Below are 55,901 nucleotides of genomic sequence, written 5' to 3'. Positions count from 1 at the left end.
GCGGCTTCGTGACGGCGTACGACCACACGGCGGACGAGGTACGGACGTATCCGCTGCACCGGATCACGGGGGTGGCGGAGCTGGCGGACGACTAGCACCAGGCCATGGAAGGCGGCGCAGTCGCCCTTCCAGGGGCGCGGGGCCGTATCGCGATATGCGGCTCCGCCGCGTGGGCGCGACCAGCCACGACGGCGCCGCAGACACAGCCGGCCTCAGCAGTCGCCGACCGGGGCGTCCTCCGGCAGGCCGAAGTACACGCGGGCCTCCGCCTCCAGTTCCGCCGACGACATGGCGTCCTCGGTCGCGTGCTCGGCGAAGAAACCGAAGTGGGCCTCCGTCCACTCCGCGTTCCCGGCGCCGTCCGGCGGCTCCTCCCGGGAGACGACCCGGTAGCCGTCGTCCGGGCCCCGCTCCAGCCGCACCACCTGCGGGTACCGCCCGCCACCGCACTCCAGCAGCACCTGGTCGCGCGCCCCGTACTCCATGCACAGCGTGTTGACGCCGGCCCGCACCCGCCCGCCGTGCTCGGCCAGCTCGAGCGCTTCCGCCCGGCAGAACCACCGCGCCCTGATCCCGGGCACCGTCTCCCCGTACCCGCTCCCCCGCGAGTCCGCCGCGAGCCGCGCCTCGATCACCGGCCGCACCTCGCCCCACAGCCGCCCGTCCACCCCGGGCGGCCACATCACCCAGGTGCCCGTGCCCACCAGCACCAGCAGGGCCCCCACCCCGGTCGCCCAGCCGCGCACCGACAACCCCGTCATGCCCCCACCCTCCGCACATCGCGCCCGGTGCGCTGCTCGCCCGGTCAGACGGCCGACGGTGGCGCAGGGTTGCCCAGGACGGGCCCGCCGCATCGGCGCGCGGTACGGCACACTGGAGGTTTGGCCGTGCCGAAGGGAAGTGCGTAGGTGAACGGACCGCTGATCGTCCAGTCCGACAAGACTCTGCTCCTGGAGGTCGACCACGAGCAGGCCGACGAGTGCCGTCGGGCCATCGCGCCGTTCGCGGAGCTGGAGCGGGCGCCGGAGCACATCCACACCTACCGGGTGACGCCGCTGGGGCTGTGGAACGCCCGGGCCGCCGGGCATGACGCCGAGCAGGTCGTCGACGCTCTGGTCCAGTACAGCCGGTATCCGGTGCCGCACGCGCTGCTCGTCGACGTCGCCGAGACCATGGACCGGTACGGGCGGCTGACGCTCAGCAAGCACCCCGCGCACGGGCTGGTGCTCACGACCACCGACCGGCCGGTGCTGGAGGAGATCCTGCGCTCGAAGCGGATCGCTCCGCTCGTCGGTGCCCGGCTCGACCCCGACACCGTCGCCGTGCACCCCTCCGAGCGCGGGCAGATCAAGCAGACCCTGCTGAAGCTGGGCTGGCCGGCCGAGGACCTCGCGGGGTATGTCGACGGCGAGGCGCACCCGATCGAGCTGGCCGAGGACGGATGGGCGCTGCGGCCCTATCAGAAGCAGGCCGTGGAGAACTTCTGGCACGGCGGCAGCGGGGTCGTCGTCCTGCCCTGTGGCGCGGGCAAGACCCTCGTCGGTGCCGGGGCCATGGCGCAGGCGAAGTCCACCACCCTCATCCTCGTCACCAACACCGTCTCGGCCCGGCAGTGGAAGCACGAGCTGGTGAAGCGGACCTCGCTGACCGAGGAGGAGATCGGCGAGTACAGCGGGACGCGCAAGGAGATCCGGCCCGTCACCATCGCCACGTACCAGGTGCTCACCACCAGGCGGAAGGGTGTCTATCCGCACCTGGAGCTCTTCGACTCCCGGGACTGGGGACTGATCCTCTACGACGAGGTGCATCTGCTGCCGGCTCCCGTCTTCAAGTTCACGGCGGATCTCCAGGCGCGGCGGCGGCTCGGGCTGACCGCGACGCTGGTGCGGGAGGACGGGCGGGAGTCGGATGTCTTCTCGCTCATCGGGCCCAAGCGCTTCGACGCGCCCTGGAAGGAGATCGAGGCGCAGGGGTACATCGCGCCCGCCGACTGTGTCGAGGTCCGGGTCAATCTCACCGACTCCGAGCGGCTCGCGTACGCCACCGCCGAGCAGGAGGAGAAGTACCGCTTCTGTGCGACGACCGCGACGAAGCGGAAGGTCACGGAGGCGCTGGTCAAGCGCTTCGCCGGGCAGCAGACCCTGGTGATCGGCCAGTACATCGACCAGCTCGACGAGCTCGGCGAGCATCTGAACGCGCCCGTCATCAAGGGCGAGACCTCCAACGCCCAGCGCGAGAAGCTCTTCGACTCCTTCCGGCAGGGCGAGATCAGCGTGCTGGTGGTGTCGAAGGTCGCGAACTTCTCGATCGACCTGCCGGAGGCGACGGTCGCCATCCAGGTGTCGGGCACCTTCGGGTCCCGGCAGGAGGAGGCGCAGCGTCTGGGCCGGGTGCTGCGGCCGAAGGCGGACGGGCACCAGGCGCACTTCTACTCCGTCGTCGCCCGGGACACGATCGACCAGGACTTCGCGGCGCACCGGCAGCGGTTCCTGGCGGAGCAGGGGTACGCCTACCGGATCGTGGACGCGGACGAGCTGCTGGCGGGGGACAAGGGCACCGAGGGCTGACGGCCGCCGGGCGTCCTACCTGCGGCGGACGCCCGCCTCCTCGGCGTACTCGCCGCGTATGACCACGTCGAAGGCGGCGCCCGCGAAGACGCGGATCGCGCGCAGGGCGTTGCCGAGGCGGTGGCCGGCGTGGCCGTCGGAAAGGGAGGTCGCTCCGGAAGGGCGACCGGGGGCTGGGGTGAAGGTCGCTGCACTCATGGCTCCATGGTGGCTCCCGAGGCATAAGGAGGGCATCGGCCTCAAGGCCCCACTTCCTGTGCTACCTGGGTACACCCTGGGGGTGGAGTCTCCCCCGGCGGACCGAGGGGCGATCCCCTAGGGGGCGCGGAAAACGGTTGGCCCTCGCACCCGCCGTCCCTCTAGAATCCCCGCTCTTGCCCGCCTCCCACCCGGAGTGCCGCCGACCGGACGGAAACCGGTCGGCATGCCGCAGCACCGCAGCCCGCAGCACCTTCGGAGGCACCCCCTTGTCCACGCCCGTCGACGACCCCCTCGGCCGCGAACGCTCCCACCTCGCCGAGTCCCGGGCCGCCCTGCGCGCCATGCGTGAGGACGCCGAGTCCCTCGACATCAGCGACGTGACCGCGAACTGGGTCAACGCCCAGATCCTGGAACGCCAGATCGGGGAGCGCATCAAGGCGCTGGCCGACCTCAGCGACACCCCCCTGTTCTTCGGCCGCCTCGACTATCTGCACGCGCCCGGTGTCGATCTGGCCGAGGGCGCGGAGGGTGAGCGCTTCTACATCGGGCGCCGCCATGTGCACGACCAGGGCGGCGACCCCATGGTGATCGACTGGCGTGCGCCGGTCTCGCAGCCGTTCTACCGGGCGTCCAAGAAGGACCCGATGGACATCGCGCTGCGCCGCCGCTTCGGGTACACCCGCGGCGACATCACCGCGTACGAGGACGAGCACCTCTCCGACCCCGCCGAGGCGGCCACCACCAGCAAGCTCCTCCAGCAGGAGATCGAGCGGCCCCGCGTCGGCCCGATGCGTGACATCGTCGCCACGATCCAGCCCGAGCAGGACGAGATCGTGCGGTCCGGGCTCGGTGGGACCGTGTGCGTGCAGGGGGGTCCGGGGACCGGGAAGACCGCCGTCGGACTGCACCGGGTCGCCTATCTCCTCTACGCCCACCGCGAGCGGCTGGCCCGTACCGGCACCCTCGTCATCGGGCCGAACCGGTCCTTCCTGCACTACATCGAGCAGGTCCTGCCGGCGCTCGGGGAGCTGGCGGTCAAGCAGGCCACCGTCGACGACCTGGTCGCCGGGAAGGTCGAGGTGCGGGGCACCGACGAGGCGGCCGCGGCGGTCATCAAGGGCGACGCCCGGATGGCCCAGGTGCTCCGGCGCGCCGTGTACGCGCACGTCACCCGGCCCACGGAGCCGGTCGTCGTCGTGCGCGGGTCGCGGCGGTGGCGGGTCCCGGCCTACGAACTCGAGGACATCGTCGGTGAGTTGCTGGACCGTGACATCCGCTACGGCGCCGCCCGCGACGCCCTCCCGCAGCGCATCGCGCACGCCGTGCTGGTGCAGATGGAGCGTTCCGGGGAGGCCCCGGACGACCGGGTGCAGGACGCGGTGGCCCGCAACAGCGCGGTGAAGGCGGCCGTGAAGGAGATCTGGCCGCCCGTCGACCCGGCCAGGCTGGTGCTGCGGCTGCTGACGGACGCGGACTTCCTCGCCGCACACGCGGACGGGGTCCTCGACGAGGACGAGCAGAAGACGATCCTCGCGGCGAAGCCCGCCCGGTCCGTGAAGTCGGCCAAGTGGTCGGCCGCGGACGCGGTGTTGATCGACGAGGCGACGGACGTCGTCGAGCGCACGCACTCGCTCGGCCATGTGGTGCTGGACGAGGCGCAGGACCTCTCCCCCATGCAGTACCGGGCGGTCGGCCGCCGCTGCACCACCGGCTCCGCGACCGTCCTCGGCGACCTCGCACAGGGCACCACGCCCTGGGCGACCCGGAGTTGGGACGAGGCGCTCGCGCATCTGGGGAAGCCGGACGGGGTGATCGAGGAGCTGACGGCCGGTTTCCGGGTGCCGACGGATGTCATCACGTACGCCTCCCGGCTGCTCCCGCACATCGCGCCGGGCCTGACCCCGGTGGCGTCGGTGCGGGAGAACCCGGGGTTCTTCGAGGTGCGTGAGATCGGCGGCACGGCGGAAGTCGTCGCCGCCTGCGAGGAGTTGCTGGCCAACGAGGGCTCGACCGGTCTGATCGCGGCGGATGCCCGGATCCCGGTGCTGGCGGAGACGCTGGCGGCGGCGGGCATCGGGTATCTCGCGCCGGGCGAGGAGACGACCGAGGAGACCCGCCTGACGTTGGTCCCCGCGTCCCTCGCCAAGGGTCTGGAGTACGACTACGTGGTCCTGGACGAGCCGCAGGCGGTGGTGGACGGCGAGCCCGACGAGCGCACGGGTCTGCGACGCCTGTACGTCGGGCTCACGCGAGCGGTGTCGGGGCTGATCGTGACCCACGCGGGGCCGCTGCCGCGGGAACTCGCGGGGTGATCACGGGATACCGGGTGCCGCTCGGGGTACGTCGCCGGGTGCCGGCGGGTGGGGGCTTGTCGCGCAGTTCCCCGCGCCCCTAGGTGGGTGCCGGCAGCGCCTGTTCAACAGTGCGCGGCGCCTCTGGGCCGAGCAGTCAGCGTGCGTCGCCGGGTGCGGGGGCGTGGGGGCTTTTCGCGCAGTTCCCCGCGCCCCTGGGTGGGTGTCCGCAGCGCCTGTTCAGCGGTTCGCGGCGCCTCTGGGCCGAGCAGTCAGCGTGCGTCGTGGGGGCTTGTCGCGCAGTTCCCCGCGCCCCTGGGTGGGTGCCGGCGGCGCCTGTTCAGAGGCGGCCCTGGCCGACCTCGCCGTCCAGCGCCCTGCGCCACTCCGCCACCGCCTCCGTCGAGACCGGGTGCTGCCAGCCTTCCGGTCTTGCCGCTCCGCCGATGTGGAAGGCGTCGATGCCGGCGGTGAGGAGGGTGGGTACGTGGTGGAGGGTCAGGCCGCCGCCGACCAGGAGTCGCTGTTCGTATCCGGGCTCCCCGCGCCGCGCCGCCTCGGCGAGCAGCGTGGGGAGTCCGTCGTCCACGCCGGACGCGGATCCGGCCGTGAGGTAGGTGTCCAGGCCGGGCAGATCCGCCAGCTGTTTGCGCAGGGCGTCCCGGTCGGTGGCGTGGTCGATGGCGCGGTGGAAGGTCCAGCGGCACCCGTCCAGCTCGGCGACCACGCGCTCCACGGCCCCCAGGTCCACACCGCCGTCGGCGTCGAGGAAGCCGAGGACGAACTCGCGCGCCCCGGCCTCCCGCAGCTCGCGCGCGGCCCGGACCACCCGGGAGACGTCCCCCGCGTCGAAGCCGTCCGCGAGCCGCAGCATGACCCGCAGCGCGATGTCGACGGCCCCGCGGATCCCGGCGAACGTCCGGGCCGTCGGGGTCAGCCCGTCGGCCGCCATGTCGGTGACCAGCTCAAGGCGGTCCGCGCCTCCGGCCTGGGCGGCCACCGCGTCCTCGACGTCGAGGGCGATCACCTCCAGGACTGCACGCTTGCTCATGGGACCCCATTCGTCGGCGGTGGAAGGGCAGGAAAAACGGCGGCTACAGGTCTAGTCCAATCTCCAGACTACGCCCGCGGCCGCCGCGCCCGCGACAAGATCGGCCCCGCCCGGGGGAGATCTCAGCCGAAGATGTTCAGCTCCGCCGCCTCCGCCCCGGCCAGCTCGAACGTCCTCCCCGCCACCGGCCGCCCCGCGTACAGCCGTACGAGCGTGGCGGCGTCCCCGATGAACCGCGCCGGGGTCCGCTCTCCCGACACCGCTCCCAGCGTGAGCGGCTCGTCGACGTCGTCGAGGTCGGCGTGCAGCGGCAGCCGCCCCTGCTCCCGGGTGATCCGGGCGAGCAGCGCGAGGGCGTGCGGCAGACCGGGCCCGGCGTACGCGCCCGGCTCCCCGAGGACGTCCCGTACGTCCCCGCCGTGCACCCACTCCCCCACCGCGACCAGGTCCAGCACCCCGCCCGCCTTCGCGATCACCGGGCCCGCCTCGGTCATGCCGCGCTCCAGCTCGTCGACGACCCGCGCGTTGCTCCAGTCGGCGCGCTCGGCGATGTCCCGGTCGTTGCACTCGGGCGAGAACACGCCCTTCTCGAAGCGGCTCTCCACCACCCGCGTCAGCGCGGACGAACAGTGCGCGAGCGTGTCCCGTACGGTCCAGCCCGGACACCCGGCGGTCGGCAGGGCGAAGTCCGCGTCGGGCCGGGACCGCAGCAGCGGGATCAGCGCGTCGCGCTCGGTGGTCAGGAGGAGTCCGGGCAGCTCGGGGTCGCGTACGTCAGCAGAAGTCATGACGCCACACGCTAGAGGCCGACGCCCCGGCCGCGCAGGGGGCGGGCGGGGGAGAATGGACCCATGGCCGATCTCGACGCCCTGCGCACCCGTTTCGTCCACGCCCTGGAAGCAGCCAGGGGCGCCGGATCCACCGGACCCGACCCCGCCCCGTACGCCGACGACCTCCTCGCCCGCTGGCAGGAGCCGCAGCGGCGGTACCACACGCTCGCGCACCTCACCGCGGTCCTCGACCACGTCGACGTACTGGAGAAGTACGCCGACGACCCGGACGTGGTCCGCCTCGCGGCCTGGTTCCACGACGCGGTGTATCTGCCCGAGCGCTCCGAGAACGAGGAGCGGTCGGCGCGGATCGCCGAACGCGCCCTGTCCGAGGCCGGGTTGCCGCAGGCACGGACCGGCGAGGTCGCCCGGCTCGTCCGTCTCACCGTCACCCACGACCCGGCCGACGGCGACCGCGACGGCCAGGTGCTGTGCGACGCGGACCTGGCGATCCTGGCGGCTCCGCCGAAGGCGTACGCCGCCTACACGGCCGCCGTACGCGAGGAGTACGGCTTCGTGCCGAGCGACGCCTTCCGCGAGGGCCGGGCCGCGGTGCTGCGCCAGCTCCTGGAGCTTCCGCGGCTGTTCAGGACGCCGTACGGGCAGGCGGAGTGGGAGGCCACGGCCCGCTACAACCTCGCCGCCGAGCTGGAAATGCTGTCGCCCTGACGGGTCAGGGCCGCTTAGCCTGCCCGCATGACCGACATGGGTGGGGAACGCGTGACCGAGGCCGTCGAGAGCGCCGTGGCGCTGCTGCGGACGGCGGTGGACCGGGACTGGGAGGGGGTGCCGGCCGGCCGGGTGGAGTGGAGCTGCCGGACGACGGCGACACACATCGCGGAGGATCTCATCGCGTACGCGGGGCAGTTGGCGGGCCGGGCGAAGGACGCCTACGTGCCCTTCGAGATCGTCCTCGAAGAGGGCACCGACAACGCCGGCGTCATCCAGGTCATCGAGACGACCGGCGCGCTCTTCGCGACCACCCTGCGCACCACCCCGCGCGAGGTCCGCGCCTTCCACCCCTACCCCTTCCGCAGCGCGGGGCGCGAGGGCTTCGCCGCGATGGGCGTCGCCGAGGTGCTGCTGCACGCGCACGACATCGCGGAGGGGCTGGGACTGGCGTACGAGCCGCCCGCGCATCTCCCCGAGTACGTCCTGACGCGGATCTTCCCGCACGTCCAGCCCGGCCCCGACCTCTGGCGCACCCTGCTGTGGGCCACCGGTCGCGGGGACCTGCCCGGGCGCGCCCCGGTCACCGGGTGGCGCTGGAACAACAACCTCGTCCTCGGCACGGACCGGCTCACCCTGGAGGGCGTCTCGCCGGCCGCCGCCGCCAACCTGGCCGCGGGCGGCTCCGGCGGGTTCGACTGGGTCGTGGGCGGGCCGTTCCAGGGGACGCGGGAGGCGTCCGGGATGGTGCTGAAGGCGTATGAAGCGGGCGTGCACCGGCCGGAGTTCGGCCTGTTCGTCCTCGTCCGCCGGGAGGACGACCTCGCGATCGGCGGCATGGGCTTCCATGGCGCGCCCGACGAGGAGGGCCGGGTGGAGATCGGCTACGACCTCGTGGAGGGGGCCCGCGGCAGGGGCTACGCGACGGAGGCGCTGCGCGAGCTGGCGCGGTGGTCGCTGGCACGGGACGACGTGAACACCCTTTTCGCGACGGTCGAGCGGGCCAACATCCCCTCCCAAGGGGTGGTCTCCCGCGCGGGGTTCGCCAAGGCGAGCGAGGACGCTGAGCTCCTCGCCTACGAACTGGGCCGCTGAGTCCCGGTCACGAACCGGACTGCGGTTCCCGCCCCTTGGGCCTGCGCAGACCCGACGCCGTCAGCAGCCGTACCACCTCACGGCTGCTGACCTCCACGGCCCCGGCGGCCACGACGTCCGCGTACCGGTGCGAGGGGATGTCGTAGTGGTCCCGCTCGAAGGCCCGCCGGGGCACGCCCAGCCCGTCGGCGAAAGCCCGCAGTTCGTCGTAGGACACGTCGCTCACGAGGTGCGACCACATGCGGCCGTGCCCGGGCCAGTCGGGCGGGTCGATGTAGACGGTCACGAGGACGCCGCCCCGCCCGTCGCGGGACCCAGCGACCCCACCGCGGCGACCTTCACCCCCGCCTTGTGGCACACCCAGTACGGATCGGGCCCCAGCTCCGGCTCGACGTCGAGGGCATGCGGATCGTCCGCCTCGCACACCGGGCACAGCGGCCACCGTCCGTACCGCTCCAGCAGCGCGTCCTGGACGTCCTGCGCGACCAGCCCGGCCACGAACTCCACCCCGTCCGGCCACTGCTCCACCCACCAGCGCCGCTGTACGACGGAGTCCTCGACCAGCGACACGACGTCCGCCTCGGCGACCTCGTTCGCGACCAGGTCGGCGAGCACGAGGGCGCGTGCCGCGTGCAACGCCTGCTCCAGGGGGCTGATGGGGTGGCCGGAGGGATCCATGCACCCATTGTGCGCACTCTTGACCCCGACACCGAGCCGAAAATATCTTTCATGAGTGACCCAGGAAGTGAAGGAAATTTTCGGCGGCGGCTCCGGAAGCGCGCCGCCGGCCCCCGCCGCGCTCGCCGCCAAGGTGCGCACCCTCGCCCCTTCCATGACCCGCTCCATGCAGCGCGTCGCCGAGGCCGTCGCCGGCGACCCCGCGGGCTGCGCGGCCCTCACGGTCACCGGCCTCGCCGAACTCACCGGCACCAGCGAGGCGACGGTCGTGCGCACCGCCCGCATCCTCGGCTACCCCGGCTACCGCGACCTCCGCCTCGCCCTCGCCGGCCTCGCCGCCCAGCAGCAGTCGGGCCGCGCGCCCGCGATCACGACGGACATCGCGGTGGACGATCCCCTCGCGGACGTCGTCGCCAAACTCGCCTACGACGAGCAGCAGACCCTCGCGGACACCGCGGCCGGCCTCGACACGGTCCAGCTGGCCGCGGCGGTGACGGCGGCCGCGACCGCCCGCCGTATCGACGTGTACGGCGTCGGGGCCTCCGGTCTCGTCGCCCAGGACCTCACCCAGAAACTGCTGCGCATAGGCCTCATAGCCCACGCCCACCACGACCCCCACCTCGCCGTGACCAACGCGGTGCAGTTGCGGGCGGGCGACGTGGCGTTCGCGATCACGCACTCGGGCGCCACGGGCGATGTCATCGAGCCGCTGCGGGCCGCCTTCGAGCACGGGGCGACGACGGTGGCGATCACGGGCCGGCCGGACAGCCCGGTCACGCAGTACGCCGACCACGTACTGACGACGTCGACGGCGCGCGAGAGTGAACTGCGGCCCGCGGCCATGTCGTCACGGACCAGTCAGCTGCTGGTGGTGGACTGTCTGTTCGTGGGGGTGGCGCAGAGGACCTACGAGACCGCGGCTCCCGCGCTCGCCGCGTCGTACGAGGCATTGGCACATCGACACCGCGGTAAGCCATAAGCCGTAGGCACGCCATCGGATCGCCACCTGAAAGAGCCGCCCCCCATGACTTCCACCTCCCACCCCCGGGCTGTCCGCGCCGAGTTGGAGACCCTGACCACCGAGGCCTTCCGCCCCGAGCTGGCCGAGATCGACCGGCTCCCCACCCTCGACATCGCGCGGCTCATGAACGCGGAGGACGCCACCGTCGCCGCCGCCGTCGCCGCGGGACTGCCCGCCATCGCCGCCGCCATCGAGGACATCGCCGCCCGGATGAGCCGCGGCGGCCGTCTCGTCTACGCCGGTGCCGGCACCGCGGGGCGCCTCGGCGTGCTGGACGCCTCCGAGTGCCCGCCCACCTTCAACACCGACCCCGCGCAGGTCGTCGGCCTGATCGCGGGCGGCCCCGAGGCCATGGTCACCTCGGTCGAGGGCGCCGAGGACTCCAGGGAACTGGCGCGGGCGGATCTCGACGCACTGGAGCTGCGGGCGTCCGACACGGTGGTCGGCGTCTCGGCCTCCGGCCGCACCCCGTACGCGATCGGCGCCGTCGAACACGCCCGCGCCCGGGGCGCGTTGACGGTCGGCCTGTCCTGCAACGCGCACAGCGCGCTGGCGGCCGCCGCCGACCACGGCATCGAGATCGTCGTGGGACCGGAGCTGCTCACCGGCTCCACCCGGCTCAAGGCCGGCACCGCCCAGAAGCTGGTCCTCAACATGCTCTCGACGATCACGATGATCCGCCTGGGCAAGACGTACGGGAACCTCATGGTCGACGTACGCGCCTCCAACGAGAAGCTGCGTGCCCGCTCCCACCGGATCGTCGCCCTGGCCACGGGCGCGGCGGACGAGGAGATCGAGCGGGCCCTGGCGGCCACCGACGGCGAGGTGAAGAACGCCGTCCTGACGCTCCTCACCGGCGTGGACGGCCCCACGGCCGGCCGCCTTCTGGAGGAGTCCGGCGGCCATCTGCGTGCCGCGCTGGCGGCGGCGGGCGGCTGACAGCACGCTCGGTGCGTGAACACCTCGTACGACACCGCCGCGGCGATCCTCCCCCTCGTGGGCGGCCCCGCGAACATCACCTCCGTCGCCCACTGCATGACCCGCCTGCGCCTGGGCCTGGTGGACCGTTCGGCGGTGGACGGGGAGGCGCTGCGGGCGCTGCCGGGGGTGCTGGGCGTGGTCGAGGACGACACGTACCAGATCGTGCTGGGGCCGGGCGCGGTGGCGCGGGTGACGGCCGACTTCGAGGCGCTGCTGCGGAAGGAGACGCAGAAGGCCCGCAACGCGACCCCGGTGAAGCTGGCGCTGCGGCGGGTGGCGAACGTCTTCGTGCCGCTGATCCCCGCGCTCATCGGCTGCGGGGTGCTGGCGGGCCTGAACGGCCTGCTGCTGAACCTGGGCTGGCTCCCGTCGCTCACCCCCGCCCTGGCCGCGATCGCCACCGCCTTCATGGCCCTGATCGCGGTCTTCGTCGGCCACAACACCGCGAAGGAGTTCGGCGGCACACCGGTGCTGGGCGGGGCGGTCGCGGCGGTCGTGGTGTACCCGGGGGTGGCGAAGGTGACGGCGTTCGGGGTGACGCTGGCGCCGGGACAGGGCGGCGTCCTGGGCGCGCTGGCGGCGGCGCTGCTGGGGACGTACGTCGAGAAGTGGTGCCGTAGAAGGATCCCCGGCGCGCTGGACGTCCTCCTCACCCCGACCCTGACGGTCCTCGTCTCCGGCCTGGCGACGCTCTACGTCCTCATGTACGCGGCCGGCGCGGTCTCCTCGGCGATCGGCACGGCGGCGAACTGGCTGCTGACGACGACGGGCGCGTTCGCGGGCGCGGTCCTCGGCGGCCTCTTCCTCCCCCTGGTGATGCTGGGCCTCCACCAGGCCCTGATCCCCATCCACACCACCCTGATCGAACAGCAGGGCCACACGGTCCTCCTGCCCCTCCTCGCCATGGCGGGCGCGGGACAGGTGGGGGCGTGTCTGGCGGTCTACGTCCGGCTGCGCCACGACGAGGCCTTGCGTACGACGATCAGGTCGGCGCTTCCGGCGGGCCTGCTGGGGGTGGGCGAGCCGCTGATCTACGGGGTGTCGCTGCCGCTCGGCCGTCCGTTCCTGACCGCGTGTGCGGGCGGTGCGGCGGGCGGGGCGTTCGTCGGCCTGTTCGCGATGCTCGGCGACCCGGTGGGGTCGACGGCGATCGGACCGTCGGGGTGGGCGCTGTTCCCCCTGCTGGCGGGGCGCGGGGGTCTGGGGACGGCGGTGGCCGTCTACGCGGGCGGGCTGGTCACCGGGTACGCGGTGGGGTTCGTGACGACGTACTTCTTCGGCCTGCGACGACCGCCGGCGACGGCACCGGAGCCCTCGCCCTGACCGCGGGGGCTCCGGCGTAGGGGGATCAGATCACCTGCCGAGCCGGCCGCGGTGACCCTGGTGACCCGACACGGCGGCGATCCACCGGATGAAGTCGGCGGGATCCTGGTCGGCGCCGTGGCCCGCGTCCCAGTAGTACGAGGTGTCGACGTCGTCGCCGAGGCCGGTCAGCCGGGCGGAGAGGTTGCCGGCGACCGTGTGCGAGGTGTCGGTGTCCTTCGTGCCGAGGCGGATCCACCAGTGCCTGGAGCGGCTGCCGTTGGCCTTGCCGACGAGGTGGTGCATCGGGTTCATCAGGTGCAGCTTGGCGGGGACGTCCTCGTCGAGACGGGCGCTGTCGCCGCTCTCGTGGCGGAGGCTGTAGCGGGTGAAGTGGCGGGCCCTGGTGGTGCCCGTGCCGTAGAGGTTGTTCTCCGGGGTGGACAGGTCGAAGGCGTCGAAGGAGGGGGCGTTCTTCTTCCGCGCGCCGACGTGGGTGAGGAAGTCGGCCCACGTGAAGGTGGCCCTGCCGTTCTCCCAGGTGATGAAGGGATGGGCGGCGAGGTAGGTCTCGCGGGCCGGATCCGGCAGCGCGGCGAGGTACTTGGTGGCCGAGGGCCGCATGAACGTCTTCAGGAGATAGTCGTCCAGGTTGCGGGCCGAGAGCCGCCCGAAGCCCGGCGCCGACAGCTTGAGGGAGGCGACGTAGTCGCCGTACGCGGTGGCCAGTTCCCCGGAGACGGTCCGGTCGACGAGCGCACCGCCGGCGAGCGGGTTGCTTCCCCAGCACCACTCGTACGCCATGTCGGCGTGCTCGAGGTCGGTGATGGGGCACCAGGCGCCCGTGGCGAAGATGGCGTCGGAGGCGTCCGCGGCGCCGATCGCCGTCAGATACGGCTCGTAGAGCGGGCTGTCGCCGGACGCGCCGAGCAGGCAGGAGAGGGCGCCTCCCGCGCTGACCCCGGAGGAGACGATCCGGTTCACGTTGCCGGGTATGCGGCCCTTGTTGAACCTCAGGTAGCGGACGGCGGCCTTGAGGTCGACGATCGCGGCGGGCGCGGTGCCGTAGTAGGTACCGGCCTGGTCGACGAGGGTACGGCCGCGGGCGCCCGGCTCGACGACGACGTACCCGGCGGCGAGCGCGAGCCCCTGTCGGCTGGTGCCGCCGCCCATGCCGGTGGCGGTGATGCCGGTCTTGTTCGCCACGGAGGACGGCATGTAACCGCCGACGGAGTTGGCGAGGAGGATGGGGGCGTTCCGGGCGTCGACGGCGGTTCCGTCGATGGTGACCGGAACGCTGACGTTGAGGGACTGGTAGAGGACGTCGACGGGCTTCGCCACGTACGAGGCGACCTTGTGGAAGCGGTAGACGACCTCGTGGGCGGTGCCCTCGGTGTCGGTGACGGCGACGGTCAGTTCGGTGAAGGCGTCGGGATCGAAGACGAGGGTGCCGTCCTCGGCGGTTCGGCCCGCCGCCCGGGCACTGCCGGCCGCCACCCCGACCGCCGGTGCGGCGGCTATGGCACCGAGTCCCTTGACCACTGTTCTTCTCTGCACGTCCGTCTCCTGACTTCGCGGCTCGTTGTAAGGCGGCTCGACAACCCCATCAATCGCCCACATTATTGTCAACAACTTTGGCGGAAATGTGCGGGCGGGTGACGGGAACGATGGGCGGATCCGTCCCGCGCTCGGACGGAAAGGCGCAGGTCGAGTGGTGTACGGCGGGGGACGGATCCGTCGATCCCCGGGCCCCGGAGGGGCGTTGTCAGTGGGGGGTGCCATCGTGGAGGTCCGGCGATGCGGAGGGGGCTCCATGAGTGAGCGCGGTGACGGGTGGGGCGGGATGGACTACCGGGGGTGGCTGGACCTCGGTGATGTGCGGCGGCGGCTCGACGAGGGTGCGGATCCCGAGGCGTGGGGGGTCGGGGGGTCACGGCCGCTGCATCGGGCGGCGGTGTTCGGGGCGCCCGAGGTCGTCGCGGAGCTGGCCCGGCGAGTGGCGGACGTGGATGCGCTGGAGGGCGGGACCACTGCGTTGTGGGATGCCGTCATGGCCGGGCGGGCGGAGAACGCGCGGGCGTTGGCCGAGGCCGGGGCCGATCCCTGGCGGGCGGGGTTCGGCGGCTGGTCGCCGGGGCGGCTGAGCCTGGCCGGGCCCACGCCGGATCTTTTCCCGCTGCCCGAGGGTGTGCGGGGGCTGAGCGAGGCGGAGCGGGAGCTGGCTCGGGAGGGTCGCCGGCTGATCGACGCGCTGGGCGAGTTGTCCTACGACGGCACGGGGCTGGCCTGTGTGGCAGGCATCGACGCCGCCGAGGCGGTACGGCGGCTGGGGGCGACGGCCCCGGACCCCGAGCTGATGGAAGCGGTCCTGGACGACCCGTACGACTTCGACATGGACGAGACCCTGCGCCTGGTCGGCGTCACCACCGTGCCGGGCGGCTGCATAGTCACCCAGCCGTGGGGCTACGCGCCGCAGCAGCCGCTCGTCCAGCAGCTCCTGTCCGCCGGCACGGTCTGCTACGGGCTGTACGCCAACCCCAAGAGCGGCAACCAGGGCAGCGTCTTCCGCGACGGCGTCGGCGAGGGCTGGGATCTGCACCCCGGCGGCGGACCCGGCGAGCGGGACAGCCCGGCGGAGGTGCTCACCAACTACGTCTACTGCCACCACGCGGTCGCCTACTCGATCGCCTACGCCGGTCTGCGCCCGACCGACGCCCGGGCCGTCACCGGTCCGCCCGACGCCTGGGTGGTGCTGCCGGAGCGCGACTACTGGGAGCGGTGACGGGCGGGGCGCTGTCAGCGCGGGTGGGTACGGTTTCCTCATGAACCACGCCCAGCTCACCGCCCTGGGCCGAGCCCTGCGCCTTCTCGGCGAGCATGGCGAGGCCCTGACCGGCGACACCCCGGACACCAAGCTGTACGAGGTCAAGGCCGACATCAAGCGGGCCCTCGACCTGCTGGACGACAGCGTCAACGCCGCCGCGCCCAACACCCGCTGCGCCGAACATCCCAACGGACCGGTCGACGAGAACGCGCCTGACCTGTGCCTGCTGTGCGAGACCCGCCGCCGTACCGCCCGGCGCTCCCAGATCAACGGCCCCTCCGCACCGGCGCAGACCGCCTCCGCCCCCTCCCGCTACGGCGTGCGCGACGACCGGCCGCAGCCGCAGCAGCGCTGGCTGCCCGAGATGTGGAACGGGCAGGAGTGGCAGCTGTGCGGCACCCCGAGGCGGGACCGCAGGGAGGCCGAGCTGTATCTCGCCGCCCAGCGGCGCGGCCCCCGGGCCGCCATGGCGTACCGGCTCGTCCACGAGTTCACCGACTACGAGGTGCTGCGGGTGTGGGGCACCCCCGTCAAGGTCGACATCGAGCCCCTCGGCAACCTGTAGACGGCGAAGGGCCCGCCACGACCACCGTGACGGGCCCGACCGGCTCATTGGGTCTACGACTTGGCCGCGACCTCGGCTGCTTCGGAAGCGTCCTCGGGCACCGTCGCCGTCTCCCCTGCCGGCTTCTGCCGCGGGATGAACGAGGCCACCACGAACGCCAGCAGGGCCGCCCCGGCGCCCACCGCCAGGACCACCTTGAAGCCGCTCTCGGAGGGCAGCGCGTAGCCGCCGAAGTCGGTCGTCATCTGGGCCAGGATCACCCCCGCGATGGCGCTCGCCGACGAGGTTCCGATGGACCGCATCAGGGTGTTGAGGCTGTTCGCCGCGGCTGTCTCCGAGGCGGGGACGGCGCCCATGATCAGGGCGGGCATCGAGCCGTAGGTGAAGCCGATGCCGGCGCCGATGACGCAGGCGGCGAGCACGAAGTGCCAGACCTCGGTCATGAGGACGATGTTGACGCCGTAGCCCGCGGCCACGATCAGGGCACCGATCATCAGCGTCGTCTTCGGACCACGGGCCTTCGACACGGCCGCCGAGATCGGCGCCGTCACCATCATCACCAGCCCCGACGGGGCCATGACCAGGCCCGCGACGAGCATCGACCTGCCGAGGCCGTAGCCGGTCTGCGAGGGGAGCTGGAGCAGCTGCGGCAGGACCAGGGACATCGCGAACATCGCGAAGCCGACGGCGATCGAGGCGAGGTTGGTGACCAGGACCTGGCGGCGGGCGGTCGTACGGAGGTCGACCAGAGGCTGGTCCGTACGCAGCTCGAACCAACCCCACGCCAGGAGGACGACGAGCGCCGCCACGAAGAGGCCGATCGTCGTGCCGCTCGTCCAGCCCCAGTCCGCGCCCTTGGAGATGCCGAGCAGGAGGCAGACCAGGCCCGTCGCCATGCCGATGCCGCCGACCAGGTCGAAGCGGCCGCCGGTACGGACCCGGGACTCCGGTACGAAGAGCGAGACCAGCGCGAGAGCCACGACGCCCAGCGCCGCCGACGTCCAGAACAGGACGTGCCAGCTGAAGTTGTCGGCGATGAGGGCGGCGGCCGGCAGACCCAGCGCGCCGCCGATGCCGAGGGAGGCGCTCATCAGGGCCGTGGAACCGGCGAGGCGCTCCGCGGGCAGTTCGTCGCGCATGATGCTGATGCCGAGCGGGATCACACCGGAGGCCAGGCCCTGGAGCACCCGGCCGATGATCATCGGGATCAGGGAGTCGGAGAGCGCGCAGACCACCGAGCCGGCGATCAGCATGACGACGCTGATCAGCAGCATCCGGCGCTTGCCGAACATGTCGCCGAGACGGCCCACGACCGGGGTGGCGACGGCGGCGGCGAGCAGCGTCGCGGTGACCGCCCACGCGGTGTCCGAGGCCGGGGCGTCCAGGAGCCTCGGCAGCTCCGGAACGATCGGGATCACCAGGGTCTGCATCAGCGAGACCACGATTCCGGCGAAGGCCAGCACCGCGACCACGGCGTTCGACCGTGGTGGTGCGGCGGCAGGGGCGTCGGACATGGCGGGGCCTCCGTAGCGATGCGCTGCTGATTGACCTAGGCAACTTTCGGTCGATACATTAAGTCAGTTGCTTGACTTAACCAAGAGCAGCAGGTCAGCCGTACCGCTCCACGAAGGACCGGACCGTGTCCGCGTCCAGCTCGTAGACCGTCTCGTGGGCCCGGGGGTCGCGTGCGTGGAAGGTGTGGAAGAGCGGTCCGGCGGCTCCCCCGAGGACGATCAGGGAGGCGGAGGCGCCGCGCACCGCGCGCTCGGTCCCCGGCGCCGTCGTCAGGTCGATGCGGTTGACCACGCCCGGCGTGACCCACACCGGAACGGACTCCAGGAAACCGCAGAGCTGGAGGTGGAAGTGGCCGGTGAGGATCACCTTGACGTCGGTGCCTCGGACCGCCGCCGCCAGGTCGGCGGGGTTGCGCAGACCGAAGAGCTGCTGAAGGGGGTTGTCCAGCGCGAAGGGCGGGTGGTGGAAGGCGAGGACCGTGCCGTTCGGGGACGGGGTCGCCAACACATCCCGCAGCCAGTCGAGTTGGGCGGCGCCGAGCTGCCCGTGCACCTTCCCCGGCACCAGCGAGTCCAGCGTCACGAACCGCCACCCCGCCACCATGCTCACCGCGGCCCGCTCCCCCTCGGCGGACTCCAGCACCCGGCCGGGCTCCGGATGCCCGCTGCCCAGCACCTCGGCGAAGGCCTCGCGCTCGTCGTGATTGCCGGTCGTGCAGAAGACAGGCGCCCCGCCGAGCCGTTGCGCGAACTCCCCGAACATCTCCCTGACGGCCGTATACGCCTCCACCGTCCCGTCGTCGGCGAGGTCACCGGTGACGACGATCGCGTCGACGCCCTGTACGTGCCGGAGTTCGGCGAGCATCAGGCGCAGGGAGTCGTGGGCGTTGACGCCGTGCTTGTTGGGGGCGTCGGTGCGTTCGAGATGGGTGTCGGACAGATGAAGGATCCTCATCTCTCGCAAGCTAGCGCGAGGTGAGGGAGCATTTCAGCCCGTCCGGAGTTTGAGGACGAGGCCCTTCGGGCCGATGGGGGTCCGGGGGCGCAGCCCCCAGGGACGTGCACCCCCACCGGCCCGCAGCAGACTCAGCTCAGCGAGCGCAGCGCCACCGCGTCGTAGGCCTTCAGCTCGTCCGTGCGGCCCGCCAGCACCTTCGCCGCCCACTCCGGGTCCTGGAGCAGCGCGCGGCCGACGGCGACGAGGTCGTACTCCTCGCGCTCGAGGCGGTCGAGGAGGTCGTCGATGCCGCGGAGCGGGGAGCCCTCGCCCATGAAGCCCTTGATGAAGTCGCCGTCGAGACCGACCGAGCCGACCGTGATGACCTGCTTGCCGGTGAGCTTCTTGGTCCAGCCGGCGAGGTTGAGGTCGGAGTCCTCGAACTCGGGGAGCCAGTAGCGGCGGGTGGAGGCGTGGAAGGCGTCGACACCGGCGGCGGCGAGCGGGCTCAGGATGGCCTCCAGCTCCTCCGGGGTCTCGGCGAGACGGGCGTCGTAGGCCTCCTGCTTCCACTGCGAGTAGCGGAAGATGATCGGGAACTCCGCGGAGACCGTCTCCCGTACGGCCGCCACGATCTCGGCCGCGAACTTCGTACGGGCGACGAGGTCACCGCCGTAGGCGTCGCTGCGGCGGTTGGTCCCCGACCACAGGAACTGGTCGACGAGGTAGCCGTGGGCGCCGTGGATCTCCACACCGTCGAAGCCGATGCGCTCGGCGGCGGCGGCGGCCTCGGCGAAGGCGCCGATGACATCGTCCAGGTCGCGCTGGGTCATCGTCACGCCGGTGGGCTCGTCGGCGCCGGGGCGCAGACCGGAGGGGCCGACGACGGGGGCGTCCGGGACGGGCCCCTTGCCCGGCGTACGGGTCATGCCGATGTGCCAGAGCTGCGGGACGATGGTGCCGCCCGCCGCGTGCACGTCCTCGGCGACCTTCGCCCAGCCGGCGAGCTGCTCCTCGCCGTGGAAGCGCGGGACGCGGTTGCTCTCCCCCGCCGAGTCGTGGCCGACGTAGGTGCCCTCGGTGACGATCAGACCGACGCCCGCGGCCGCGCGGCGCGCGTAGTACGACGCCACGTCCGCGCCCGGGATGCCGCCCGGGGAGAAGTTGCGGGTCATCGGCGCCATGACGATGCGGTTCGGGACGGTCAGGCCGTTGATCGTGGTCGGCCGCGAGAGGATCTCGGCGGCGCGGGAGGCGGGGGCAGTCACGTGGGGGCACTCCTCGGGGACGGTCCGTCCGGCACCGGTACCGGTCGGTATGTGCATGCGCATGGACATACGCATGTAGGAGTCAACCACCTCGTCCGCCACGGACATTCCGCCGGCCCTGTGATCCCGGACACGCGCCCGGCCCCCGAGAATGGCCACATGGCCAAGCCCCCGCTGCTCTCCGCGCCCGAACTGGAGGCGTCCTCCGTGGTCGCCAACAACACCATGAACCGCGAGCGCGGCCTCTCCGGGGTCAACAGCTACGCCCGCGAGCTGGGCCTGGACCCCGTGGCCCACCTCTCGGGCCGCCCCGATCCCTCCTGGCTGGACCTGTGCAGCGGCGAGGGCCGCGCCCTGCGGGAGGCGGCCGCGCGTCTGCCCGCCGACGCCGTGCTCACGGCCGTCGATCTGGTGGGGCCTCTCATACCCGTACCGGCCCCGCCCGCGCTGGAGGAGATCGTCGCCTCCGTCACGTCATGGGCACCGAGCCGGTCCTACGACCTCATCACCTGTGTCCACGGTCTGCACTACGTCGGCGACCAGCTCGGCCTCCTCACCCGCGCCGCGTCCTGGCTGACCCCCGAGGGCCTGCTGCTGGCGCACTTCGACCCCGACTCCATCCGCCGGCCGGACGGATCGGCGGCCGGACGGGCGGCCGTGTCGGCCCTGCGCGCGGCCGGGTTCCGCTACGACACCCGGCACCACCGGCTCGGCCTGCGCGGCCCACGGTCCTTCACCCTTCCGTTCCGGTACGTCGGTGCGGACCCGGCCGCCGGGCCCAACTACACCGGCCAGCCCGCCGTCGGCTCCCACTACGACCTCGACCGGCATACGGAAACGCCCGAGGGCGGCACTCCCTGCATGTGCAGGGAGTGCCGCCCTCGGTAAGGACGTTGATCAACCGTCAGGTCGATCAGAAGTCCATGTCACCGCCCGGCATGCCGCCACCGGCAGGCGCGGCGGCCTTCTCCGGCTTGTCGGCGATGACGGCCTCGGTGGTGAGGAAGAGCGCGGCGATGGACGCGGCGTTCTGCAGGGCAGAGCGCGTGACCTTCGCCGGGTCGATGATGCCTTCGGCGATCATGTCGACGTACTCACCGGTGGCCGCGTTGAGACCCCAGCCCACGGTCAGGTTGCGGACCTTCTCGACCACGACGCCGCCCTCGAGACCACCGTTGACGGCGATCTGCTTGAGCGGGGCCTCCAGGGCGAGCTTCACGGCGTTGGCGCCGGTCGCCTCGTCACCCGTCAGCTCGAGCTTCTCGAACACCGCGGAGGCCTGGAGCAGGGCCACGCCACCACCGGCGACGATGCCCTCCTCGACGGCCGCCTTGGCGTTGCGCACGGCGTCCTCGATGCGGTGCTTGCGCTCCTTGAGCTCGACCTCGGTCGCGGCACCGGCCTTGATGACGGCGACGCCACCGGCGAGCTTGGCCAGGCGCTCCTGGAGCTTCTCGCGGTCGTAGTCCGAGTCGCTGTTCTCGATCTCGGCGCGGATCTGGTTGACGCGACCGGCAACCTGGTCCGCCGAGCCCGAGCCGTCGACGATCGTCGTCTCGTCCTTGGTGATGACGACCTTGCGGGCGCGGCCCAGGAGGTCCAGGGTCGCGTTCTCCAGCTTGAGGCCGACCTCCTCGGAGATGACCTCGCCGCCCGTGAGGATGGCGATGTCGCCGAGCATGGCCTTGCGACGGTCACCGAAGCCCGGAGCCTTGACGGCGACGGACTTGAAGGTGCCGCGGATCTTGTTGACGACCAGGGTCGACAGGGCCTCGCCCTCGACGTCCTCGGCGATGATCAGCAGCGGCTTGCCCGACTGCATGACCTTCTCCAGGAGCGGGAGCAGGTCCTTGACGGAGCCGATCTTGGAGTTGGCGATGAGGATGTACGGGTCGTCGAGCGACGCCTCCATCCGCTCCATGTCGGTGGCGAAGTACGCCGAGATGTAGCCCTTGTCGAAGCGCATACCCTCGGTGAGCTCGAGCTCCAGACCGAAGGTCTGGGACTCCTCGACGGTGATGACGCCTTCCTTGCCGACCTTGTCCATCGCCTCGGCGATGAGCTCGCCGATCTGGGTGTCGGCGGCGGAGATGGAGGCCGTCGAAGCGATCTGCTCCTTGGTCTCGACATCCTTCGCCTGCTCGAGCAGGGCACCGGAGACGGCCTCGACGGCCTTCTCGATACCGCGCTTGAGAGCCATCGGGTTGGCACCGGCGGCCACGTTGCGCAGACCCTCGCGCACCAGGGCCTGGGCCAGGACGGTCGCGGTCGTCGTGCCGTCGCCGGCTACGTCGTCCGTCTTCTTCGCGACTTCCTTGACCAGCTCGGCGCCGATCTTCTCGTACGGGTCCTCGAGCTCGATCTCCTTGGCGATGGAGACACCATCGTTGGTGATCGTGGGGGCGCCCCACTTCTTCTCGAGGACGACGTTGCGACCCTTGGGGCCGAGCGTCACCTTGACGGCGTCCGCGAGCTGGTTCATGCCGCGCTCGAGGCCGCGCCGCGCCTCCTCGTCGAACGCGATGATCTTGGCCATGTGAAGTGGTCCCTCCAGGACTGGGGGTGATTCCTTCGGACCGCGCCCGCGCCCGCGACGGACGGCTCGCACACCTCGTGGTTCCTTGCCCCACCTGGCCTGCGGGCCTCACCGACCCGGTCCTTCTTGTCACTCTCACCTTCAGAGTGCTAACGCCAATGATTAGCACTCGACCCCTGCGAGTGCAAGCGCCTCTCAGGGATCGTCCAGGTCCCGCACGGGTTCCGGGCAGGTGCCGGAGGGGGTCCGGACATGCCGGAGGGCCCGTACCCATGACTCCCCATGGGGTACGAGCCCTCCGAAAAAGAACGAAGAACGACGCTGCAGTTACCCGGCGCGTGCTTCAGCCTGTCGCAAGGCGAACCATGTCCGCCTGCGGCCCCTTCTGGCCCTGCGAGATCTCGAAATCGACCCGCTGACCTTCCTCGAGGGTGCGGTAGCCGTCCATCTGAATCGCGCTGTAGTGGACGAATACATCCGCACCACCGTCGACCGCGATGAAGCCGTACCCCTTCTCCGCGTTGAACCACTTGACGGTGCCCTGAGCCATGCCTAACTCCCCTATTACTGGCCCTTGCACAGATCCACACTTCGCGGATCCGGGTCAGACCTCACCCCCCACGGATTGGGGGCGTGCGCCGGAACGCGTCGACCGCGGCTGAATGTATCTGTCCAACTGCCGTCTGCAACAGGTCAATCGGACGAGAATTCTGGACGCGAAGGGTCCGGAATGTAGTGAGAATTCGCCCGAATTCTGGGCAAGTCGGGCTCCATAAAAGGAGCAAAGTTCACAAAAGAACCACACACTTTGGCTGCTTCTCGCCGCATCCGGAGCAAGTACTCATATGCGGTTGGCATGAAGGGTGAAGCAGGTTCCCCAACTGTACCGCGCTCAACCATAGAGAATTGCCCCCTCCGCTTCTCTCACGGAGGGGGCAATTCGATGAACTCTTGGTAATCGGCCTTACCGAGGGTAACGATCGGGGCTCGGTCAGCCTCCGGCGACGGCCGGAATGATCGAGACCCCGGCCCCGTCCGGAGTCGCCGTTTCCAGGCCCTGCTCGAAGCGGACGTCGTCGTCGTTGACGTACACGTTGACGAAGCGACGCAGCTTGCCCTGGTCGTCGAGGACGCGGGCCGCGATACCGGTGTGGTTCTTCTCGAGGTCGGCGATGACCTCGGCGAGGTTCGCGCCCTCGGCGGCGACCTCGGCCTGTCCGCCGGTGTAGGTGCGCAGGATGGTGGGGATGCGGACGTTGACGCTCACGGTTGAACCTCCGGTCGGGGTTGCGGGGGCCTAGACGAGGCCGGCCTCGCGGAACGAGTCAAGGTTGGGGCGGATGGTCGCGGTGAGCCCCGTACCCGCCACCGCGTCCAGGGTCTTCAGTCCGTCGCCCGTGTTCAGCACAACGGTGGTCAGCGTCGGGTCCAGCAGGCCGTTCTCGATCAGCTTCTTGGTGACACCGACCGTCACACCGCCCGCGGTCTCCGCGAAGATGCCCTCGGTCCGCGCCAGCAGCTTGATCGCGTCCACGACCTGCTCGTCGTTGACGTCCTCCACCGCACCGCCGGTACGGCGCGCGATGTCCAGGACGTACGGCCCGTCCGCCGGGTTGCCGATGGCGAGGGACTTGGCGATGGTGTTCGGCTTCTGCGGCCGCACCACGTCGTGGCCCGCCTTGTAGGCGACGGAGACCGGCGAGCAGCCCTCGGCCTGGGCGCCGAAGATCCGGTACGGCCTGTCCTCGACGAGCCCGAGCTTGATCAGCTCCTGGAGCCCCTTGTCGATCTTCGTGAGCTGCGAGCCGGAGGCGATCGGCACGACCAGCTGGTCGGGGAGCCGCCAGCCGAGCTGCTCGCAGATCTCGTACGCCAGGGTCTTGGAGCCCTCGGCGTAGTAGGGCCGCAGGTTGACGTTGACGAAGCCCCAGCCCTCGCCGGCCGGGTCGCCGATCAGCTCGGAGCAGAAGCGGTTCACATCGTCGTAATTGCCCTCGATGCCGACGAGCTCGCCGCCGTAGATCGCGGCCATGACGATCTTGCCCTGCTCCAGGTCGTGCGGGATGAACACGCAGGAACGGAAGCCGGCGCGGGCGGCGGCGGCGCCGACGGCACCGGCCAGGTTGCCCGTGGAGGAGCAGGAGAGGGTGGTGAAGCCGAAGGCGCGCGCGGCCTCCAGGGCCTGGGCGACGACGCGGTCCTTGAAGGAGTGCGTCGGGTTGCCGGAGTCGTCCTTCACATACAGACCGCCGGTGACACCGAGTTCGCGGGCCAGGTTGTCGGCCTTGACGAGCTGGGTCCAGCCCGGGTTGATGTTGGGCTTGTCGGCCACGTCCGCGGGGACGGGCAGCAACGGCGCGTAGCGCCAGATGTTCGCGGGTCCCGCCTCGATCCGCTTGCGGAGCTCCTCGGTGTCGTAGGCCGAGAAGTCGTAGGCGATCTCGAGCGGGCCGAAACACTCCTCGCACGCGAAAACCGGGCCGAGGGGGACGCGGTGACCGCACTCGCGGCAGCTGAGCGCCGCGGCCGGGCCGAGGTCTACGGTGTTTTCGGTGGTGCTTGCAACAGTCTGCGCAGCCATGAGAGGCGAGGCCCTTTCTCCTCATCTTCCTCACGACGCATCTCGCCGTGAGACGGATTTGGCACCTTCCCGAGTCGGGAGCCTCGCTGGTGACGAGAAACCGACTGGAGGGTTGCCGGGGCTTCATCGGGCCGTATCCCTCTGCCCCTCTGGATGAGCGGTATGAAGTTGTGTGAACGGCGGGCCACCCTCGACATGCGATGGTCATCCGCGTTGTTCAAGACTGTAACCGACGACCAGGACAGTTGAGATAGTCGTCCGAACCGCGAGATGGATCACACGCTGATACGCATACTCGCCGAGAGAACGCAGAGGAGCCGCGCACTGTGCTGAACGAAGTCGAGCGCTGGCTGACCACCCGGTCCTGGTCCCTGACCGATCGCCCGCTCCACCAGCTCCTGGCCGCCAAGCAACGCACGAACCAGTCGGTCAGCGTCGTACTGCCCGCACTCAACGAGGAGGAGACGGTCGGTGACATCGTCTCCGTGATCCGTCACGACCTCATGCAGCAGGTCCCCCTCGTCGACGAGATAGTCGTCGTCGACTCGGGCTCCACCGACCGTACATCGCAGGTCGCCGCCGCGGCCGGGGCGACCGTCGTCCACCGCGACGACATCCTGCCCCGTCTCCCGGCGGTGCCCGGCAAGGGCGAGGTGCTGTGGCGCTCGCTCCTGGTGACCCGCGGTGACATCGTCTGCTTCATCGACGCCGACCTGAAGGAGTTCTCCTCCGACTTCGTCTCCGGGATCGTGGGCCCGCTGCTCACCGACCCCGGCGTCGACCTCGTCAAGGGCATGTACGACCGCCCGCTGGGCGGCGCGGCCGGCCAGGGCGGCCGGGTGACCGAGCTGATGGCCCGCCCGCTGCTGAACATGCACTGGCCCCAGCTGGCCGGCTTCGTCCAGCCGCTGGGCGGCGAGTACGCGGCCCGCCGCTCCCTGCTGGAACAGCTGCCGTTCCCGGTGGGCTACGGCGTCGAGCTCGGCATGCTGGTCGACGCCCTGCATCTCGTGGGCCTGGACGCGCTGGCCCAGGTCGACGTGGGCGTCCGCAAGCACCGCCACCAGGACGGGCAGGCCCTGGGCCGGATGTCCGCCGCGATCTACCGCACGGCCCAGCTGCGGCTGGCCCGCGGCCACCTCATCCGCCCCTCCCTCACCCAGTTCGAGCGGGGCGCGGACGGCTTCGAACCGCGGACGTACTCGGTGGACACGGAGGAGCGGCCGCCGATGGTGGAGATCGTGGAGTACGCGTCCCGGAAGGTCGCCTGAGGGAGGCCGTATTACGGCGCCCACAAGCCCGTATACAGCGAACCGTACGTTTGAGCGTTTCCGGGTCGGGCTAAGTTGAGGCGTATGGCTTCCACGCAGTCCGACCAGGGTGCCCGGGTTCTCGTCGCGTCCAACCGCGGCCCGATCTCGTACGAGGTGCAGGAGGACGGCTCGCTGTCCGCGAAGCGCGGCGGCGGCGGGCTGGTCTCCGGCCTCTCCGCGATCGGGTCGGACGCGGACTCGCTGTGGGTGTGCTCGGCGCTCTCCGACGGCGACCGCGAGGCGGTACGGCGCGGGGAGGGCGAGTCCGGCGTACGGATGCTCGACATCCCGGCGGACGTGCACGCGGACGCGTACAACGGCATCGCGAACTCGGTCCTGTGGTTCGTCCACCACATGCTCTACCAGACCCCGCTGGAGCCGGTCTTCGACGCGGAGTTCCGGCGCCAGTGGGCGTCGTACCGGACGTACAACCGCGCCTTCGCCGAAGCACTGGCCGAGGAGGCGGGGCAGGGCGCGGCGGTCGTGGTGCAGGACTACCACCTGACGCTGGTGCCGGGGATGCTGCGCGAGCTGCGCCCCGACCTCCGGATCGGCCACTTCTCGCACACGCCGTGGGCGCCCCCGGAGTACTTCCGGATGCTGCCGGACGACATCGCCGAGCAGGTGCTGCGGGGCATGCTGGGCGCGGACCGGCTGGGGTTCCTGACCCGGCGGTGGGCGTCGGCGTTCGAGGCGTGCGCGGCGCGGATCGCCGGTGGCCTCGGGGACACCCGGATCGGTGTGCACGGGCTCGGGGCGGACGCCGACTTCCTGCGGAAGCGGTCGCACGAGGCGGACGTGGACGAGCGGCTGGCGGCGCTGCGGGCGGAGGTCGGCGAGGGCCGCCGGGCGATCGTCCGGGTCGACCGGACCGAACTGTCCAAGAACATCGTCCGGGGCCTGCTGGCGTACCGGCAGCTGCTCGACGACCGCCCCGAGTGGCGGGAGCGGGTCGTGCACGTGGCGTTCGCCTACCCGTCGCGGCAGGACCTCGCGGTGTACCGGGAGTACACGGCGGAGGTCCAGCGGGTCGCGGAAGAGATCAACTCGGTGTACGGGACGCCGGGCTGGACGCCGGTGGTCCTGCATGTGAAGGACGACTTCGCGCGCTCGCTGGCGGCGTACCGGCTGGCCGACGTGGCGCTGGTGAACCCGATCCGGGACGGTATGAACCTGGTCGCGAAGGAGGTGCCGGTCGTGTCGGACGAAGGATGCGTGCTGGTGCTGTCGCGGGAGGCGGGGGCGTACGAGGAGCTCGGCGAGGACGCGGTGGTGGTCAACCCGTACGACGTGGTCGGTACGGCGGAAGCCCTGCACGAGGCGTTGACCCTGCCGGTGGAGGAGCGGGCCGAGCGGACCAAGAGGCTGGCCGCGGCGGCGACGGCGCTGCCGCCGGCCCAGTGGTTCCTGGACCAGCTGCACGCGCTCGACGCCGATCAGCCCAGCTGAGCGGCGAGGGCGCGCAGCAGCCGTACGACACCCTGCGGACCGTCGACGACGAGGTCGGCCCGGTCCTTCAGTTCGGGAACCTCCTCGCTGCCGGCGCTGCACACCAGCAGGCCGGGGACGCCGTCGGAGCGCAGCTTGTCGACGGCGGAGTAGGCGGGGAGGTCGCCCAGGTCGTCGCCGGCGTACAGCACGGCCTCGGCGCCCAGCTCACGGACGTGCTCCGTCAGGGCCACGCCCTTGTCCATGCCGGGCGGCCGGAGCTCCAGCACCAGCCGGCCGGGTTCGACGATGAGGCCGTGGCGGGTGGCGAGGTCGGTGAGGGGTGCGCGCAGGGCCTCGAAGGCGGCCTGGGGGTCTACGGCCCGGCGGGTGTGGACGGCGAGGGCGCGGCCCTTCTCCTCGATCCACGTGCCTTGCCAGGCGCCGATCCGGTCGAGGAACCCGGGCAGTTCGGCGCGGGCCTCGGCGACGCCGGGGTGGGGCGGTGGGGCGGTGATGTCGCCGGTGGCGGCGTCCCAGCGTTCGGCGCCGTAGTGGCCGAGGACGACGAGGTGGTCGAGTCCTGGCGTCCCGTCGAATCCGCCGAGCCGTACGGCCAGGCCGGGCGGGCGGCCGGTGATCACCGCGACGGAGGCGACCTTCGGGGCCAGTGCGGCGAGCGCGGTCGCGGCCTCCGGGTGCGCGCGGGCCTGCTCGGGGTCCGCCACGATCGGCGCGAGCGTCCCGTCGAAGTCGAACGCGACGACGGCTCTGCCGGGCCGGCTGAGGATGGCGTCCAGTCCGTCCCGCCCGGCCCGGGTGACGGGCGTCGGCAGTGACTCGTCCATGACGTGCGTGTGGCTGCCCATGCACCGACCCTAATGTCTTCGCCCCCGCCGCCCCTACCCGTCCCGTCCTCCAGGGGCTGCCGCCCCTTCAACCCTGCTCCCAGGGGGCGCTGCCCCCTGGACCCCCGCTCCTCAAACGCCGGAAGGGCTGAGAAATCCAGCCCGTCCGGCGTTTGAGGACGAGCGAGAAAAATCGAGGTCACCTCTCCGACCTGCGGGAATCCCGCACGCGGCGCAGGCGGTTCACCGTGACCGGGTCGAAGGCGAGGGCTCGTGGGTCGTCGAGCAGGGCGTTCAGGAGCTGGTAGTAGCGAACCGGCACCAGACCCAGTTCCTCCCGTATCGCCCGCTCCTTCGCCCCCGGCCCGGCGAACCCCCGCCGCTCGAGGACGAGGATCGCCCGCTCCCGGGCCCCGAGCCCGTCCTGGTCGTCCATGCCCCGCACGGTAGCCGCCGCCACCGACAACGCCTACTCCCCGCCCTCCGCCTCCAGCGCCGTCGACTGAAGCCCGCCGAGGACCGCCGTAGGGCTGCCGCCGGACACCACCGCGCTCCCGATCCGCTTCTTCACCGCCGCGCTCACCGTGGCCCAGGACGTCCGCCCGACCGGATACAGCTCGGACAGCGGAAGCTCCTCCAGGAACGGCCGGAGGTCCTTGTCCCGTGCGGCCGTGCTCATGACGTCGGACGCGGACGCGGTGACCGGCAGCAGGTCGTACTCGCGCGAGAAGGCGAGGACGTTCTTCTCGTCGTAGACGAAGTCGAGGAAGTCCCCGACCTGCTCGGCGTGGCCGTTCTGCTTGAAGGCGGTCATCCAGTCGGCGACACCCATGGAGACCTTGGTCTGGCCGTCGACCCCGGGCATCGGCACCATGCCGAACTTCACGCCCTTCTTGGCGGCCATCTGCATCAGCGTGGGATGCCCGTTGAGCATCCCGACCTGCCCGTTCGCGAACGCGGCGAACGCGTCGGCCCGGTTCAGCTTCCCCGGCGCGACGGGCCCGGTCAGCCCCTTGCCGACGAGGTCGTCCTTGAGCCAGGTGAGGGTGGCGACGTTCTCGGCGGAGTCGATGCCGTACGACGTACCGAGGTTCTCGGTGTAGCCGCCCCCGCCGCTGAGCAGCCACTGCATGGTCTCGGCCTGCGCCTCCTCGGAGCCGAGCGGGAGGGCGTACGGGTACTTCACCCCGTCCGCCTTGAGCGCGGCGGCGTCCGCGGCGAGCTCGTCCCAGGTCTTCGGCGCGCTGAGGCCGGCCTCGGCGAAGAGGGTCTTGTTGTAGAAGAGCAGCCGTGTGGAGGCCGCGAACGGCATGCCGTACTGCGTCCCGTCCACCTCCCCCGCGGAGGCGAACTGGGAGGCGAAGTCGGCCTGCGTGGAGATGGAGAGCAGTTCGTCGGCCGAGTAGAGGAGGTCGTCGTCGGCGTAGTCGGCGTACGCGCCGATCTGCGCCATGTCGGGCGCGTCCCCGGCGGCGACCATCTCCTTGACCTTGCGGTCGACGTCGTTCCAGGAGTAGACGCTGACGTCGACCGTCACGTTCGGGTGCTTCTTCTCGTACTGCTCGACGAGCCCGTCCCAGTACTTCTGCGAGCTGTTGGCCTCGCTGTCTCCGTAGTCGGCGGCGACCAGCCGCAGCGTCACCTCGTCGGAGTCCGCCCCGACTCCGCAGCCGCCGAGTACCGCCGTCATGCCCAGTGCGGACACCACCGCGATCGTTCCTGTCCTACGCCGCTGCACTGCCGAGCCCCACATCGTCATCGTCGAAACTTTCGAAAGGTCAGACATAAGGTCTACACCACGTGAGTGGACTAGACCTCTTACGGGTCGCCGGGCCACACTACCCCCGTGAGACATGTCATCGCCCTCGATGTGGGCGGCACCGGAATGAAGGCCGCCCTCGTCGGCGCCTCCGGCGAGCTGCTCCACCAGGCCCGCCGGGCGACCGGCCGTGAGCGCGGTCCGGACGCGGTCGTCGAGGGCATCCTCGACTTCGCCGCCGACCTGCGCGCGTACGGCGCCGAGCACCTCGGTGAGCCCGCGTCCGCCGCCGGCGTCGCCGTCCCCGGCATCGTCGACGCCGAGCTCGGCATCGCCGCCTACGCCGCCAACCTCGGCTGGCGCGACGTACCGCTGCGCGCGCTGCTCACCGAGAGGCTCGCGGGCGTCCCCGTCGCCCTCGGCCACGACGTCCGCACCGGCGGTCTCGCCGAGGGCCGCATCGGTGCCGGCCGGGGCGCCGACCGCTTCCTGTTCGTCCCCCTGGGCACCGGCATCGCGGGCGCCATCGGCATCGCCGGCCGGGTGGAGGCGGGCGCGCACGGCTTCGCGGGCGAGATCGGCCACATCGTCGTACGCCCCGGCGGCACCCCCTGCCCCTGCGGCCAGCACGGCTGTCTGGAGCGGTACGCCTCCGCGGCGGCCGTCAGCCAGGCATGGGCCGCCGCCTGCGGGGACCCGGACGCGGACGCGGCGGACTGCGCGAAGGCGGTGCGCTCCGGGGACCCCCGGGCCGTACAGGTCTGGCAGAGCGCGGTCGACGCCCTCGCCGACGGCCTGGTCACCGCCCTCACCCTCCTGGACCCCCGCACCCTGATCATCGGTGGCGGGCTGGCCGAGGCGGGGGAAACCTTGTTCACACCACTGCGGGACGCCGTCCGGCAGCGCATCACCTTCCAGAAGCTGCCGACGATCGTCCCCGCGGCACTCGGGGACACGGCCGGCTGCCTCGGCGCCGGACTGCTGGCCTGGGATCTCCTCACAACGACTGACGGCACGGAGGTAACGCCCTGATGGCAACCCCCCCAGGGGCGCGGGGAACTGCGCGACCAGCCACGACGAGCCCGCACCCCGCGACGGACAAGTCCCCCCTCGTCCTGTCCGGCGCAACGGTCGTCCTCCCCACCGGAACCGTCAAAGACGGCCGAGTGATCATCGACGGCACCCGGATCGCCGGCAGCGCCCCGGACCACGCCCAGGTCGTCGACGTCACCGGCTACACCCTGGTCCCCGGCTTCGTGGACATCCACAACCACGGCGGCGGCGGAGCCTCGTTCACCTCGGGCACCACCGACGACGTACTCCACGGCATCCACACCCACCGCCTCCACGGCACCACCACCCTCGTCGCCTCCACCGTCACCGGCGACATGGACTTCCTGGCCCAGCGGGCGGGCCTGCTGTCCGAGCTCGCCGAGCAGGGCGACGTCGCCGGCATCCACTTCGAAGGTCCCTTCATCTCCCCCTGCCGCAAGGGCGCCCACTCCGAGGAGCTGCTGCGCGACCCGGACCCGGCGGAGGTCCGCAAGCTGATCGACGCGGCGCGCGGCAAGGCCAAGATGGTCACCCTCGCCACCGAACTGCCGGGCGGCATCGACTCCGTACGCCTGCTCGCCGAACACGGCGTCATCGCGGCGATCGGCCACACGGACGCGACGTACGAGCAGACGGTGGAGGCGATCGACGCGGGCGCGACCGTCGCGACGCACCTGTTCAACGCGATGCCCCCGCTCGGCCACCGCGCCCCGGGCCCGATCGCCGCCCTCCTGGAGGACGAGCGGATCACGGTCGAACTGATCAACGACGGCACCCATCTCCACCCGGCCGCCCTCCAGCTGGCGTTCCATCACGCGGGTGCGGACCGGGTCGCGTTCATCACGGACGCGATGGACGCGGCCGGCTTCGGCGACGGCCGCTACATGCTCGGCCCGCTGGAGGTCGAGGTCAGCGAGGGCGTGGCGCGGCTCGTGGAGGGCGGCTCGATCGCGGGCTCCACGCTCACGCTGGACCGCGCGTTCCAGCGGGCGGTGACGGTCGACCGGCTGTCCGTCGAGGACGCCGTCACGGCGCTGTCCGCCAACCCGGCCCGGCTGCTGGGGATGTACGACACGATCGGCTCGCTGGAGCCCGGCAAGTACGCCGACCTGGTACTTCTTGACCATCAATTCGCCCTCAAAGGCGTGATGCGACGCGGTGAATGGGTGGTCGATCCCCAACTGGGCTGATGTGTCCACCTGTTGAGGCGGCGGCCGTCCTGGGAGACTGGGAGGGCCGCCGTCCGTTTGGCGTGATCAGCTCTTCGGACGGACGGTGACAGCAAGTCCGTTCTGAATTTCTTTCCTCGGGGGAGGTCGATCCAGGTGATCCTCACGGTCACGCTGAACACCGCTCTCGACATCACGTATCGCGTGCGGGACCTCAGGCCGCACGCCTCCCACCGGGTCTCCGAGGTGACGGAACGCCCGGGCGGCAAGGGCCTGAACGTGGCCCGGGTGCTCGCGGCCCTCGGTCACGAGGTGACGGTCACCGGCTTCGCGGGCGGCGCCACGGGCAGGGTCGTCCAGGAGCAGCTCACGACGGCACCCGGCGTGGTGGACGCGCTCGTCCCGGTCACCGGCGCGACCCGGCGCACGATAGCGGTGGTGGACGAACACAGCGGCGACACCACCCAGTTGAACGAGCCCGGCCCGACCGTCAGCCCCGGCGAGTGGGCCGCCTTCCAGGAGGCCTACGAGGATCTGCTCCCGTCGATGGCCGCGGTCGCCCTGTGCGGCAGCCTGCCGCCGGGGGTGCCGGTGGGGGCGTACGCGGGGCTGGTGCGGACCGCTCGCGCGGCCGGGGTCCCGGTCCTTCTCGACACCAGCGGCGAAGCCCTGCGGCGCGGGGTCGCGGCCCGCCCGGACATCATCAAGCCGAACGCCGACGAGCTGGCCGAACTGACGGGCTCCCACGAGCCGTTGCGCGCCACGCAGGACGCGCGGCGGCGGGGCGCCCGGGCGGTCGTCACGTCCCTCGGTGCGGACGGCCTCCTTGCCGCGTCCCCCGAGGGCCGCTGGCGCGCCACCCCGCCGTCCCGTGTGCACGGCAATCCGACGGGCGCCGGGGACTCGGCGGTCGCGGGGCTGCTGTCGGGGTTGGTCGAGCAGCTGCCGTGGCCGGACCGGCTGGCCCGCGCGGTCGCGCTGTCGGCGGCGACGGTACTGGCGCCGGTGGCGGGCGAGTTCGACCCGGCCGCCTATGAGGAGCTGCGGGAGCGGGTCGCGGTGACGGGTGAGGTCACCGCGGCCTGAGTGCCGTCAGGACTTGACCCAGCCCTTGACGAGCCACATCTGGTCGAGCAGGGCGTCGCACTGGTTGCCCTGCTCGCAGGAGACCTTGATGGTGTTCGAGCCCTTGTTGAGCTGGACGTAGCTGTAGGTCTGCGTCCAGCCCTTGGTGTAGTCGCCCTCGGCGGCGTGCGCGTAGTTGTCCATGCCGACCGGCGTCGTGGAGGCCGTGCCGTTGACCGTGAGGGTGGCGGTGGCGTCCTTGCCGGGGACGCTGTAGCCGACGAACAGCGTGTACTTGCCGGTCTTGGGAACACCGCTGACATTCCACGTGACCGAGGCGCCGACGGCGTTGAAGCCGTTGAGGTAGACACCGCCGCCCGCCTTGGCGCCCTTGATGTCCGTCGCCGTGGTCACACCGGGGCCGAGCGAGAGGGCCTTGGCGTCGGTCTTCGGCAGGTCCTCCTCGTCGGCCGCCGCGCTGCTGGCGGCCTCGCTCGGCTCGCTGCTCTGCTGGGACGAGGGCGTGCTGGAGGCCTCGTTGCCGGAGGCGTCGTCGTCGCCGTCGCCGCCCAGCATGGCCACCCCGATGCCGATGACGACCGCGGCGACCACCGCGATGGCGCCAATCAGCAGGCCCTTGGTGTTGGGACCCCGGCCGCGACCGCCACCGCCGTACCCCTGCTGCGGGTGCTGGGTGGTGGGGGCGCCGCCCGGGAAGGTCTCCGGTGCCGCGTAGTGCGCGCTGTTGGGCTGGCCGTGCGCGCCCTGCTGCTGCGGCACCTGGCCGTACGGCGCGGTGGACTGCTGCTGCGGCTGCCCGTACTGGCGCTGGCCGACCGCGCGCACCCGGTTGACGGAGCCCGGATAGCCGTAGCCGCCGGAGGGCGGCTGGGCTCCGTTGGCCTGTCCGTCGGCGTAGAGGTAGCCGAACGGGTCGTCGTCCTCGGGCGGCGTGTTCGCGCCGGTGGTGCCGGACGTCATCCCAGGTACTCCTCAGCAGGTGCGGGGACGGATGCGGTACGCGTGGTGAATGGCGAGCCTACCCGCTCCTGCTGCCCCAAACGGGTGACTCGGATCGCATCAGCTCGCTGACCTGGGGATCATCCCGCGCGTCTGTGTTGTTTGGGACGAGATCGTTTCTCTACGTACATCCGCTCGTCGGCGGACTTCAGCACTTCGTCCGCCGTCATCCCGCAGTGCGCCCAGCCGATGCCGAAGCTGGCGCCGACGCGGACGGCCCGGCCCTCGGCGCGGATGGGCTGGATGATCTCGTTGCGCAGGCGTACGGCGAGGTCGGCGGCGTCCGCGCGGCCGAGGCCGTCGGCGAGGATCACGAACTCGTCGCCGCCGAGGCGGGCCACGGTGTCGCCGTCGCGGACCTGCCGGGACAGCCGGCGGGCGACCTCGATGAGGACCGCGTCACCGGCGTTGTGCCCGAACCGGTCGTTGATCGACTTGAAGCCGTCGAGGTCGCAGAAGAGGACCGCGAGCCCCTTGGTGCCGTCGTCGAGTTCACCCTCGGGGGCGACGGTGTGCACATGGTGGTCGAAGGCGGCGTCGAACGCCTCTGCGCCGGGCCGGAAGTCGAAGCCGTGGCCGTTGGCGTCGTAGGCGGGGTGGCCGAAGGCCGAGTCGATGGATTCGAGGGCGGCGTGGGTGGGGCGCTTGCACAGCCGCGCGGAGAGCCGGGCGCGCAGCTCGGCGGAGTTCGGCAGGCCGGTGAGGGAGTCGTGGGAGGCGCGGTGGGCGAGCTGGAGCTCGCGGCGCTTGCGGTCCTCTATGTCCTCGACGTGGGTGAGGAGAAACCGGGGGCCGTCCGCGGCGTCGGCGACGACGGAGTTGCGGAGCGAGACCCAGAGGTAGGTGCCGTCGCGGCGGCCCAGGCGCAGCTCCGCGCGTCCGCCCTCCGCCGAGGTTCGCAGCAGTGTCCCTATGTCCTCGGGGTGGACCAGGTCGGAGAAGGAGTAGCGGCGCATCGCGGACGCGGGACGGCCCAGGAGGCGGCACAGGGCGTCGTTGGTCCGCAGGATCCGGCCGTGCTGGTCGCCGCCCATCTCGGCGATGGCCATGCCGGAGGGGGCGTACTCGAAGGCCTGCCGGAAGCTCTCTTCACTCGCCCTGAGTGCCTGCTGTTCGCGCTCGAGCCGGACCAGCGCGCGCTGCATGTTGGCGCGCAGGCGCGCGTTGCTGATCGCGATGGCGGCCTGGAAGGCGTACATCTGGAGCGCTTCGCGTCCCCAGGCGCCCGGCCGGCGGCCGTTGCGCGGCCGGTCCACGGAGAGCACGCCGATCAGCTCACCGCAGGCGGCGCCGCCCACGCCGGGGGTGAACATGGGGGCGAAGAGCCGGTCGGAGGGGTGCCACTCGTCCTCGAAGCGGGGCGCGGGGCCGTCGGTGTACCACTGCGGTACGTCGTCGTCGTCGAGGATCCAGCCCTCGGTGTGCGGGATGAAGACCAGGTCGCCCCAGTTCTCACCCATGCTCAGGCGGCGCTCCCAGGAGTCGCGGGAGCCGACCCGGCCGGTGATGAGCGCCTCGGCGGCGGGATTGCCCGCGAAGGCGGCGACGACGAGGTCGCCGTCGGGGCGGACGAGGTTGACGCACGCCAGCTCGTAGCCGAGGCCGTTGACCACTCCGTCGGCGACGGTCTGCAGGGTGTCCGCCAGGGAGCGGGCGGTGTTCATGTCCGCCATGACCTGATGCAGTTGTCGCAGAGTCGCAAGACGGACGTAGGGCTCCGACTCGGTCTCCATGCTCGCCCTCCCCCCGAGACCTCGCAGCGAATCAAGGGTTCTCATCGGCGTATCGTTCTGGCAGCTTCCCCGCCACTGAATCACAGCGCGCTGCTCACTCGGTACACAGGGTCAACAATTAGTACCCCTTGTGACTCAAGTCACAGCGAAAGATGAACAATTGAGTGGGGTTTCTGCGTTTTCCCTGTGCGTTTACTGAACGCAAACTTTGTGGGTTTGTGGAGGTTCCCGGGGAGGGGCTGGTCGGGGGTCCTAGGTCCGAGATCGGGCCCCGCCTCGGGCGGAGGTCCGATGCGGTCCGCACCGGTCGGACACTAGCGTTTTCGACGTGCCGAACACTTCCCCGATCACCGCCGTCACCGCCTACGGGCATCCTGTGGGGGTGAGCAACGACGAGTTCCGCGCCGCCATGTCACGGCTGGCCGCGGGTGTGGTCCTGGTGACCGCCTACGAGCCCCCGCTCGACGCCGAGGGGCCCAAGGGCGAGGACGTCGGTATGACGGCCACCGCCTTCATGTCGGTGTCCCTGGACCCGCCCCTGGTGCTGGTCAGCCTGCGCGAGGGCTCCCGTATGGACGACCTCCTCGACGAACAGCCCCTGTGGGCCGTCTCGGTCCTCTCCGAGAGCCAGAGCCACATCGCCGGCCGCTTCGCCATGAAGGGCCGCATCAGCGACCGCCTCCTCTTCGAGGACGTCCCCCGCACCCGGGGCGAGGCCACCGGCTCCCTCCTGGTGGGCGGCGCCCTGGCGACCCTGGAGTGCCGAACGGAACAGCGGATAAGCGCGGGCGACCACACCCTGGTGATCGGCCGGGTCCTGACGGCGGAGGTACCGGGCGCGGACGGAGGGCCCCTGACGTACTTCAGGGGCCGCTACCGCCGGCTGGACTGACGTCGCCGGGCCCTTCCGCGTGCCTAGAGGAGCTCGATGTCCAGGCCGGCCACGCGCGCGGGGGCGGTCACGACGTCGATCACGGCGATCCGGTCCCGTACGAACGTGAAGGCCAGCGCCCGCTCCACCCGCCCGTCCACCAGCACCGCGAGCCCCGTGGCCCCGTCGACCAGCGCGGGCCGCGCGACCAGGGCGAGGCTCGCGAAGCTCGTCGCCCCCTTCGCCACCGCAAGGGCGCCCGCCGTGACACCGGCCTCGGCACGCGCCACGACGTCCGGGTCGAGCACCTCCACCAGCGCGTCGAAGTCGCCTCCGCGCGCGGCGGCCAGGAAGGCGTCGACGATCTCCCGCTGCCGGACCAGGTCCGCGTCGGGCGCCGGCGCGCCCTGCACCCGGCGCCGGGCCCGGCTGGCGAGCTGCCGCGCCGCGGCCGGCGTACGTCCCACGATGTCGGCGACATCCTCGAACGGCACCGCGAACAGGTCGTGCAGCACGAACGCCAGCCGTTCGGCGGGCGTCAGCGTCTCGAGTACGACGAGCAGTGCGACGCCGACCGAGTCGGCGAGCAGCGCGTCCTGCTCGGGGTCGGGGACCACGCCGGGCAGCGGTACGTCCGGCTCCAGCGGCTGCTCGGCACGCGCCTTGCGGGACCGCAGCATGTCCAGACAGACCCGCCCCACGACCGTGGTCAGCCAGCCCCCGAGGTTCTCCACCTGCCGGGTGTCGGAACGGCTCAGCCGGAACCACGCCTCCTGCACCGCGTCGTCCGCCTCCGCACGCGACCCGAGCATCCGGTAGGCGACGGCGCTCAGATGCCCCCGGTGCGCCTCGAACCGCTCGGCAAGAAACTCACTCTCGCTCATCCGCCTCTGACCTCTCGTCACATCGCCGGGGTGGTCTCAACGGTCTGACGAACGGCAGGGCGCGGATGTGACAGGGGTACAGCTCGGCGCGCGCCGGTGCTAACCCCAGTCGCGGCCCGTCCTGCCCCGCTTCGTCTCCGCCCGCTGCTTCTTCTCACGCAGGCGGCGTTCGTTGATGCCGCGCGGAATGCGGGTGGCCCTGCGGGGCTTGGGGGGCGGGGCGGTGGCCTCGGCCAGGAGGGCGGCCAGGCGTACGGCGGCGGTCTCGCGGTTGCGCCACTGGGAGCGGTGCTCCGAGGCGCGGACCGTGACGACGCCGTCGACGAGGCGGCCGGCCAGGCGTTCCAGGGCCCGCTGCTTCCACACCTCGGGCAGGGACTCCGTCTTGGCCAGGTCGAAGCGGAGCTCCACCTGTGAGTCGCTGGTGTTGACGTGCTGGCCGCCCGGTCCGGACGACCGCGAGAAACGCCACATGAGCTCGGCCTCGGGAAGGGAGACGGAGCCGCGGATGACGTGAGGACCGGACATGCCCCTATGGTCGCGCGGCTGACCCGCACACGTCACGCGAATATCCCCGTCTCTGTGCTCGCGCCCTCACTCCCGCTTGGTAAAGAAAGTAAAGAGAGCCGGAACCTTTGGTGCCCCTCTCCGCGTTCTTGGGGGTAGATGTAGCTTCAAGCCCGTACTGCCTGTGCAATGCATAACGAGGGAAGGATCCCAACCATGGCTGTAAGCCTGTCCAAGGGTGGCAACGTCTCGCTCAGCAAGGAGGCTCCGGGCCTGACTGCCGTCACCGTGGGCCTGGGCTGGGACGTCCGCACCACCACCGGCACGGAGTTCGACCTCGACGCCTCCGCGATCGCGGTCAACCCGACGGGCAAGGTCTACTCCGACGGCCACTTCGTCTTCTTCAACAACAAGCAGACGCCGGACCAGACCATCGTCCACACCGGTGACAACCGCACCGGCGAGGGCGCGGGCGACGACGAGGCGATCAACGTCAACCTGGCGGGCCTCCCGGCCGACATCGACAAGATCGTCTTCCCGGTCTCGATCTACGACGCCGAGAACCGCTCGCAGAACTTCGGCCAGGTCCGCAACGCGTACATCCGCATCGTCAACCAGGCCGGCGGCGCCGAGATCGCCCGCTACGACCTGTCCGAGGACGCGGCCACCGAGACCGCCATGGTCTTCGGCGAGCTGTACCGCAACGGCGCCGAGTGGAAGTTCCGCGCCGTCGGCCAGGGCTACGCCTCGGGCCTCGCGGGCATCGCGTCGGACTTCGGTGTCAGCGTCTGACGTCTGACGTCTGACGGACGCAGGCACCCCACGCTGCGCGGGAACCCCCGGCTCCGGCCGGGGGTTCCGGCGTTGTGAGGGCGAGTGAGGGCGGTTGCGGCACGTGTCGCCAGGCGCGGCCCTAGGTGTGTTGTCACGAGGATGCCCATGACGTGTGCGCGATAAATTGCCCCGCATGATCCTCGCCCCCGTCCCCCTCACCCCCGACCGCGACATCCCGGCCCCCGTCCTCACCGAACTCGCCGCGCTCTACGCCGCCAACCGCGAGTTCCACGCGCTCAGCGGGGACTTCCCGGACCCGGACGACGTGCGCCCGGAACAGGTGGCGACAGCACTGGCCGACGATCTCGCGGAGCCGGACGCCGAGGTACTGCTCGCCCGCAGCGAGGGACGGCTCGTCGGGATCGTGATCACCCTCGCCCACCACCCCGACCCGGCCGACCCGGACCCCTGGATCGGACTGCTGATGGTGGACAAGGACAGCCAACGCCAGGGGTACGGACGGCGGTTGGCGTCCCTCGTCGAGGACCGATTCCGCACGGCGGGCCGCGACGCCGTCCGCCTCGCCGTCCTCGACACCAACCCCAAGGCCCTCGCCTTCTGGACCGCCCTCGGCTACGAGGTCATCGACCACCGCGACGACCGCGAGCTCGGCCGCCCCTGCGCGGTCCTGCGCAAGCCGCTGCGCGCCCCCCGCCGCGCCGCCCGGGTCGTCGTGCTCGACCCCGAGGGTGCCGTCTTCCTCCTGCGGTACGACAACGTCGAGGTCGGCGTGCACTGGGCCATGCCCGGCGGCGGCCTGGAGCCGGACGAGAGCCCCGTCGAGGGCGCCCTGCGCGAACTGCGCGAGGAGACCGGCTGGACGGACCTGGCGACGGGCCCGCTGCTGTGCACCTGGGAACACGACTTCACGCACGCCTCCGTCGGCCCCGTCCATCAGCACGAGCACATCTACGTCACCCACGGCCCGCGCCGCGAACCCACCGGCCCCCACCTCGCCGCCGCCCACGCCGAGGACCTCATCCTCACCTGGCGCTGGTGGACCCGGAAGGAACTCAGGGCAGCGACCGAGGCCATGTGGCCGCCGGACCTCGCACGACGGCTCGACGCGTTCGACGGGGCGTGATCCCGATGGAACGGACGACCCTCGCCGGTACCGGACCGGGCGCGCTCGTCGGCATCGGATCGCCCCTGCTCGCGGACCGCGCCCGCCGGCCCTGACCGGTCGGCTCAGCGGTCCTCCGGCTTCCCGTCCCCGTACAGCCACTGCGCCCAGATCGCGTCGAAGTCCTCGTCCGGCGCCTGCTTCTGCACATACGCCGTGAAGTCGGCGGTGTCCGCGTTGCCGTGGCGGTGGGCGGCCGTCCAACCCTGGACGATGTCGTAGAAGGTGTCGTCGCCGACGGTCTGCCGGATCTTGTGGACGACCATCGCGGCGCGCTGGTAAATGGGGCCCTCGTCGGAGATGTGCGCGGCGCCGGTGGGCTTCGCCGGCGGGAAGGACCAGAGGTCCTCGTATCTGTCCTCGCCGTGGTCGTAGAGCGCGTCGAACGTCTCCTGGGCGCTGTCGCCGCCCTCGTCCTCCTCCCACAGCCACTCCGCGTACGTCGCGAACCCCTCGTTGAGCCACATGTCCCGCCAGGTCTTCGGCGTGACGGAGTTCCCGAACCACTGGTGCGCGAGCTCATGGACGAGGAGCCCGGTGTCCGGGGCGCCGGGGAAGAAGGGGCGGTTCTGTGTCTCCAGCGCGTACCCGGCGTCGTGCTCGCCGCCGACGATCGCGCCGGTGGAGGAGAAGGGGTACGGGCCGAAGTTGTACTCCGCCCACTCCATGACCTCCGGCAGCCGGGCCAGCGCCTTCGCGCTCGCCTTCGCCTGCCCCGGGGCGACGGCCGTGTACACCGGCAGGTCACCGGCGGTGGAGCGGCGGACGTCGTAGTCGCCGACCGCGAGCGTGGCGACGTGGCTCGCCATGGGCTCGGCGGTGCGCCAGGTGAAGGTCGTACGGCCCTTGCTGGTCGTCTCGTCCGTCAACTCCCCGTTGGACACGGCCCGCAGGCCCTCCGGCACGGTGACCGCGATGTCGTACGTCGCCTTGTCGGAGGGGTGGTGGCTGCCGGGGAACCACGCCATCGATCCCGTCGGCTCGCCGAGTCCGACCGCGCCGCTCTCCGTGCGCAGCCAGCCCTCCTCGGAGCCGTCCGGGTCGGTGATCGTCCGCGGGGTGCCGGAGTAGCGGACCCGCACCTCGAACGTCTCTCCCTGATCGAGCTCGTCCGCCGGGCGTACGGTGAGCTCCTGTCCGGTCCGGTTCCAGCGGGCCTTCTCGCCCTCGACCGTGACCTCCTCGACGTCCAGCCCCTCCAGGTCCAGGTCGAAGGCGGACAGGTCCTGCGTGGCCCGGGCGGTGACGGCCGCCGTGCCGGACAGGTGCTCCGCGTCGGGGTCGTAGGACAGCCTCAGCGCGTAGTGCGCCACGTCGTACCCGCCGTTGCCCGCCTTCGGGAAGTACGGGTCGCGCACACCGGAGCCGCCGGGGGCGCCCTGCACTCCACCGCTGGTGCACGCCGGGAGCGCGAGAGCGAGCAGGACGGAGGCACAGGCCGGGACAAGGCGCACGGAACGGGACATGACCATGATCCTAGAGCGGGCGCACCGCCACCCCACCGCGGCTCCGGACCCGGCGCACGGTCACCCCGTCCGGCCTCCCGCCGCGCCGTGACACCATCTCGTACGTGCTCGACATCGGCTACGCCCTCTCCAACCGCTTCCCGGACCCGCCCCAGACGGACTACCGCCGCGCGGACGTCCACGCGCTGCGTCACGACCTGTTCTGCGGTGACGTCTACCTCGCCGACACCAAGGCGGACCGGGAACTGTCCACAGCCTGGGGATGGGTGCCGGTGCTCGACTTCGCGTGGGCGCTGTGCGACATCGCGGAACGGCTCGACCGCGACCCGGCCGGCTCCCGGGCGTCCCGCCCCCAGCACGCGGAACTCGACTTCACCGAGTCCACCGACCGCATGCTCTTCGAGCGCCGCTTCGGCTGGGTCGACATCGAGTCCGACTGGATGCCGGCCGAGGAACCGCCCCTGACCTTCTCCCACTCCGAACTGCGCCGCGAGGCACGGGACTTCCTCCACGACCTGCTCGCCGACCTGTGCGACCTCCACGACGACCTCGCCGAGAACCCGGCGATCTGGACCCTCCAGGCCCGCTTCCCCCGCGTCGACTGACCGGCCGCCGCCCCGTCACTCCCCGGCCGGGCTGAAGGCCGCCCCGCCGAACACCGTCAGCTCCTCCGGCGGCAGACCTTCGGGCAGATGACCGCGGGAGAGGTAGGTGTGCCCCGTGCCCAGTCGACGGCCGTCCAGCCCGAGCGTCTCCATCACGTCGTAGTGCTGGTCGTTCGCGAAGACGTACCGCCCGTCCTCCCCGTCCTCCGGGTCAAGGGGTATGCAGCGCAGGACGGACTCCAGCACGGCCCGGTCCACGGGCCCGGTCGCGAACGGCAGGAAGGCCTCGGGGTCGGCGCCGACAGGATCGGGGTACGCGTCATCCTCGTCCCCGCCCACCGGATTGCCGTCCTCGTCAGTCTCGCCCTCGTCGAAGTAGCCGGGATGCGAGTCGTAGCAATGCCGCTCCTCCCCGTCCTCGAAGACCCGCAGATCCAGCACGTCCGAGTCGTGTACGTACGAACTCAGCGTCGCCGCGCCGAGGAGCCGACTCAACGGTCCGGCCAGCTCGATCGCGTCGGTCTCCGGGTCCGGGAAGAACAGCACGGTGCGCCCCGGGCCCGCCGTCATCGCGTACCCCCGCAGCGCCCTGCCGTCGCTCCCCGTCGCCGCCGCGAGCAGCGGCACGACCTCGGCGCACTCCCGCGCGACCAGGACATTGCCATAGAAGGTCCCCACCCCGTCAGCCCTCCACTCTGATCCCCATCTGACCCGCCAGCACCGGTGCCAGATCCAGCAGTTGTGCGCTACTGACGACCGCACCCGCGAGCCGTTCCACACCCCGCGCGATGTCGATCTCCACCGCCCCCCGCAGATCCACGTCCATGAGCGTCACCCCCGTGAGGTCCGCCCGCTTCAGCGCGCAGTCCACGAACTCGACCCGCTCCAGCCGCGCCCCGCCGAAGTCCGGCTCGGCAAGGACGCAGCCCTCGAAGACGACGTCCCGCAGGGTCGCCGCACGCAGGTTCAGATAGTCGATCTTGCCGCCGCGGATCACCACCCGCTCCAGGACCGCCCCGTGCAACTGCACCCCGCCCAGCCGGGCGTCGACCAGCTCCACGTCCCGCAGGGTCGCCTCCGACAGGTTGGTCCCCACGCCCCGGACGCCGGTGAGGACCGAGTCCAGCAGGCGCGCGTTGCGCAGCCGTGTCTCGTCCAGCGCGCACCCCGTCAGCGCGCAGTCCATGAAACGGGCGCCGGAGCCGTCCTGCCCCGCGAAGTCCGCCTCCGTGAACTCCAGCCCGTCGTAGTCCCCGTCCGGCTCCAGCCCTCCGCCGTCGTACGCAGCCAAGGGCGGCAACCGCACCTCCGGCCGCCGCGCACCCTTCACACCGGCACCGCCGGCTCCACCCGCCGCTCTCCTCGCCATGCCCCCATGCTGCACCCCACCACTGACAACGCCTCGGGCGAACACCCTGGCCTGCGAGGACTCCCCCTGTGCCCTGCCCGAGGTGTCCTTCGACAGCGCCCTCACCGCCGTATCGCGGGCGCCGGGCCGGGCCGGTACACCCTTGACCTCAAGCATGCTTGAGGTTGAAGAGTGAGGTCGACGGCCCGGGCCACCACGGCCCGGGCTCCGACAGCCACAGGGGGATCACCCATGCACGCCATCCGACTGCACGCCTTCGGCCCGGCCGAGAACCTCACCCCCGAGGAGGTCGAGGCCCCGCTCCCCGGCCCCGGCCAGGTACGTATCGCCGTCGAGGCGGCCGGCGTCCACCTCCTGGACACCGCACTCCGCGAGGGCGTACAGGGCCCCCTGCCCGCACCGACGCGACTGCCCACCATCCCCGGCCGTGAGGTCGCCGGCGTCATCGAGTCCCTCGGTGACGGCGTCGCCGCCCTCTGGCTCGGCAAGCACGTGGTCGCCCACCTCGGTTTCGCGCCCGGCGGCTACGCCGAACTCGCCGTCACCGACGTCGACCGCGTCCACGAGATCCCGGCGAACCTCGACGCCGCCGAGGCCGTCGCCATGATCGGAACAGGCCGTACGACGATGGGGATCCTCCAGTTCGCCGACCTCGGCCCCGACTCGGTCGCCGTGATCCCGGCCGCCGCCGGCGGCATCGGCACCCTCCTCGTGCAGTACGCCAAGAACGCCGGCGCGACCGTCGTCGGCCTGGCCGGCGGCCCGGAGAAGGTGGCCCGCGTCGCGGAGAACGGCGCCGACCTCGCCGTCGACTACAAGGACCCCGCCTGGCCCGACAAGGTCCGCGCGTTCCTCGGCGGCAGGCCCGCCACCGTCGTCTTCGACGGCGTCGGCGGCGAGATCGCCCGCCACAGCACCGAACTCCTCGGCCCCGGCGGAAAGCACATCGTCTTCGGCTGGTCGGCAGAAGGCATCCACGACGGCGGGCCCTACCTCATCGACGGCGTGTCCGAGCAGGTCCTGGGCCCCACGATGATGCAGAAGGCCGGCGGCCCCAACCCCGTGCGCACCCTCGAACTACGCGCCCTCAGCGAGGCCGCCGCAGGCCGCCTCACCCCCGCGATCCACCGCTTCCCCCTCACCGAGGCGGCCGCCGCACACCGGGCACTGGAAACGCGCGGCACCACCGGAAAGGTCGTCCTCGTGCCCTGACATGCCCGCTTCGGCGGCTCCTCCTGGCCGACCGCGAACGCACCTTCGTCAACGGAGTCGGTGGCCTGGACGCACAGAAGGGGCGACCGTCCGGCCGCCCCCTCCGCCCACCTCAGCGGCTCACCTCACGACCGCCTTGGTCGCCTTGCTCACCGCCGACCCGTCCTTGTGACCGGTTCGGTGCGCGATCACCTTCACGGTGATCTTCTTGCCCTTCTGCGCCGACTTCAGCACCAGCGAGGACTTGGTGGCCCCGCTGATCACCTTCCCGTTCGCGTACCACTGGTACGCGTACGAGGTCGGCGCCGGACTCCACGTCCCCTTCGACGCCTTCAGGGTCTTCCCGACCTTCGCCGTCCCGCTGATCACGGGCACCTTGCTCGCCTTGGGCGCGTCCCCCTTGGCCACGGTCACCGCAGCCGAAGTCGCCGTCCCGCTCTGCCAGCCCTCCTTGACCGCGGTCACGGTCACGGTCAGCTTCTTGCCGACCACCGAGGCAGGCGGGGTGAACGACTTCCCCGTCGCCCCTGAGACCGGCGTGCCGTCCGCCTTCCACTGGTACGTGTACGAGGACGGGACCGCCGACCAACTCCCCGGCGATGCCGTGACCTTGGCCCCGACCTTGGCCGTGCCCGTCACCTTGGGGGTGGCCGTGTTCCGCAGCTCGGGCCGGGGAGCCACGGAGAAGGTGCCGCGCGGGAACTCCCCGCCACGCGCGATCACGCTGACGTTCCAGGTGCCGGTGGCCGCGCCGGTCAGGTCGAGCGTCGCGGTCACCGTCCGGTTGTCCGCGGAGACCGAGTCGGCCGCCGCCGTGATCGTCTTGCCGGACAGGCCGAGCCGGACGGTGACGTCGGGGCCGAGCGCGGTGCCGGTGACCGTCAGCTTCACCTTGCCGCCGGTCACACCGGTGTCGGGGCTGACCGCGGTGACGGCCGTCTCCTCCGTGCCGCACACCGACGTGCAGGTCAGCTCGGCGCTGTAGGCGGTGCTGGACGCCTTCTCGGGCAAGCCCAGGACGAACACCGTCGGCGTGCTCTGCGAGGAGGAGCCGAGCACGTCGCAGTCGTAGCCCTCCGGGATGTAGTGCGTGCAGCCGTTGGCCCAGGTCGACGTGTTGTACAGCGCCGGCACCGCCGTGGTGGCGGCACCGGCGGTGTCCTTGATGTCCGTCTCGAAGTGGTCGAACCCGGCGGTCGGCAGCGCCGCGCACACCGCGGTGTGCGACTCGTCCAAGGTGCCGGTGATCGGCCCGTACCCGTAGGTCACGGACGGCACCTTCACGCACTCCGGCGCCGGACCGTCGGCGGTCGCGATCCGCAGAGCGTCCAGGCGGTACTCGGGCGCCGCCTTCAGCGTGACCGGCGTCTGCACGAGGACCTGATGCGTGGTGGAACCGGTGACCGCACAGGAGGAGTTGCGGAAGGCGCACTCCACCCGTCCGTCCCCGGAGACGACCGCGCTGTTGGCGGTCCCGAGGGCGTCCCGCACATTGACGTGCACGACATCGCCGGCCGCGGCGGTGGTCACCTGATGGCAGTTCAGCGTGCCGGAACCGTCGTAACCACTCTTCACCGAGGGCCCGCCGACCTTGGCCGCCGCGGTCTTGGTGCAGCCCGCCGAGGAAGCGCTCGCGGTGACGTCCCGCCGGGTCAGGCTGTAGGTGGCCGTCTCGTCCCGGCCGTTGACCAGCACGGTGTGGTCCTTGCCCGGCGTCAGGGAGCAGATGACCCAGCCGTTGGTCGTGGCGTAGCGCTCACAGACCCGCTTGCCGTCGGAGTCCAGCACCGAGAACGCCGCGGAGGCCGTCCCGGAGGTGGCGATCAGCTGGAAGACCTCGGCGTCCGTGTGCGCGGCCGCCGGGATGGCCAGGCAGTGCGAGAAGACGCCGCCGCCGGTGGTCAGCGTGGCCTTCGCGCCGCCCGCGCCGAAACTCCCGGCGGACAGAACGGGGCAGCCCTCGGCGACGTCGGTCCGGTGAAAGGCCACCGCGTAGGCACCCGTCGCCGAGTCACCGCCGTCCTCGGTGTGCACCAGAGCCCGGTAAGGGGCCTCACCGGTGAGCGCGCAGTCGCCACCACGGAGGTCGCCCTCATCGCACTGCGCGGTGCCCGTGCGGTCCAGGACCTCCACCTCGGGAGTCAGCCCGGCAGAGGAGAGCGAGGTGAGCGCGGCGATCCGGGCCCCCTGCGGAGCGGACAGCGCAAGGCAGTCGTACTGCCCGACCGAGCTCAACTCACCCTTGTACAGACCGGTCCCGGTCGCCACGCACCCGTCGTCGGCCGCGCGGTCCAGGACGACCAGACCGGCCCGTGTGTCACGGAAGGGGTACGTGCCGTCGAGGACGGCCGTGTACGTGCCCGGCGCCTTGATCCGGCACGGATCGGCACCGTACCGGCACACGCTCAGCCCGGCCGCGTCGTACACCCGCGCCACCTCGACCTCCCGGTCCTCGCTCACCGAGTGCACGGTGTACGAGCCCGCGGAGGCGGCGGTGAAGGTGAAGCACGGGTTGGCGGTGAAGTCCTGCTGCTCCAGCGCGCCGTACGGGCGGACCGGAGTGGCGGTACAGCCCTGCGGGTCGCTGAGCCGGCGGACCTTGACGCCGAACTCGGCGGGGAAGCCGTTCTCCGAGCGCGAGACGGTCGAGATCACCCGGTAAGGGCCGTCGCCGGGCAGGACACAGCTGTCCTCGCCGTCCTCCGGGAACCGCTCGCAGATCCGGGCACCGGTCGCGTCGGTGATCCAGGCGCGGGAGTCGCCGTACACCTTCGAACCGTGGGTGAGCCGGACCCGGTCGCCGCGCTCGCCCGCGAAGGGCTGGCAGTCGACCTCCACCTGGCTCACTGTCGTACGGGTGACATCCGGCTGGTCCCAGTCGGTGCCGACAGCGGCCGCGCACCCCTTGTCCGAGCCGAGCGGCACGAACGTCACGGAGGCGGTCTCGTCCTCCCAGCCGGTGTTGAGGACCTTCAGCGTGTAGGTGCCGGCCGCGGACACCGCGCACATGTCCTGCGTGGCGTACCCGTCGCCGGAGCAGTCCACCTGACTGTCATCGGCGGCGAACAACTGCCTGGCCATCGTGTTGCCGTTGGCGTCCAGCGCCGGTGCCAGATAAAGGCCGGGCGTCTCGACGGTGACGGTGAAGCAGGCGCTCGAATCGGGCGCGACGGTCGCCTTGCCGATCGCGTCCCCCGGGTCGCCGAAGGCCGCGAGGGCGAGCGGCGCGCACTCCGCCTCGTCGGCGGCGACGGCCGGCCCCGCACCCGCCAAGGACAGCAGTGAAGCGCACAGCGGGACGACGGCGGCGAACACGGCCGCGCGCCTTCGTCCCGTCCGTCTCGCGGGCGGACAGGAATCGTCGTCGGACACGGAATCCCCCCTGGAATATCGGTCGTTGAGGCGATGGTCGCACAGGGGTGTGACAGCGCTCTCATGAGTTTCCAGGGACGGCCGAAACCCTAGTGACGCCCGGCGATCCGATCCGCGACCCGCGCCAGCCGCGACGACTGCGCGCTGTGCGCCCCCGTCTCCCGCCGGTCAGCCGCCCGATACGTCGCGTACATCCCCTGCACCCCCAGCCACCGAAACGGCTCCGGCTCCCACTTGCGCACCTTGTGCCCCACCCACGGCAGATCCGTCAGCTCGGTCGTCCCGCCCTGCCCCGAGTCCCACCGCACCAGATCCCGCAGCGTCCGCGCCGCGAGGTTCGTCGTGGCCACACCGGAACCGACGTAACCCCCCGCCCAGCCCAGCCCTGTCGTCCGGTCCAGCGTCACCGTCGCGCACCAGTCCCGCGGCACCCCCAGCACCCCGGACCAGGCGTGCTCGACCCGCACCCCGGCCAGCGAAGGGAAGAACCGCACGAGGATCTCCCGCAGCGCCTCGATCGTCGCGTCCTGTGTCCGCCCGTCGTTGTCCGTCCTCGACCCGAAGCGATACGGCACCCCGCGCCCACCGAGCGCGATCCGCCCGTCCTCGGTGCGCTGCGCGTACATGTACGCGTGCGCCATGTCCCCGAGCGCCTCCCGCCCGTCCCAGCCCACCGACTCCCACTGCGCGTCGGTCAGCGGCTCGGTGACGACCATGGAGGAGTTCATCGGCAGCCAGGTCCGCCGCTGCCCCTTCAGATTCGCGGTGAAGCCCTCGGTGCAGCGCAGGACATAGGGCGCGCGCACCGTGCCGTACGGCGTGACCGCGTGCTGGGGCCGGATCTCCGTCACCGGCGTCTGCTCGTGGAGGGTCACCCCCAACGCCTCGACGACCGCCGCGAGCCCCTTCACCAGCTTCACCGGGTGCACGCGCGCACCGTGCGGCGTCCACGAGGAGCCGACCGCGCCCGCGACCCGGATCCGCTCGGCGGTCCCACGGGCGTCGTACAGCTCACGGTCCTTCTCGCCGTACGACAGCTCGTGCGCGTGGAAGTCCTTCAGCCGCGCCAACTGCGCGGGCGTCGTGGCGACTTCGAGGACGCCGCCCTTGTGGATGCCGGCGTCGATGCCCTCCTCCTCGGCGGCACGGACGACCTCGTCGACGGTGTCGTTCATGGCCTTCTGGAGGCGTACGGCGGCCTCGTGGCCGTGCAGCCTCGCATACCGGTCACGGCCGGCGACGCCGTTGTAGAGCCAGCCGCCGTTGCGGCCGGACGCCCCGTATCCGCAGAACTTCTGCTCCAGAACGGTGATCCGGAGGAAGGGCGCCGCCTTCTTCAGGTAGTACGCGGTCCACAACCCCGTGTACCCGCCGCCGACGATCACGACGTCCGCGGTGGCGTCACCCGGGAGCGGTTCGCGCACCGCAGGGAAGCCGTCGTCCGCGTACCAGAAGGAGATGCCGCCGTTCACGACAGCGCGTTCCGAGCTGCTCATGGCCGGACGTTAACCCCTGACAGCGCCCACTGTCTCCTTCGGATTTCGTCGTCTCCCACACCCCTGACCAGGGCCTGAACGCCCTGTGGGAGCCCCGGATAATTCGCGTGAGCCGGTGCGCCCACGCCGTTAGCCTCGAACAGTGATCGACATTCCGGAAGGGCTCGCGGCGTCGCAGGAGAAGTTCAACGGAGAGGCCGGGCGGAGATTCATCGCCTCACTTCCCCGACTGGCGGCGGACTTCCTGGAGCACTGGGACCTACGACGGGACGGCGCCGCGATGCACGGCGTCACGGCACTGGTCCTGCCGGTCGTCCGCCGCACGGACGGCATCCCGGCCGTACTGAAACTCCAGCTGCTGGACGACGAGAGCGAAGGCGAACCCGTCGCCCTGCGCGCCTGGGACGGCGACGGAGCCGTACGCCTCCTCCACCACGACCCCACGACGGGCACGATGCTCCTCGAACGCCTCGACGCGACCCGCATGCTCTCCCACGTCCCCGACCCCCGCGAGGCCGTCCTGACCATCGCCCGCCTCCTGTCCCACCTGACGTCCCTCCCGGCCCCGGCCGGGATGCGCGGGCTCGGAGACATCGCGGGGGCGATGCTGGAACGGACACCGTGGGCACTGGACCGGATCCCGGACCCGGAGGCACGCGGACTGGTCGCCGACTGCGCGGCGGCGGTACGGGAGGTCGTGGACGAACCCGGCGACCGGCTCCTGCACTGGGACCTCCACTACGACAACGTCCTGGCCTCGGACCGTGCGCCCTGGCTCGCCATCGACCCCAAACCCCTCGCCGGCGACCCCGGCTTCGACCTCCTCCCCGCCATCGACAACCGCTTCGACGCCGACGAGGTGCACTGGCGCCTCGACGCCATGACAGACGTCCTCGGCCTGGACCGCCCGCGCGCACGTGCCTGGACCCTGGGCCGCGTACTCCAGAACTGCCTCTGGGAGATCGAGGACGGGCGCCCGCTGGAGCCGGAACAACTGGAAATCGCCCGCCGCCTGAAAGGCCACCACCCCTCATGATCCGCACCGCCACCCCCGCCGACATCCCCGCCGTCCACGCCCTGATCCGCGAACTCGCCGACTACGAGAAGGCCCCGGACGAGGCGAAGGCCACCCCGGAACAACTCCACGAAGCACTGTTCGGCGAGCGCCCGGCGGCCTACGCGCACATCGCCGAGGACGACACGACAGGGGAAACGGTCGGCTACGCCCTGTGGTTCCTCAACTTCTCCACCTGGCGCGGCGTCCACGGGATCTACCTGGAGGACCTCTACGTCCGCCCGGAGGCCCGGGGCGGCGGCCACGGCAAGGCCCTGCTGACCGAGCTCGCCCGGATCTGCGTGGAGCGGGGGTACGAGCGTCTGGAGTGGTCCGTCCTGGACTGGAACGCACCGTCGATCGCCTTCTACGAGGCCCTGGGCGCGCGTCCGCAGGACGAGTGGACGGTGTACCGGCTGACCGACGAAGCGCTGGGGGCGCTGGGCGGCCGGGCATGAAAAAACCCAGGTCAGATTGGGTCTGACCTGGGATTTCGTTGAGCCCCCTGTCGGATTCGAACCGACGACCTACGCATTACAAGTGCGTTGCTCTGGCCATCTGAGCTAAGGAGGCATGCGTACGTCCGCCGCGAACGCGCCCGTGCAGTGTACCCAGGTCCCGGTCGCACCCTGTCGAAAATTTCGGCGAAGTTCACATGCCCGCGACTACTGACAGATCGGGTGAACGCCGGGTACCGTCCCTCCCAGTTCACCTGTGTGGACTACACCACCACCTTCCTACAACGGATCGTCCGGCACGTTCCTGCCGGTAGAAGGGGGCCCATCACCATGGCCACTGTTTCGTTCGACAAGGCGACCCGGATCTACCCGGGCACCGAGAAGCCCGCCGTAGACGGTCTTGACATCCACATCGAGGACGGAGAGTTCCTCGTTCTGGTCGGTCCGTCCGGCTGTGGCAAGTCGACCTCCCTCCGCATGCTGGCGGGGCTCGAGGACGTCAACGGCGGTGCGATCCGCATCGGTGACCGCGACGTCACGCACCTGCCGCCGAAGGACCGGGACATCGCCATGGTGTTCCAGAACTACGCGCTGTACCCGCACATGACCGTCGCCGACAACATGGGCTTCGCGCTCAAGATCGCCGGCGTGCCGAAGGCGGAGATCAAGCAGAAGGTCGAGGACGCGGCGAAGATCCTCGACCTCACCGACTACCTGGCCCGCAAGCCGAAGGCGCTCTCCGGTGGTCAGCGTCAGCGTGTCGCCATGGGCCGCGCCATCGTGCGTGAGCCGCAGGTCTTCCTCATGGACGAGCCGCTGTCCAACCTGGACGCCAAGCTCCGTGTCTCCACGCGTACGCAGATCGCGTCCCTGCAGCGCCGTCTCGGCATCACCACCGTCTACGTCACGCACGACCAGGTCGAGGCCATGACGATGGGCGACCGTGTGGCCGTGCTGAAGGACGGTCTGCTCCAGCAGGTCGACACCCCGCGCAACATGTACGACCGCCCGGCGAACCTCTTCGTCGCCGGCTTCATCGGCTCCCCCGCGATGAACCTGGTCGAGGTCCCGATCACCGACGGTGGCGTGAAGTTCGGCAAGAGCGTCGTGCCGGTCCAGCGTGACGCGGTCTCCGGCATCACCGACAAGACGGTGACCGTGGGTGTCCGTCCCGAGCACTTCGAGGTGGCGGGCCCGGACGCGGACCTGGGTCTCGCGGTCACCGTGAACGTGGTCGAGGAGCTGGGCGCCGACGCGTACGTCTACGGCACCGCCAAGCTCGACGGCAACGCCCAGGACCTCGTCGTCCGTGTCAGCGGCCGTGACGTCCCGGAGAAGGGCAGCACGCTGCACGTCGTCCCGCGCTCGGGCGAGACCCACGTGTTCTCGACCTCGACGGGTGAGCGTCTCTCCGACTGACCCACAGGCAGTACATCCCGGGTGAATTCACCCAGGTTGACGAAGAGGGCCCCGCAGCCTGCTGCGGGGCCCTCTTCGTTGTCGACAAATACCCCGGCAGACCGGTCATTTCGAGCAGTGTGCGTCAACGCCTTACCCAATTCGAGGCACCAGTTCATCCCCCGAACCGGTGACTAAATGTCGCCAAATCATCACCCCGCGCTACCCTCACACGCGTGAAGCACTCCACTAACCAACAGACGCGACGCGGCCGGGGCCCCGCCCGCCGTATCGGCCGCACGCTCGCCCTTGTCCTGCCCGTCGTCCTGGTCCTCTCCGGGACCCTCGCGGTCACCCGAGTCGACTGGTCGGGGGATCCCTCGGGCTCCGTGCTCACCGCCTCCGACGTCTCGGCGGCCGGCGCCTCCTCGAAGGCCAGGGCGCGTGCCCCGCAGGAGGTCCTGCGCGACAAGCTCCTGACCGAGCTCCAGGAGGAGAACCCGGGCGTCGCCCTCACCCACCTCCAGGAGGCCGTGAACGGCCGCCCGTCGCTCGCCAGGCACTGTGTGTCGATCGCCCGCGCGCTGGGCCGTGCGGCGGTGCGGGTGTACGGCCCGACGCGTGCGCAGTCCTACGCCCGGCCCGTCTGCGACACCTCCTTCGCAACGGGTGTGGCGGCGGCGCACCGCTGAGGCCATGGCCTCCTCCCCATCGGGGGAGGCCTCCATTCCGCTTGTGGAAAGTTACGTCTGAATAAGGAACGGTTACCGACAGAATCCGCGCGCGGGACGCCACGTACAGTTCGGTCATGACCGATCCGAACGCCGCGTCCCGCCCCGTTCAAGCCGTCGTCCTGGCAGGTGGCCAGGGTTCGCGGCTGCGCCCCTACACCGACGACCGGCCCAAGCCGATGGTCGAGATCCCCGGGACGGGGACTCCGATCATCGGCCATCAGCTTGTCTGGCTCGCCGAGGAGGGCGTGACGGACGTGGTGGTCAGCTGCGGCCATCTCGCCGACGTCCTGCAGAAGTGGCTGGACTCGGCCGATCTGCCCGTGAACGTGACGACGGTCGTCGAGACGGAGCCGCTGGGCCGCGGTGGTGGCCTCAAGTACGCGGCGGCGCGTCTTCCGCACCCTGACCGGCCCTGGTACGCCACGAACGGCGACATCTGGACCAGGTTCTCGCTGCGTGAGATGGCGGACTTCCACGCCGAGCGCGACGCGGTGGCGACGCTGGCTCTGGCCCGCCCTCGGATTCCGTGGGGGGCCGTGCAGACCGACGGGTTCGGGCACATCACGGACTTCATCGAGGCCCCGCCGACGACGTACGAGATCAATGCGGGTGTGTACGTCTTCTCCCCGGAGTTCGCCTCGATGCTGCCCGAGCGGGGCGACCATGAGCGGACCACCTTCCCGCATCTGGCGCGGGAGCTGCGGCTCGCCGGGTATCCGATTCCGCAGGGTGCGTACTGGCGGGCCATCGACACCGCGAAGGATCTGACCGAGGCGGCGAAGGAGTTGGCGGCGCTGGGGCGCTGAGCGTCGCGTCGCGGAAGGGCCCGGCACTTACGTGCCGGGCCCTTCGCGTCTTCGGGTCAGCCGGTGGGCTGCTGTCCCAGAATGCCTCCCACCGGCTCAGCTACCCCAACAGGCCGCCTACCAGGCCCGGTTCACCGGAGGAGCCTCCGGTGTCCGAGCCGCCTGTCGTACCGCCGGTGCCGCCCGTGGAGCCGGTGCCGCCGGTCGGCCCCGAGCTGGTGCTGGGGGCGCCTCCGGTCGGGGAGGACTGCTGGGGCGGGGCCTGGCCGGTGCCCTGGGTCTGGCTGGGCGCGGTGGTGGTGCTGGTGTCCCTGGTGGCACCCGGGGTGGTGGCGGCGCCGGAGGGGCTGGCCGTGCCCGCCGTGGCGCCCTGGGTGGGCGAGGTGGAGGCGGACGGGGTCTTCTTGCGCTTGCCGGGTTCCTGCGGGAGCGGGGAGCCGGGGAGTTCGTTGCGCGGGGCGTCGCCGGGGCCGGGGACGATGATGCGGTCGGCGTCGCGGACGGCGCCGCCGAGCATCGAGCCGATCAGCAGGGTGAGCCCGATGACGACGGAGGTGACCAGGGCGCCACGGCGCAGGACGTAGCGGCGCAGTTCCCAGAGGTCGGAGCGGGGTCCGAGGCGGCGCCAGGCGCTGCCGGCGAGACGTCCGTCGATGGAGTAGACGGGGGCGCCGGCGATGATCAGCGGGGACCAGGCGGCCAGGTAGATGATGTCGGGCGCGTCGTAGGCGGGGACGCTCTTCCAGCTGACGGTGAGCAGGAGCGCGGCGGAGAGCAGCGCGCCCACGGCGGCGCCGACGCGCTGCCAGCAGCCCAGGATCGTGAGGACGCCCACGATGACCTGGAGGAAGGCGATGACGAGGCCGGATCCGACGGGGTGCTGGAGGGCGAACTGGCGCAGTGGTTCGGCGACTTCCCAGGGGTGCAGGGTGTTGAGCCACTTGACCATGGAGCCGCGCTTGCCGCCGTCGAAGTAGACGGGGTCGCAGAGCTTGCCCATGCCGGCGTAGATGGAGATGAAGCCGAGGAAGATGCGCAGCGGGAGGAGGACGACGCCCAGGTTCATGCGGCGGCCCGGGTAGTAGGCGTGCCGCGCGGGGTCGACGCCGTGGCGCCGGGACGTGCCGGTGTCACCGGACCGCGCCGCGTCCTCGAACTCCTCGTCGCCGTAGGCGATTTCCTCGTCGTAGGCGCTGCCGACGGTCCGCATGTCGGGCAGGAGGCGGGGTTCGTCGCCGTCGTAGGTCCGCTGGGCGCCGACGACGGGGGTCTCGACGGTCTGCGCCAACTCGTCGTAGACGTCGATTCGGGGGATGACCTGGGTGGCTCCGGCGTCGGCGGAGGGCTCCTCGACCTGGCGGACCCCGCCGCCGCGCACGGCCTGGAGCAGGCGGTGGGCGCCGGTGTCGTCGG

General features: G+C 71.3%; 53 protein-coding genes, 1 tRNA gene and 1 riboswitch (2 of these 55 cut by a window edge). Of the genes, 26 read left to right on the top strand and 28 right to left on the bottom strand.

The genetic code is table 11. From position 1 onward, the window contains the following. A protein-coding gene (locus tag ACIOHP_RS10895) for a helicase-associated domain-containing protein (protein WP_401885631.1) crosses the window boundary here: on the top strand, positions 1–95 show its final stretch. The gene continues 2,425 nt to the left of window position 1, outside the view; only the last 95 of its 2,520 coding nucleotides appear in the window; its start codon lies beyond the left edge, outside the window; the stop codon is at positions 93–95. A 117-nt stretch (positions 96–212) separates the two neighbouring features. On the opposite strand, the gene ACIOHP_RS10890 is transcribed toward ACIOHP_RS10895, so the two are convergent. Beyond that, entirely contained in the window at positions 213–761 is a 549-nt protein-coding gene (locus tag ACIOHP_RS10890; RefSeq protein WP_401885628.1) for a hypothetical protein, read from the bottom strand. A 147-nt stretch (positions 762–908) separates the two neighbouring features. Between ACIOHP_RS10890 and ACIOHP_RS10885 the strand changes: the two genes are divergently transcribed. Next, on the top strand, positions 909–2,567 hold the full coding sequence (locus ACIOHP_RS10885) for a DNA repair helicase XPB (RefSeq protein WP_361538545.1): 1,659 nt from the start codon (positions 909–911) through the stop codon (positions 2,565–2,567). 15 nt (positions 2,568–2,582) lie between these two features. On the opposite strand, the gene ACIOHP_RS10880 is transcribed toward ACIOHP_RS10885, so the two are convergent. Beyond that, complete coding sequence (locus tag ACIOHP_RS10880; RefSeq protein ID WP_401885624.1) at positions 2,583–2,765, bottom strand: hypothetical protein; 183 nt, start codon at positions 2,763–2,765, stop codon at positions 2,583–2,585. A gap of 269 nt (positions 2,766–3,034) precedes the next feature. Between ACIOHP_RS10880 and ACIOHP_RS10875 the strand changes: the two genes are divergently transcribed. After that, positions 3,035–5,080: a HelD family protein gene (locus tag ACIOHP_RS10875; RefSeq protein ID WP_401885622.1), complete on the top strand. Its 2,046-nt coding sequence runs from the start codon at positions 3,035–3,037 to the stop codon at positions 5,078–5,080. Between the two features lie 319 nt (positions 5,081–5,399). Here the strand turns inward: ACIOHP_RS10875 and ACIOHP_RS10870 are convergent, their stop codons facing one another. Continuing rightward, positions 5,400–6,110, bottom strand: a complete 711-nt coding sequence (locus ACIOHP_RS10870) for a copper homeostasis protein CutC (RefSeq protein ID WP_401885619.1) — start codon at positions 6,108–6,110, stop codon at positions 5,400–5,402. Positions 6,111–6,232: 122 nt separating this feature from the next. Beyond that, entirely contained in the window at positions 6,233–6,898 is a 666-nt protein-coding gene (locus ACIOHP_RS10865; protein ID WP_401885616.1) for a maleylpyruvate isomerase family mycothiol-dependent enzyme, read from the bottom strand. Between the two features lie 63 nt (positions 6,899–6,961). Between ACIOHP_RS10865 and ACIOHP_RS10860 the strand changes: the two genes are divergently transcribed. Further along, positions 6,962–7,609 (top strand): hypothetical protein, encoded by a 648-nt coding sequence (locus ACIOHP_RS10860; RefSeq protein WP_401885613.1) that lies wholly within the window; start codon positions 6,962–6,964, stop codon positions 7,607–7,609. Between the two features lie 27 nt (positions 7,610–7,636). Then, positions 7,637–8,704 (top strand): GNAT family N-acetyltransferase, encoded by a 1,068-nt coding sequence (locus ACIOHP_RS10855; protein ID WP_401885611.1) that lies wholly within the window; start codon positions 7,637–7,639, stop codon positions 8,702–8,704. A gap of 7 nt (positions 8,705–8,711) precedes the next feature. On the opposite strand, the gene ACIOHP_RS10850 is transcribed toward ACIOHP_RS10855, so the two are convergent. After that, complete coding sequence (locus ACIOHP_RS10850) at positions 8,712–8,990, bottom strand: DUF4031 domain-containing protein (RefSeq protein WP_361538558.1); 279 nt, start codon at positions 8,988–8,990, stop codon at positions 8,712–8,714. After that, a complete protein-coding gene (locus ACIOHP_RS10845) occupies positions 8,987–9,382 on the bottom strand; it encodes a hypothetical protein (RefSeq protein ID WP_401885608.1) in 396 nt (131 codons plus the stop codon). The genes ACIOHP_RS10850 and ACIOHP_RS10845 overlap by 4 nt, the downstream gene beginning before the upstream one ends. Positions 9,383–9,437: 55 nt before the next feature. Here ACIOHP_RS10845 and ACIOHP_RS10840 point away from each other — a divergent pair, with 55 nt between their 5' ends. The 3 genes from ACIOHP_RS10840 to ACIOHP_RS10830 are packed head-to-tail and all read left to right on the top strand — an operon-like array spanning position 9,438 to position 12,707. Then, positions 9,438–10,361: a MurR/RpiR family transcriptional regulator gene (locus tag ACIOHP_RS10840; RefSeq protein ID WP_401885605.1), complete on the top strand. Its 924-nt coding sequence runs from the start codon at positions 9,438–9,440 to the stop codon at positions 10,359–10,361. A 45-nt stretch (positions 10,362–10,406) separates the two neighbouring features. Further along, the gene (murQ, locus tag ACIOHP_RS10835; protein ID WP_361538564.1) at positions 10,407–11,342 is read left to right on the top strand and encodes an N-acetylmuramic acid 6-phosphate etherase; all 936 of its coding nucleotides are present in this window, start codon (positions 10,407–10,409) and stop codon (positions 11,340–11,342) included. Positions 11,343–11,357: 15 nt separating this feature from the next. Further along, positions 11,358–12,707 (top strand): PTS transporter subunit EIIC, encoded by a 1,350-nt coding sequence (locus tag ACIOHP_RS10830; RefSeq protein ID WP_401885602.1) that lies wholly within the window; start codon positions 11,358–11,360, stop codon positions 12,705–12,707. Between the two features lie 30 nt (positions 12,708–12,737). Here the strand turns inward: ACIOHP_RS10830 and ACIOHP_RS10825 are convergent, their stop codons facing one another. After that, on the bottom strand, positions 12,738–14,243 hold the full coding sequence (locus tag ACIOHP_RS10825) for a subtype B tannase (protein ID WP_401885600.1): 1,506 nt from the start codon (positions 14,241–14,243) through the stop codon (positions 12,738–12,740). Positions 14,244–14,499: 256 nt separating this feature from the next. Between ACIOHP_RS10825 and ACIOHP_RS10820 the strand changes: the two genes are divergently transcribed. Both ACIOHP_RS10820 and ACIOHP_RS10815 read left to right on the top strand, forming a co-directional pair. Beyond that, positions 14,500–15,468: an ankyrin repeat domain-containing protein gene (locus ACIOHP_RS10820; RefSeq protein WP_401885597.1), complete on the top strand. Its 969-nt coding sequence runs from the start codon at positions 14,500–14,502 to the stop codon at positions 15,466–15,468. Between the two features lie 40 nt (positions 15,469–15,508). After that, positions 15,509–16,075, top strand: coding sequence for a hypothetical protein (locus ACIOHP_RS10815; protein ID WP_401885595.1), 567 nt, complete (start codon positions 15,509–15,511; stop codon positions 16,073–16,075). A gap of 53 nt (positions 16,076–16,128) precedes the next feature. Here the strand turns inward: ACIOHP_RS10815 and ACIOHP_RS10810 are convergent, their stop codons facing one another. The 3 genes from ACIOHP_RS10810 to ACIOHP_RS10800 form a co-directional block, all read right to left on the bottom strand. Further along, positions 16,129–17,589, bottom strand: coding sequence for an MFS transporter (locus ACIOHP_RS10810; RefSeq protein WP_401885592.1), 1,461 nt, complete (start codon positions 17,587–17,589; stop codon positions 16,129–16,131). Between the two features lie 94 nt (positions 17,590–17,683). Continuing rightward, positions 17,684–18,544: a metallophosphoesterase gene (locus tag ACIOHP_RS10805; protein ID WP_401885590.1), complete on the bottom strand. Its 861-nt coding sequence runs from the start codon at positions 18,542–18,544 to the stop codon at positions 17,684–17,686. 131 nt (positions 18,545–18,675) lie between these two features. Next, positions 18,676–19,851 (bottom strand): NADH:flavin oxidoreductase, encoded by a 1,176-nt coding sequence (locus ACIOHP_RS10800; RefSeq protein WP_361484823.1) that lies wholly within the window; start codon positions 19,849–19,851, stop codon positions 18,676–18,678. 102 nt (positions 19,852–19,953) lie between these two features. On the opposite strand from ACIOHP_RS10800, the gene ACIOHP_RS10795 reads away from it, so the two are divergent. Continuing rightward, positions 19,954–20,682: a class I SAM-dependent methyltransferase gene (locus tag ACIOHP_RS10795; protein WP_401885585.1), complete on the top strand. Its 729-nt coding sequence runs from the start codon at positions 19,954–19,956 to the stop codon at positions 20,680–20,682. Positions 20,683–20,707: 25 nt separating this feature from the next. On the opposite strand, the gene groL is transcribed toward ACIOHP_RS10795, so the two are convergent. The 4 genes from groL to thrC form a co-directional block, all read right to left on the bottom strand. Beyond that, positions 20,708–22,330, bottom strand: a complete 1,623-nt coding sequence (groL, locus tag ACIOHP_RS10790; RefSeq protein ID WP_266825478.1) for a chaperonin GroEL — start codon at positions 22,328–22,330, stop codon at positions 20,708–20,710. 343 nt (positions 22,331–22,673) lie between these two features. Then, positions 22,674–22,880 carry a cold-shock protein gene (locus ACIOHP_RS10785; protein WP_007493268.1) on the bottom strand — a complete coding sequence of 69 codons (207 nt, stop codon included), beginning with the start codon at positions 22,878–22,880 and terminating at the stop codon, positions 22,674–22,676. 441 nt (positions 22,881–23,321) lie between these two features. Continuing rightward, complete coding sequence (locus ACIOHP_RS10780) at positions 23,322–23,597, bottom strand: MoaD/ThiS family protein (RefSeq protein ID WP_361538582.1); 276 nt, start codon at positions 23,595–23,597, stop codon at positions 23,322–23,324. A gap of 30 nt (positions 23,598–23,627) precedes the next feature. Next, positions 23,628–24,911, bottom strand: a complete 1,284-nt coding sequence (gene thrC / locus ACIOHP_RS10775; protein ID WP_401885581.1) for a threonine synthase — start codon at positions 24,909–24,911, stop codon at positions 23,628–23,630. An 18-nt stretch (positions 24,912–24,929) separates the two neighbouring features. Continuing rightward, positions 24,930–25,071: riboswitch (SAM riboswitch) on the bottom strand. A 166-nt stretch (positions 25,072–25,237) separates the two neighbouring features. Between thrC and ACIOHP_RS10770 the strand changes: the two genes are divergently transcribed. Next, a complete protein-coding gene (locus ACIOHP_RS10770) occupies positions 25,238–26,182 on the top strand; it encodes a glucosyl-3-phosphoglycerate synthase (RefSeq protein ID WP_361484817.1) in 945 nt (314 codons plus the stop codon). A gap of 84 nt (positions 26,183–26,266) precedes the next feature. Then, positions 26,267–27,673, top strand: a complete 1,407-nt coding sequence (locus tag ACIOHP_RS10765) for a trehalose-6-phosphate synthase (RefSeq protein ID WP_361538587.1) — start codon at positions 26,267–26,269, stop codon at positions 27,671–27,673. Here the strand turns inward: ACIOHP_RS10765 and otsB are convergent. From otsB to ACIOHP_RS10750, 3 genes are all read right to left on the bottom strand, one after another. Beyond that, positions 27,661–28,521 (bottom strand): trehalose-phosphatase, encoded by an 861-nt coding sequence (gene otsB / locus ACIOHP_RS10760; protein WP_361538589.1) that lies wholly within the window; start codon positions 28,519–28,521, stop codon positions 27,661–27,663. The genes ACIOHP_RS10765 and otsB overlap by 13 nt on opposite strands. A 178-nt stretch (positions 28,522–28,699) precedes the next feature. Beyond that, entirely contained in the window at positions 28,700–28,936 is a 237-nt protein-coding gene (locus ACIOHP_RS10755; RefSeq protein WP_046258826.1) for a DUF3263 domain-containing protein, read from the bottom strand. A 33-nt stretch (positions 28,937–28,969) separates the two neighbouring features. Further along, the gene (locus tag ACIOHP_RS10750) at positions 28,970–30,190 is read right to left on the bottom strand and encodes an extracellular solute-binding protein (protein ID WP_361553657.1); all 1,221 of its coding nucleotides are present in this window, start codon (positions 30,188–30,190) and stop codon (positions 28,970–28,972) included. A 156-nt stretch (positions 30,191–30,346) separates the two neighbouring features. Between ACIOHP_RS10750 and ACIOHP_RS10745 the strand changes: the two genes are divergently transcribed. The 3 genes from ACIOHP_RS10745 (at position 30,347) to ACIOHP_RS10735 (ending at position 33,567) form a co-directional block, all read left to right on the top strand. Further along, positions 30,347–31,291 (top strand): ROK family protein, encoded by a 945-nt coding sequence (locus ACIOHP_RS10745; protein ID WP_401885575.1) that lies wholly within the window; start codon positions 30,347–30,349, stop codon positions 31,289–31,291. Next, positions 31,291–32,502: an N-acetylglucosamine-6-phosphate deacetylase gene (nagA, locus tag ACIOHP_RS10740; RefSeq protein WP_401885573.1), complete on the top strand. Its 1,212-nt coding sequence runs from the start codon at positions 31,291–31,293 to the stop codon at positions 32,500–32,502. Before ACIOHP_RS10745 ends, nagA begins: the two co-directional genes overlap by 1 nt. Positions 32,503–32,637: 135 nt before the next feature. Beyond that, a complete protein-coding gene (locus tag ACIOHP_RS10735; protein WP_401885570.1) occupies positions 32,638–33,567 on the top strand; it encodes a 1-phosphofructokinase family hexose kinase in 930 nt (309 codons plus the stop codon). A 6-nt stretch (positions 33,568–33,573) separates the two neighbouring features. Here ACIOHP_RS10735 and ACIOHP_RS10730 read toward each other — a convergent pair whose 3' ends face one another. Both ACIOHP_RS10730 and cdgB read right to left on the bottom strand, forming a co-directional pair. After that, positions 33,574–34,527: a CBM35 domain-containing protein gene (locus ACIOHP_RS10730; RefSeq protein ID WP_361553333.1), complete on the bottom strand. Its 954-nt coding sequence runs from the start codon at positions 34,525–34,527 to the stop codon at positions 33,574–33,576. Positions 34,528–34,646: 119 nt separating this feature from the next. Further along, on the bottom strand, positions 34,647–36,299 hold the full coding sequence (gene cdgB / locus ACIOHP_RS10725) for a diguanylate cyclase CdgB (protein ID WP_361553336.1): 1,653 nt from the start codon (positions 36,297–36,299) through the stop codon (positions 34,647–34,649). 328 nt (positions 36,300–36,627) lie between these two features. On the opposite strand from cdgB, the gene ACIOHP_RS10720 reads away from it, so the two are divergent. Next, entirely contained in the window at positions 36,628–37,191 is a 564-nt protein-coding gene (locus ACIOHP_RS10720) for a flavin reductase family protein (RefSeq protein ID WP_361553339.1), read from the top strand. Between the two features lie 23 nt (positions 37,192–37,214). Here the strand turns inward: ACIOHP_RS10720 and ACIOHP_RS10715 are convergent, their stop codons facing one another. Together ACIOHP_RS10715 and arfB are read right to left on the bottom strand one after the other, a co-directional pair. Further along, a complete protein-coding gene (locus ACIOHP_RS10715) occupies positions 37,215–38,054 on the bottom strand; it encodes a sigma-70 family RNA polymerase sigma factor (protein ID WP_401885565.1) in 840 nt (279 codons plus the stop codon). 99 nt (positions 38,055–38,153) lie between these two features. Further along, the gene (arfB, locus tag ACIOHP_RS10710) at positions 38,154–38,582 is read right to left on the bottom strand and encodes an alternative ribosome rescue aminoacyl-tRNA hydrolase ArfB (protein WP_361553345.1); all 429 of its coding nucleotides are present in this window, start codon (positions 38,580–38,582) and stop codon (positions 38,154–38,156) included. Positions 38,583–38,777: 195 nt separating this feature from the next. Here arfB and ACIOHP_RS10705 point away from each other — a divergent pair, with 195 nt between their 5' ends. Then, positions 38,778–39,353, top strand: coding sequence for a TerD family protein (locus ACIOHP_RS10705; RefSeq protein ID WP_361553348.1), 576 nt, complete (start codon positions 38,778–38,780; stop codon positions 39,351–39,353). A 175-nt stretch (positions 39,354–39,528) separates the two neighbouring features. Beyond that, positions 39,529–40,479: a GNAT family N-acetyltransferase gene (locus ACIOHP_RS10700; RefSeq protein ID WP_401885561.1), complete on the top strand. Its 951-nt coding sequence runs from the start codon at positions 39,529–39,531 to the stop codon at positions 40,477–40,479. Between the two features lie 104 nt (positions 40,480–40,583). On the opposite strand, the gene ACIOHP_RS10695 is transcribed toward ACIOHP_RS10700, so the two are convergent. Continuing rightward, positions 40,584–41,984, bottom strand: coding sequence for a M1 family metallopeptidase (locus ACIOHP_RS10695; RefSeq protein WP_401885558.1), 1,401 nt, complete (start codon positions 41,982–41,984; stop codon positions 40,584–40,586). A gap of 104 nt (positions 41,985–42,088) precedes the next feature. Between ACIOHP_RS10695 and ACIOHP_RS10690 the strand changes: the two genes are divergently transcribed. Next, a complete protein-coding gene (locus ACIOHP_RS10690) occupies positions 42,089–42,589 on the top strand; it encodes a hypothetical protein (protein WP_307029077.1) in 501 nt (166 codons plus the stop codon). Positions 42,590–42,604: 15 nt separating this feature from the next. Here the strand turns inward: ACIOHP_RS10690 and ACIOHP_RS10685 are convergent, their stop codons facing one another. Together ACIOHP_RS10685 and ACIOHP_RS10680 are read right to left on the bottom strand one after the other, a co-directional pair. Continuing rightward, positions 42,605–43,267, bottom strand: coding sequence for a hypothetical protein (locus ACIOHP_RS10685; protein WP_401885556.1), 663 nt, complete (start codon positions 43,265–43,267; stop codon positions 42,605–42,607). 4 nt (positions 43,268–43,271) lie between these two features. Then, complete coding sequence (locus tag ACIOHP_RS10680) at positions 43,272–43,958, bottom strand: pentapeptide repeat-containing protein (protein WP_361553360.1); 687 nt, start codon at positions 43,956–43,958, stop codon at positions 43,272–43,274. A 231-nt stretch (positions 43,959–44,189) separates the two neighbouring features. Here ACIOHP_RS10680 and ACIOHP_RS10675 point away from each other — a divergent pair, with 231 nt between their 5' ends. Then, positions 44,190–45,170: a zinc-binding dehydrogenase gene (locus tag ACIOHP_RS10675; RefSeq protein WP_401885550.1), complete on the top strand. Its 981-nt coding sequence runs from the start codon at positions 44,190–44,192 to the stop codon at positions 45,168–45,170. Positions 45,171–45,290: 120 nt separating this feature from the next. On the opposite strand, the gene ACIOHP_RS10670 is transcribed toward ACIOHP_RS10675, so the two are convergent. Both ACIOHP_RS10670 and ACIOHP_RS10665 read right to left on the bottom strand, forming a co-directional pair. Beyond that, complete coding sequence (locus ACIOHP_RS10670) at positions 45,291–48,485, bottom strand: Tat pathway signal protein (protein WP_401885546.1); 3,195 nt, start codon at positions 48,483–48,485, stop codon at positions 45,291–45,293. A gap of 146 nt (positions 48,486–48,631) precedes the next feature. Then, positions 48,632–50,038: an NAD(P)/FAD-dependent oxidoreductase gene (locus tag ACIOHP_RS10665; protein WP_401885544.1), complete on the bottom strand. Its 1,407-nt coding sequence runs from the start codon at positions 50,036–50,038 to the stop codon at positions 48,632–48,634. 142 nt (positions 50,039–50,180) lie between these two features. Here ACIOHP_RS10665 and ACIOHP_RS10660 point away from each other — a divergent pair, with 142 nt between their 5' ends. Then, positions 50,181–51,074, top strand: coding sequence for an aminoglycoside phosphotransferase family protein (locus ACIOHP_RS10660; protein ID WP_401885540.1), 894 nt, complete (start codon positions 50,181–50,183; stop codon positions 51,072–51,074). After that, positions 51,071–51,550, top strand: a complete 480-nt coding sequence (locus ACIOHP_RS10655) for a GNAT family N-acetyltransferase (RefSeq protein WP_401885537.1) — start codon at positions 51,071–51,073, stop codon at positions 51,548–51,550. The genes ACIOHP_RS10660 and ACIOHP_RS10655 overlap by 4 nt, the downstream gene beginning before the upstream one ends. 41 nt (positions 51,551–51,591) lie before the next feature. Here ACIOHP_RS10655 and ACIOHP_RS10650 read toward each other — a convergent pair. Continuing rightward, positions 51,592–51,665: transfer RNA gene (locus ACIOHP_RS10650), tRNA-Thr, on the bottom strand. A 215-nt stretch (positions 51,666–51,880) separates the two neighbouring features. On the opposite strand from ACIOHP_RS10650, the gene ACIOHP_RS10645 reads away from it, so the two are divergent. The 3 genes from ACIOHP_RS10645 to ACIOHP_RS10635 all read left to right on the top strand — a co-directional run bounded on the left by ACIOHP_RS10645 (position 51,881) and on the right by ACIOHP_RS10635 (position 54,488). Next, positions 51,881–52,969 carry an ABC transporter ATP-binding protein gene (locus ACIOHP_RS10645; RefSeq protein ID WP_401885534.1) on the top strand — a complete coding sequence of 363 codons (1,089 nt, stop codon included), beginning with the start codon at positions 51,881–51,883 and terminating at the stop codon, positions 52,967–52,969. A gap of 215 nt (positions 52,970–53,184) precedes the next feature. Next, positions 53,185–53,640, top strand: a complete 456-nt coding sequence (locus tag ACIOHP_RS10640; protein WP_361484775.1) for a hypothetical protein — start codon at positions 53,185–53,187, stop codon at positions 53,638–53,640. Between the two features lie 116 nt (positions 53,641–53,756). Continuing rightward, the gene (locus ACIOHP_RS10635) at positions 53,757–54,488 is read left to right on the top strand and encodes a nucleotidyltransferase family protein (protein WP_361484773.1); all 732 of its coding nucleotides are present in this window, start codon (positions 53,757–53,759) and stop codon (positions 54,486–54,488) included. Positions 54,489–54,588: 100 nt separating this feature from the next. On the opposite strand, the gene ACIOHP_RS10630 is transcribed toward ACIOHP_RS10635, so the two are convergent. Continuing rightward, a protein-coding gene (locus tag ACIOHP_RS10630; protein WP_401885531.1) for a DoxX family membrane protein crosses the window boundary here: on the bottom strand, positions 54,589–55,901 show its 3' portion. Its footprint extends 304 nt past the window's final position; 1,313 of the gene's 1,617 nt are visible here — the last part of the coding sequence; its start codon lies off the right edge, out of view — the gene reads right to left on this strand; it ends in the stop codon at positions 54,589–54,591.

It is taken from the genome of Streptomyces sp. NPDC087859, from assembly GCF_044742595.1.
Lineage (GTDB): Bacteria > Actinomycetota > Actinomycetes > Streptomycetales > Streptomycetaceae > Streptomyces > Streptomyces canus_F.
Note: the sequence above shows the minus strand (reverse complement) of the source record. Positions and strands in the feature narration are given on the sequence as shown.

Coding starts and splice junctions, on each gene's coding strand:
- ACIOHP_RS10890 (WP_401885628.1), bottom strand. CDS start 761: ATGACGGGGTTGTCGGTGCGCGGCTGGGCGACCGGGGTGGGGGCCCTG.
- ACIOHP_RS10880 (WP_401885624.1), bottom strand. CDS start 2,765: ATGAGTGCAGCGACCTTCACCCCAGCCCCCGGTCGCCCTTCCGGAGCG.
- ACIOHP_RS10870 (WP_401885619.1), bottom strand. CDS start 6,110: ATGAGCAAGCGTGCAGTCCTGGAGGTGATCGCCCTCGACGTCGAGGAC.
- ACIOHP_RS10865 (WP_401885616.1), bottom strand. CDS start 6,898: ATGACTTCTGCTGACGTACGCGACCCCGAGCTGCCCGGACTCCTCCTG.
- ACIOHP_RS10860 (WP_401885613.1), top strand. CDS start 6,962: ATGGCCGATCTCGACGCCCTGCGCACCCGTTTCGTCCACGCCCTGGAA.
- ACIOHP_RS10855 (WP_401885611.1), top strand. CDS start 7,637: ATGACCGACATGGGTGGGGAACGCGTGACCGAGGCCGTCGAGAGCGCC.
- ACIOHP_RS10845 (WP_401885608.1), bottom strand. CDS start 9,382: ATGGATCCCTCCGGCCACCCCATCAGCCCCCTGGAGCAGGCGTTGCAC.
- murQ (WP_361538564.1), top strand. CDS start 10,407: ATGACTTCCACCTCCCACCCCCGGGCTGTCCGCGCCGAGTTGGAGACC.
- ACIOHP_RS10820 (WP_401885597.1), top strand. CDS start 14,500: ATGAGTGAGCGCGGTGACGGGTGGGGCGGGATGGACTACCGGGGGTGG.
- ACIOHP_RS10815 (WP_401885595.1), top strand. CDS start 15,509: ATGAACCACGCCCAGCTCACCGCCCTGGGCCGAGCCCTGCGCCTTCTC.
- ACIOHP_RS10810 (WP_401885592.1), bottom strand. CDS start 17,589: ATGTCCGACGCCCCTGCCGCCGCACCACCACGGTCGAACGCCGTGGTC.
- ACIOHP_RS10805 (WP_401885590.1), bottom strand. CDS start 18,544: ATGAGGATCCTTCATCTGTCCGACACCCATCTCGAACGCACCGACGCC.
- ACIOHP_RS10800 (WP_361484823.1), bottom strand. CDS start 19,851: ATGCACATACCGACCGGTACCGGTGCCGGACGGACCGTCCCCGAGGAG.
- ACIOHP_RS10795 (WP_401885585.1), top strand. CDS start 19,954: ATGGCCAAGCCCCCGCTGCTCTCCGCGCCCGAACTGGAGGCGTCCTCC.
- groL (WP_266825478.1), bottom strand. CDS start 22,330: ATGGCCAAGATCATCGCGTTCGACGAGGAGGCGCGGCGCGGCCTCGAG.
- ACIOHP_RS10785 (WP_007493268.1), bottom strand. CDS start 22,880: ATGGCTCAGGGCACCGTCAAGTGGTTCAACGCGGAGAAGGGGTACGGC.
- thrC (WP_401885581.1), bottom strand. CDS start 24,911: ATGGCTGCGCAGACTGTTGCAAGCACCACCGAAAACACCGTAGACCTC.
- ACIOHP_RS10765 (WP_361538587.1), top strand. CDS start 26,267: ATGGCTTCCACGCAGTCCGACCAGGGTGCCCGGGTTCTCGTCGCGTCC.
- otsB (WP_361538589.1), bottom strand. CDS start 28,521: ATGGGCAGCCACACGCACGTCATGGACGAGTCACTGCCGACGCCCGTC.
- ACIOHP_RS10755 (WP_046258826.1), bottom strand. CDS start 28,936: ATGGACGACCAGGACGGGCTCGGGGCCCGGGAGCGGGCGATCCTCGTC.
- ACIOHP_RS10750 (WP_361553657.1), bottom strand. CDS start 30,190: ATGACGGCGGTACTCGGCGGCTGCGGAGTCGGGGCGGACTCCGACGAG.
- nagA (WP_401885573.1), top strand. CDS start 31,291: ATGGCAACCCCCCCAGGGGCGCGGGGAACTGCGCGACCAGCCACGACG.
- ACIOHP_RS10730 (WP_361553333.1), bottom strand. CDS start 34,527: ATGACGTCCGGCACCACCGGCGCGAACACGCCGCCCGAGGACGACGAC.
- cdgB (WP_361553336.1), bottom strand. CDS start 36,299: ATGGAGACCGAGTCGGAGCCCTACGTCCGTCTTGCGACTCTGCGACAA.
- ACIOHP_RS10715 (WP_401885565.1), bottom strand. CDS start 38,054: ATGAGCGAGAGTGAGTTTCTTGCCGAGCGGTTCGAGGCGCACCGGGGG.
- arfB (WP_361553345.1), bottom strand. CDS start 38,582: ATGTCCGGTCCTCACGTCATCCGCGGCTCCGTCTCCCTTCCCGAGGCC.
- ACIOHP_RS10705 (WP_361553348.1), top strand. CDS start 38,778: ATGGCTGTAAGCCTGTCCAAGGGTGGCAACGTCTCGCTCAGCAAGGAG.
- ACIOHP_RS10700 (WP_401885561.1), top strand. CDS start 39,529: ATGATCCTCGCCCCCGTCCCCCTCACCCCCGACCGCGACATCCCGGCC.
- ACIOHP_RS10695 (WP_401885558.1), bottom strand. CDS start 41,984: ATGTCCCGTTCCGTGCGCCTTGTCCCGGCCTGTGCCTCCGTCCTGCTC.
- ACIOHP_RS10680 (WP_361553360.1), bottom strand. CDS start 43,958: ATGGCGAGGAGAGCGGCGGGTGGAGCCGGCGGTGCCGGTGTGAAGGGT.
- ACIOHP_RS10675 (WP_401885550.1), top strand. CDS start 44,190: ATGCACGCCATCCGACTGCACGCCTTCGGCCCGGCCGAGAACCTCACC.
- ACIOHP_RS10665 (WP_401885544.1), bottom strand. CDS start 50,038: ATGAGCAGCTCGGAACGCGCTGTCGTGAACGGCGGCATCTCCTTCTGG.
- ACIOHP_RS10655 (WP_401885537.1), top strand. CDS start 51,071: ATGATCCGCACCGCCACCCCCGCCGACATCCCCGCCGTCCACGCCCTG.
- ACIOHP_RS10645 (WP_401885534.1), top strand. CDS start 51,881: ATGGCCACTGTTTCGTTCGACAAGGCGACCCGGATCTACCCGGGCACC.
- ACIOHP_RS10635 (WP_361484773.1), top strand. CDS start 53,757: ATGACCGATCCGAACGCCGCGTCCCGCCCCGTTCAAGCCGTCGTCCTG.